This window comes from Nostoc sp. MS1, assembly GCF_019976755.1.
Taxonomy (GTDB): domain Bacteria; phylum Cyanobacteriota; class Cyanobacteriia; order Cyanobacteriales; family Nostocaceae; genus Trichormus.
Genome location: NZ_AP023441.1, coordinates 3,472,306 through 3,529,976 on the forward strand (window position 1 = coordinate 3,472,306; position 57,671 = coordinate 3,529,976).

Consider the following 57,671-nt stretch of genomic DNA (forward strand, 5'->3'; position numbering starts at 1 on the left):
TGGGATAATTCAGCGATGGATGGCTACGCGGTACGTTACGAAGATGTACAGAACTCCAGCGCAGAACAACCAGTAAGTTTAGAAATTATTGAAGAAATCCCCGCAGGTTATCAACCCAAATCTACATTGCAACCAAGAGAGGCAGCACGTATCTTTACAGGTGCAGTCATCCCCAAGGGTGCAGATACGGTAGTGATGCAGGAAAGAACACGCCAAGAAGATAATCGCGTGTTTATTTTGACTACACCAAAACCAGGGGAATTTGTCAGACGTAAAGCATCCTATTACCAATCTGGCACACAACTATTACCAGCCGGAATTAAATTAACTGCGGCAGAAATTGCCGTATTAGCCGCTTCCCAATGTCCACAAGTCACAGTTTACCGCCTTCCCCGTGTAGCAATTTTCTCTACAGGTGATGAACTTGTCACACCAGATCAGCCCCTACAACGAGGACAAATTGTTGATTCTAACCAGTATGCTTTAGCCGCTTTAGTGCGTCAAATTGGGGCAGAACCGATATTATTAGGTATTGTTAAAGATAACCCAAAAGCTCTAGAAGAAACTATCACCCACGCCGTAAATAACGCCGATATCATCATTTCTTCCGGTGGCGTTTCCGTTGGTGATTACGACTACGTAGATCAAATTTTAGCTGCACTAGACGCGACAATTCACATCCGCTCTGTAGAAATGCGCCCAGGAAAACCTCTTACCGTCGCCACATTCCCCCAGTCTGCTATCTATTTTGGTTTACCAGGAAACCCGGCTGCGGTATTGGTAACATTTTGGCGATTTGTGCAGCCAGTAATTAAGAAACTATCGGGAATGGCGGAGGGTTGGGAACCAGGATTTATGAAAGTGCGATCGCATGATGAATTGCGATCAGACGGGAAGCGCGAAACTTATATTTGGGGAAGTTTGCATTTAATTGATGGAGCCTATGAATTTCACAAAGCTGGTGGAAGTCATAGTTCTGGTAATTTGATTAATTTAGCTCAAACTAATGCTTTAGCTGTGCTACCAGTAGGTAAAACATTAATTTCCGTAGGGGAAGATGTGTTAGTTTTACAGCTAATTGTTTAAACCTAAATAATTACGAATTATTATTGTCGTGTGTAACGATGTTTTACACCAATGGGGAAATATTCGCGATCGCCCATTGGTGCTAATGCCACCTGTGGTATTTGGTATTCTGGGGGAACATAGTTAGCAAACTCACTATTTAACCGCAAAAGTTGAGTGAGAATTGAATTGGCGATGGCTTGGCGTTTATCTTCGCTATCTTCTACACCCGGCGCTAATTCCACGACTACAGATAAGAAGCGATTTTTGTCAGCATCTTCCTTCACTTGTAAAACGAATTTACCTGTTACCCACTCTTGAATAATTGGTTGTTCTAATCCTACGCTGACATTTTCGGGGTAAATATTTGCACCAAAGTAGGAGACTGTAAAGTTAGAACGTCCGAAAACGTAGACGAAGGGTAATTGGTTAACTCCTCTGGGAGAGTGGGGAGTTGGGAGTTGGGAGTTGGGAGTGGTGGAAGTGAGATTTTCTAGAGGGTTAAATCCCCAGTTTGATAGGAACTCAAGCATGGCATCATAATTAATAATGCCGCCAGTGTCTAAAATGTTGTAGCGGATAAGAGGAACACCGTTATTACCAGAGAATAGTAATTGCCCGTCTTGCACTTCAAAAAAGCGGTTTACTGGGTCATACTGTACCAATGTCGGTAAACGTGATTCACCAAATAAAGCTTTAGCGGCTGCGGGATTTTGTGCTAAGAAACGGCGGATGCAAATACTCAAGGGGGTTTCATTACCCAACACACCTGCATCGGCTGTACCGTAAAGTGATGCTGAGTCATAACAAGGATTTTGGGAACCCATTCTTTCCCCGACTAAACTACGCCATTCCTCGCTAAATACTTCCCCCGCCATCACCAGTTTAATTTGATAGCGTTGCCACTCCACACCACGAGCAATGCCTGTATCAATCACATCCTTAAGAAATGGTGGATATCCCAAAAGTACCACTTGCTCAAAATTACCGCCGAGTTCCTGCACTACCCGCAAGATTTCTTCCTTATTATTACCCGGTGTAATTACGGTGATGAGGTAGCCTTTACTGGCAAGATAGCGACAGCAGTTAGTGGTGAACATACCACCTACCCATGTGCCAAGGGTGAAACAAATCACCGCGAGAGTACGTCTAGTATCAGCAGCAAAGCTATCGTGAAAAATCTGTTCAAACCTTGTAGCAATTTGCAACTCATCGGTAAAGAAACGCGGCCAAAATGTGGGTTTACCTGTGGAACCAGAGGAAGCCGCTATCATATCGCAACCCGATAAGTTGCCGTCACGGCACAAATCAGTTAAAGGGTAACGAGAAATGTAATTATCTTTAGCGATCGCAGGTAATTGGCGAAAATCTTCTAAACTTTGAATAGTATTCGCATCAATTCCCCTCTCTGCCAAAAAGGCCTGATACGCAGGTACATTAGCAGCCACATCACGAAACAAACTCAAAACCGCCGACTCATCAGTAGTTTGGAGATGTTCTTTTAGCAAAGATTCTAGGGGAGTAGTAACAAACTCCTCCCAAGCCTTAATTACTTTGGTTGTGTGTGTGTTGTTAGTCATTAGTTATTAGTCCATAGTCATTAGTCAACAGTTAACAGTCAACCGTCAACGTATCCTTTTTTAGACAATATTCGTAAATTGCACTAGATTCGTTGTAGTAATTTAGAAAAATGCTCATCTATATCCTTCATAACCATGCAGGTTTATTGCAGTAAGCAACACGCAAATCGTAGCAGTAATCGTTTTTGTACCCACTGCGGGGAAGCTTTGCCGCTTACTGTGCAGCAAATTATAGATAATCGCTATCGGATTATACGTCAACTAGGACAGGGTGGTTTTGGACGGACTTATTTAGTTGAAGATTTGAAAAAGGCTAATCAACCTTTTGTTTTGAAGGAATTTGCACCCCAAGTAGAACAAAAAGAGGACTTACAAAAAGCTAAGGAGTTGTTTGAAAGAGAAGCAAATGTCCTTAAAAGACTCCAGCATTCTCAAATTCCCCATTTTCACGGTTCTTTACAAGCCAAGATAGGTACTAAGGATTTCTTCTTTTTAGTTCAAGACTATATAGAGGGTGACAATTATTGGCAACTTTTAGAACAGCGTCAAAGTGAGGGGAAAGCTTTTACAGAGCAGGAAGTTATTACCTTACTGCAACAAATATTACCAGTTTTATCGTATATTCACGCTCAAAACGTCGTTCACCGCGACATTTCCCCAGATAACATAATTTGCCGTCGTGCTGATAATTTACCCGTTCTCATCGACTTTGGCGGAGTTAAACAGTTACCAGCTTCTCAAGGTTTATGGTTAACTAAGCTGGCTGGCAATAATACTATATTAGGTAAAAAAGGTTACGCTCCAGAGGAGCAACTACGACAAGGAAAAGTATTTTTAAGTAGTGATTTATACTCTTTGGCTGTCACAGCTTTAGTATTACTGACAGGGAAAGAGCCACAACAATTATACGACAGCTACCAAGGTGTATGGCGTTGGGGTAGAGAAATTCAAGTCAGTAGACAACTGGAAACAGTGTTAAAAAAGATGCTGGCTTATAAACCCAGCGATCGCTATCAAAATGCAGCACAAATTCTCAATGATTTACCCGCGCCTGTAGCAGTGACTAAGCCACCATCTACCCATCTGACTAAGATTAAAACAATGGTAGTTTCTCCAGGACGAAAAGTAACGGTTTTAGCAGGGAAACTACAACGCCAGACTCAAGCCGCCAGCCAAAAGTTACCTTTACCTATCTGGCTACGTCCTTTCGCTATTAGCTTTGGTGTAACAGGCTTAATTGTGTTAACGGGCGCGGGAACGTTTGCTTTAGTCAATTCCGTTGTGCGTGGTGTATCTTCAATTTCCTTACCATCAATTTCTTTACCAGAACTACCATCATTACCTAACCCTCTGGCGCAACCAGTCGGCGACAAAAACAAAACTAGCAGCAGTGACATTATTAGCCGTCGTCAACAGCTAGAAATTCCCGAAAGATTTTTTATCCAGACGGTAGATAGCTTATTTTATGCTCAAAAGCCACAATTAAAAGGACGCAGCTTGACATCTAAACCGGAAGATGCACGCTTAAGAGAAGAATGGCACACTGTTGCTGAGGATTTTTTGAATAAAATAGAACAGGCTAACCTTAGTAAGTCATCTCGGCAAAAACTAGGAAGCTATACCCAAAAAGATTATGACAACTGGAGACGACAAGCACGTTCTGGACAACTAGGAAATTACACCATCAACGATCTCAACAAAGACACCAATCAAAAATTTGATAAATTGTTTCCCAATCAACGGCGTGGGAAACTGAATCAGCAAACTTTCGGTCAAATTTGGTATGCGATCGCAGATGATCAAGTAAGTAAAGCCAGATCAGGGAAATAGTGGGAAGCGGGGGAGATGGGAAGAATAACTATGGACTATGGACTAATGACTAATGACTAATGACTAACTTATATTGTTCAAAAGGACACGAGAATTATCCAGGAACTCGGTTCTGTCTTAAGTGTGGTGAGAATTTAGTGGATAATTTTGTGAATCAGGGGATTCAGCCGGGGTTAACTTTAAGCGATCGCTATTTGATTGTGCGCCAAGTCGGACAGGGAGGATTTGGGCGTACTTATTTAGCTGAAGATATTAACCGTTTTCGTGAACTCTGTATTTTAAAAGAATTTTCTCCCCAAGTGCAAACGCCCTATGTTTTACAAAAAGCAGAGGAATTGTTTCAACGGGAAGCTAATGTACTTTATAAATTACAACATCCTCAAATTCCCCGCTTTCGGGAAATATTCCGCGTCAATCAAATGGGGAAGGAATATCTATTTTTAGTTCAGGATTATGTAGAAGGGGAAACCTATAGCAGTTTGCTAAGTTATCGCACACAACAAGGGTTACGATTTACAGAAGCAGAAATTCGTCAACTATTGCTGCAAATCTTACCTGTGCTGGATTATATCCATTCTCTGGGTGTGATTCATCGTGATATCTCACCAGATAATCTCATCCTTCGCAATGTCGATCAACTGCCAGTATTGATTGATTTTGGTGGTGTTAAACAAGTAGCGGCCGTTGTAGCATCTCAATATTATCAACCCGGTCAATTACCAGCCCAACCACCCGCCACTCTTTTGGGTAAAGTCGGATTTGCACCGCCAGAACAAATGCAAACTGGTTCTGTATCTCCCCACAGTGATTTATATGCTTTAGCAGTCACAGCACTGGTTTTGCTTACAGGTAAACAACCGCAAGAATTACTTGATACCTATAACTTATCTTGGCAGTGGCGACGGGAAATAAGCCTGAGTCCGGCTTTAGGGCAAGTATTAGATAAAATGTTAGCTCCTCGGCCTGGCGATCGCTATCAGTCAGCCGAGCAAGTTTTACAAGCCCTCAACCCAGTACCAGTATATTATCCTCCTACTCAAGCACCCGTACCTCAACCTCCCTCGCATCCTCCAGTTCCTATTCCTATTCCCACTACACCGGAAACCGTTGCTGTTTCTCCACCTCCGCCTCCTTTACCACCACCTGCCAAAAGCTGGTGGACACCAACTAAAGTATTTTTAGCCACATTAGTATTAGTAAGTGGTACTGGTTTATTGTGGTGGGGGGTGAGTAAAGGTGATCGCAATACCATATCTGTTGATCCCACACCTACACCAACTACAAGCCAACCCACCAGCCCTATAGATAAATACTCCCCAGAAGAACGACAACGCAAACAAAAATTAAGCGATCGCCGTCAACAATTAGGTATAGATTCTAACTTTTATATTAATTTAGTTAATCAAGTCTTTTGGGACAAAAACCCCAGTGTACGCGGCAGAACTCTCAGCGATGGCCCAGAAGATGCGGATTTACGGGCAGAGTGGGATGCAACAGCCGCCCAATTACTAGATAAACTAACACCACTGAGTTCTCGCGCTAGAAGACAACTTGGTACTTATACTGCCGCAGAACGCGATCGCTGGAAAGTAGAAGTTAATCAAATTAACGTTGGTAGCCGTTCTTTATACGATTTGGGTGATGCAGCCTTCTTCCAAGCCTTTCCCGAACAAAAGGGTAAAAACTTTATTGATCAACCAATTGGGCAGGTTTGGTACGCCTTTGTTAGTGATAAACTGAGTGCTATCCTTGCGGGTACTGCTTTTCAAAAGATTGTCTTTGATCCTGACGCTATAACTAAAACAGTCAGTGGCACATTACAGTCTGCTGGCGGTAAAGTCTTCATTGCCGACTTAGCCAAAGACCAATCATTAAAATTGCAACTACAAGCAAACCCCAAAGTTTTATTATCTGTCTATTCTCCCTCTGGCAAAATAGTATTTTTAGAAGATTCAGACAAACGCACTTTATCAGCCCAACTCCCTGAATCTGGATTTTATGAGTTTGTTGTCGTTTCAACTGCATCCTCATCCGCAGATTATCGCCTCACCCTCACAGTAGAAAATCCCACCCCACCACCAGAACCAACTCCTACAGAAACCCCTACTCCAACTCCTACCGAAACGCCAACAGAAACACCCACGCCTACACCGAGTACAACACCGTAACTTTTTGTAGAAAGGCATTACGCCCCTGGTATAGCGCAATTTATTACAAAGACTGTTTGAATTGATTATTGAATAATGCTACTTTATTAGCATAGTTTTAAAGCATAAAGTTATCGTTGCGGCAAAGTTATCCTTTATGCTTTAAACCACACGAAAATCATCAGTTATTGTAAAAAAATGGACGTAACTGGATTCGAACCAGTGACCTCTACGATGTCAACGTAGCGCTCTAACCAACTGAGCTATACGTCCTTAACCACACGATTTATAAGTATAACATAGATTATGCCTAACAGCAGAATATTATTGATTTAATCGCTGCTGTGCAAGAGCCATGAGCCTTTGCCCTTCTATTTAGGCGGTTGTGCCGAGTTTGATGATGTAATACAAATTTAAAAAAAGAACGCGACAAATACCTGGGTAGAGACGCACGGTGTCATGGGTGCCAATTTAAGGAGCATCAGCCCAGACAAGAGACGAGCGCGAGTGAATAGTGACGTTTGCGCTCGGCTTTGAGCAAACCAAAAAGCTGATAATGGAAAACAGTCAACAACAACATCAGTTTCGCTACGCAAAACAGCCATAGCAAAGTAATATAAACTGCGAAAGACCATCTTTACAGAAATACGTTCAAGTGGCTGAGAAAGTGCCAACGCTACCTGAGAAGAAAATGGTTGAGAACAGTGGAGAAAATCACAGCCGCAAAGATTTGAATCTGAACCCCGTTACGGTCGCCAACCCACATGTAAGCAAAACCCAAAAGTCGTTTAGTCAACTTAAAGGCATCTTTGTTGTCTAAAGATTTACTTTATAAATGGTCTTTTACTCCTGAGAGCTAATCGTCAATTTTCCATTGTTGAACGCTTTTCTTGGTTAAGAAGTTTTCAGGTGGTGGCTACGAACTCTTTCTGGGCTACCTGTGGGGATGGAGGCGATTAATTTTTGGGTGTAGGCTTCCTTGGGTTCGCGGTAGATGCTTTCGGCTGTGCCTTGTTCAACTATTTGACCACGATTCATGACTAAAATGCGATCGCTCATAAATTTGACGACGCTTAAGTCATGGGAAATAAATATATAAGTTAGCTGAAATTCTTCCTGTAATTCTTTCAGCAGATTCAATACTTGCGCCTGTACTGACACATCCAACGCAGAAACAGATTCGTCACAGATAATAAACTTGGGATTTAATGCCAAGGAACGGGCAATACAAACCCGTTGACGTTGACCACCAGAAAATTGATGCGGATAACGATTCATTGCATCAGCACTCAAACCCACCCTTTCTAACAATTCCGCCACTCTTTCGCGTCGTTGTCGAGTTGTTTTACCTACAGAGTGGATTAACAAAGGTTCCATGACTGCATCCCCTACCTTCATCCGGGGGTCAAGGGAACTAAAGGGATTTTGAAAGACAATTTGCATTTCCCTCCGCAGTTTTTGCAACGGTTCACCTTTGAGATTGGTAATATCTTGTCCATCAAAGATAATTTGCCCACTCATTGGTTCAATTAAACGTAGCAAAGTTCTACCCAGAGTAGTTTTACCACAACCAGATTCCCCAACTAACCCTACAGTTTCCCCTGTTTTCACATCAAAGGAAACATCATTAACTGCCATTTGGTAACGTTTCGTTCCCCCAAACCAACCTTTTACCGGGAACCCTACTTTTAAGTTGCGGATTTGTAATAGTAGGGGCTTTTGTTGCAGACTTTCTAGTCTAGCGGCGATTTCTTGATAGGTGATGTCTGGAGGTTGTGCAGGTTCTTTCTCTTGAATAATTAACTGTCCGTTTGGTGTTTCCTCCACACTCATGTAGTCAGAAACGGTGAGTAATTTGTGGGGATGGCGGGTAAGGGTAGGGCGACAAGCTACCAATCCTTTAGTGTAGGGATGTTGGGGATTACTAAAAATCTGCTCTGCTGCACCGTATTCGACAACTTTACCTTTGTACATTACTGCCACTTGGTCGGCAATTTCCGAGATTAAACCCAAGTCATGAGTAATAAAAATTAACGCCATTTCCCGTTTTTGTTGCAATTCTCGCAACAAATCGATAATGGTTGCTTGTACGGTAACATCTAAAGCTGTAGTTGGTTCATCAGCAATTAACAACAAAGGATTACAGGAAATTGCCATCGCAATCATCACCCGTTGTAGCTGTCCCCCTGATAGTTGGTGGGGGTAGCGTTCCAGCATTAATTCTTTATGCTGCTTCACCAACTGCGCTACTTTATACTCATCAAGGGGTGCATTGGGGTTAGTTTGCGGCCAACTTTCAATATATTGTTGTTTAAGTTGCTCATCGCTAGGTAAAAGTTTAACCTCTTGCAGACCTGCGATCGCAATCCGTTTTGCTTCATTTACACTAACCTGCTGATGGCGGAGAATTGCTTCTGTCAGCTGAAACCCAATCGTATAAACTGGGTTCAGTGAACTCATCGGTTCCTGAAAAATCATCGCAATATCTCCACCCCGATATAGCTGCATTTCCTCAGAAGATAAAGCCGCTAAATTTATAGGATTAGCATTAGCTTGGTCACGAAACAAGATTTCGCCACTACTAATTCTGCCAGGATGCTGCAACAAACCCATTACCGCCAATGAGGTGACTGATTTACCACTTCCAGACTCACCAACTATTCCTAGAGTTTCACCACGATGTAGCACAAAAGAAACCCCATCGACAGCTTTGACAGCATCGCCATCACTGGAAAATTCAACTTGCAGATTGCGAACCTCTAGGACAGTTTCTCTCATGGGAGTTAATTTATGAATTTGTCAGTAAAAAGTATTTGGATTTTAGCAGTAGTTTGAATAAATGGGGAGATGAGGGGATGAGGGAGAGGAGGGGATGAGGGAGATGAGGGAGATGAGGAAGATGAGGGGGATAAATACAGAAGGTATATGAGCTAAGTAAATATTCTTCTTTCTCTATCTCCCCTTACTCCCCCCACTCCCTACTCCCTACTCCCCTAAAACGGAATATCATCCGTTTCTGGTTCTTCTACTGGTTGGTAGTTAGTTACTGGAGGCGCAACACTAACTTTACTAGCGGCTGGGGTAGGAGTTGGACGGGGTGTTTCGTAGGTGGGAACATCGTTTTGGATAGTCACAGCCGCCGATGGTGGACGAGATGGGGTTTCCGTCGCGGCTGGTGATCTCTCTACTGATGCTGATGGGGCGAAGTCAGCGCTAACTGATTGAATCTGTTGTACTGTTAATTCAGCACGTTTTTCTTTGAATCCTTCTGGACGGTCGATGGTATTCATGCCTAAACGTCCAGCGATGATGACGCGATCGCCTTGATGATAGTTTTGCTGAATTTCTGTGGCTAGATTACCCCATCCCACAACCTTTAAAGTAGCTGGGGGATCATCTGGCTTCTGGGAATTAGGAAACTGCACCAGCATTTCTGTAACTGCTAAGTTATCTGATGTATAGCGCAGTTGCGGTGCTTGAATAATTTCCGCCATTAAAACACAACTGTTCATTAAATCCTCCTGACTGTTTGGCAAATGGGGAGTAGGGAAGAAAGATTGTCTTGTTTAATGGGAGTTTTCCCTTGACTCACTTTCTTGTTAAATATAAAAGCCAAATTTAAAACTTACCCTTCTCATAGCTAAAATTAGAGATATTGGGAGTAACGCCAATAATAATTAATATTCAATAAGTTGGCTTTTGCTTGTAATTCCAAAATTATTTATCTACCATAATAAATAAACTCTCTAATTAAGTTCAGTTTTAGCATAAAAGCCAAGCGACAGTTTTCAACAACATTTTGAGAATGCTGTTTGCCACTTTCGCCTGACTGGAACGAGCATTGATTTCTGCATGAGTAGTATAATTGTACCACTTTATCGATAAATAAAATACTGGGTACAGATTTGTAACTTAATATTTCGCAGGTAGATTAAGAAGATAAGATTGATAACTTACGCATGAAAACGAAAAACCAAGGGTTCGCACAAGGGTACAGGGGTATTGAAAACCCTTACAGCCTAGATGCGTAAGCCTTGTATAGATGATTCTATATATTCTGTCATAGCTTGTGCGATCGCCCAGTCCACAGCTTCCAGACTCCGGCACACACCACATTTGAACAATTATTGCAAGCAAAATAAATAAACTGTAAATTTAAGCAGATAACTCAGATATTACGTAAGAAACAGTCACAGCAAACATTACTAACAGAACAGGAATTATAGTACTAACTTCTAATTTGCGCTGTTTGACGATTTCAATTAAAGACATTGGCACAATCAAAGGCCAGAAAACAGTTGTGATTACACACATTACAAAACTTAAGAACTTATCCTCTGGGGATGAACTAGGATGGCGCATAGCAAAGTTCACCCAATTGCTGAGAAAATAGCAAGTCATCAATAAATAACTAATTAGTAAAGTTAATTGTATTTGATTCATAACCATCTCTCCCAAGTTGCGTGTGATTATGCCACCAAAATAACTCGAACAAGTTAATTACACAACTGATTTAATAGCAAAAATTAAAAAATTAACAGCCAATATAAATTATTTTTAAAGAAATAGGCTTTGCTGATAACTTCAGCAATAGACAATGAGTTAAGACACTTCAAGTTCAAGGGATACTATGGGGTGTGTTAAGGCTTGAGCCTAAAGTAACGCCACATAACACACCCGGTAATTCTATTACTACGTAAACTTCAACGGATATGGAAAACTATAGTCAAATTAATTCCCTACATCCAAATTCAGATAAAAATTCTTGTCAACTACTCTGTAGCTGCCATCATACTTAATTATAGGAATAATAACCCGGTGTTGTCCTGCTTCCATTTGCCATGATTTGGGAAAATTGTTGATACTGTGACAACCTGTATTAATTGGAAAACTGCTAGGGGTTAACAGCGTATTTTGGTAATTTTCAATACCATGTTTAAATAAAACCGCTTTTGCCTCTAATTTATTGAGTTTCGTTTGCGAGAGTATGCAATAAGTTAAACCCAAGAGTTTGATTTTATCTCCTGTTTTTAGTGCAAGACGTTCAGCATATTTGACTTGTTGAGGTTCATCGCTGTTAATCTGCACAGTTATATGAGAAACACATACTTTGTTGACAATATCTATATCGCATTTTGAAGCAGTAGAACTTGATTGATTTGTAGGCTTATAGTTAATAGAATTATTGCCTTGTGAACTAGGTTTATTGATTAAATCTGCTACTACAGTTGCACTGGCAGTAATCAGCGCAACTAGCATGGGAGTCAGAAGTTTTAGTGTAGAAGGTTTCATACTTGGAACAGTCCAGAAAACTTTTATTTGTTATTTATTACGTTATCTGGGTAGTTATCATTTGTCGGTAAGTAGACGTAGGAACAATTACTTGTGTTAGTTTCTAATGTAAGTAGGTCAAAGTAGGTACAGGTTGGTTTTGCTTGCGTAAGGGAGATAGAACACAGTTTTGAAAGTATTTGCTATAGTCTATGATTGCTCCTATCTAGAACTGACATTGCTACTCCTCCCTACGGAACGCTGCTTTAGCCACAGCACTTTTACAAAAATCTGTTGAGTTTTAGGATAGTATGAATAATTACTAGTTATCTACAGCAACTAATGAACGCAGAAGAGGCATTTGATTTTATTGATCACCTAGTTGCTTCCAAAGAGGGGGCTGGTTTTCGTGATGCTGAAAAGGCTGTGTTCTTAGGAATATGGGAAGGCAAGATTTATTCTGTCATTGCGGAAGAAATAAATTATGAGGTGCAATCTGTAAAAGAAATAGGAGGTAGAATATTTCAGAAAATATCTCAAGTTTCTCAAATAGAAATTAAGATTAATAAAGATAATTTTAAAAATTCAATAGATAAAATATATAAAAATCAATCTATACAAATTCTAACTACCCCAAAATCAGCTATAGAACTTACTAACCCTTTTATTCCCCAGCAAGGGAGGGTGGAAGATGCAAAACAATTCTTTGGGCGGAAGCAGGAAATACAAAGAATATTTGAAATTTTTAACAGTGGTAGTAGTATAGTTCTCGTAGGGGAAGAAGGGATTGGCAAATCTTCTCTGTTATGGAAGATTTGTCAACAGGCAGAAAATCAGCTTCAGCGTCAGCCAGCATTTTTAGATTTGAATTGGGTTAATGATGAGGAAGAATTTTATAAAGCTTTGTGTTACGAGATAGGTATCCCTGAAAGTAAGGGTTATATGCTAACTCGCAATTTACGAGATAAACGAGTGCTGCTGGCTATAGATAATGTAGGTAAATTGACTTGGCAAGGGTTTACTCGGCAAGTGCGAGATTATTTGCGGGGTTTAGCTGAGGGTAGTAATCTGCGGTTGGCTTTAGCTGCAACTGAACCTCTAGACAAGCTATTTCACGATAGTCAGGATGATGGTAAAACATCACCACTGGCTGGTATTTGTCAGGAGGAGAATATCAAGCCGTGGGATGAAAACAGCATTCGTGATTTTGTTAGCAGTCGTCTAGCTATGACCTCAGTGACGTTTGCTGAGGAAGAAATTATTCAACTAATTCAAGAAAGTAGCGGACATCCTCGCAAACTGATGCAGTTGTGTTATCGAAATTACTCAAGCTATTTTAGCAACGGGAATAGAGGATAAATTATGACTTCTCCTGTACCTCCCCTAAACTTAGCACCAAAATTGCGGCGACCCCTGTCACTGTGGAATCCCTTAGATTATCTGCGTCTGTTGTACTGGGTGTTTTTCTTTCCCCAGGCTTTGCGATGGTATGTTGATACTTTTGGAGGTGGGTATATTCCCGAAGAAGAAATGAACTGGCGAAAAGGATGGGAAGTTTTGCGTCAGCATCCTATCCAACGTGAGTTACTTTTCCAGGGTGTGATACTAACGGTCGTTACACCGTTAATTTTAGGTCTAATTGTTGAGCGTTTAAACGTTCCTTTTAACTGGTTAGGCGTGGCATTGGGTGTGCCGTTGGGTGTGGCGTTTGGTGTGGCGTTTGGTGTGGCGTTTGGTGTGGCGTTTGGTGTGGCGTTAAGCGTGGCGTTAGGCGTGGTGTTAGGCGTGGCGTTAGGCGTGGCGTTAAGCGTGGCGTTTGGTGTGGCATATGGCGTGGCGTTAGGCGTGACGTTAGGCGTGGCGGGAGGTGTGGCGTTTGGTGTGGCGGGAGGCGTGGCGGGAGGCGTGGCGTTAGGTGTGGCGGCGTTTGGCGTGGCGTTTGGCGTGGGGTTAAGCGTGGCGGCGTTTGGCGTGGCGTTTGGCGTGGCGTTAGGTGTGTTGAGAGGTGTAGCGTTAGGCGTGGCGGGAGGTGTGGCAGCGTATGCCGTGGCGTTTGGCTTGGCGTTAGGCTTGGCTAATTTACGTCTAGACAATTGGGTTTTTAGCTTACTCTTAAACTCAAACTCGTCCAATTATAGTAAATGGCTAATACCGCGTATCACTCCTCTCCCTTTACCAAATCTTACTTTTCGCTTGCAGAATTGGCTACAAGAAGATTGGGAATCAGGTTTAAATAATATTAATAAATTGTTAGCATATACTCTGCAATTTATTCCTGTTATTCAAGCAGTTAATAAAATACTTGACAGAACTCCATCAGAGCAAATTATCTGGCGTGTTTCTAAATTGGCTGAATCTCCTTCTGACTGGACTTTAGTACGTTTTGCCTCAGCTTCTCTGAACGCAAGTTTCAAATCAAAATTTATAAGTAGATTGTTGATCATTCCTCCCTTTTGGCGTATGAGATGGCAAGCTCGTTTATTCACAGATACTCGTTTGGATACTCCTGCTCGTGCTGCTGCGGCTGGTTTTTGGTATCTCCATGAAGAAGAACCAGCAAAAGCGCAGCAGGCATTTGCTGTAGTACGTTCTCTACTTTACGGTGAGGAAATGTATATCCTTGCCCAAACTCTAGCAGCATTTCAAAAGGCAACAACAGTGGATAGCATTGCTAATCTGCAAATACCCGCTTTTCCACAAGAACCTTTTTTACGCCCAAATACCTGGAATACTCTTAAAAATCTACGTTGCGTAGCTGAGGACATCCAGTTTGTTAACAAAAGTGTGTCTCTTTCAGCGAGGTCTTTAGCTCTTAATCGTGCTTTGGGTGAAATAAGAAGCATTTTAAACACAACCTATAATTTACCACAAGCGGAACGATGGTTAATTATATATATCACTGCTACTTGGGGAAAGAGTCTTTTAAAGATAGCTCGTGAGGTTGGAGAAATTTCTATCACCAAGCCTGTGATTAATCCTTATATCATAGGCAACCCAGTTCAAGGTAATCTGTTTGTCGGCAGAGAAGATGTGCTGAGACAGTTAGAAGAACTCTGGGTAATGGGTAATCAACTCCAGTCTGTAGTTCTTTACGGTCATAGGCGCATGGGTAAAACTTCAATCTTTCTGAATGCTGCTAACTGTCTAGGTTCAAGGATACAGTTAGCTTACGTCAACCTGCTGCGATTGGGAGATAGCCCCCAAGGAGTGGGTGAGGTGCTAATGGCTATTAGTGATGAAATTTCTCAAACTGTGAAACTTCCTCCACCAAATGACGCGGACTTATTAAATCTTCCCTATAGAACTTTTGAACGCTATTTAAAACAAGTAGAAGCACAATTAGAGACTGGGTTAATTATTGCCTTAGACGAATTTGAGAAAATTGAGGAACTCATCGAAGCCAGAAAAATCCCTCAAGATTTTATGGGTTATCTGCGGGGGTTGGTGCAAATGAGTTCTAAAATTGCCTTTGCCTTTGCTGGGTTACACACTTTAGAGGAGATGACAGCAGACTATTTTCAACCCTTTTTCGCCAGCGTTATTCCTATTCATATTAAATTTCTAGAACGTGCAGCTACTCGCCAAATTTTAGCTAACCCAAATGAAGACTTTCTCCTTGACTATACCCCAGAAGCTTTAGACAAAATCTATGCTTTAACATCTGGTCAACCCTTTTTAGTCCAACTGATGGGATTTCAGTTAGTGCGCCGCTACAATGACCAAGTTTTTGAGCAAGGAAGACCCCGCGACCCTGTTTTTACCATTGAAGATGTAGAAGCTGTAATTGATAACCCTGAGTTTTTCCAGCGCGGACGCTACTATTTTGATGGGGTTTGGGGTCAGGCGGCGCAAGATGTGGAGGGACAACAGGAAATTTTAAAGGTGCTTGCACCCCATGAAGATGGGTTGAGTTTTGATGTCTTAGCTGAGTCTACAGGTATGAATGGTCATACTTTGCAGGCTGCATTAGATACCTTAAAGCGTCATGATGTAGTTGCAGAAACTGAGGGAAGCTGGCGAATTATAGTAGAATTGTTCCGCCGTTCGGTTGTACGATGGAGAATAGGGAACTCGAATCCCTGACCTCTGCGGTGCGATCGCAGCGCTCTACCAACTGAGCTAATTCCCCTAACATAACGATTCAACCATCATAGAGTATTTTAACATTCAGTTAGGGATGGCTGAGATTTATTGCCAGAAAAAACTGCTTGTACTCGCTCCAGTTCTAATTCGCTCAAGTAATCGACAGTCCAATTACAGCAGCGTTGCAGCATATGGAAGGGGTAGGTATTCGCTACGCCCAAAACCTGTATTTGCGCTCGTTTGGCGGCTCCTATCCCTGCTGGGGTGTCTTCAATGGCCAAGCATTCCTGGGGTTGCAGATTTAATTCTGGATATTCTTGATTCAGCCGTTCTATCGCCAACAAATAACCGTCTGGGTGGGGTTTACTGGTGGTGATGTCATCGCCTGCGACGATAATTTTAAAATACTCGGCTAAATTGGCGCGGTTGAGAACTAAATCAATTTCTGTTCGTAACGCACCACTAACTATACCTAGTTTGAGATTACGCGATCGCACCTGATAAATCAAATCTTCCACGCCGGGATATATCGTCAGTTTATCTAATTTCTCCAACTCCAGCGCGTAGGCTTGGGCTTTGCGGTTGAGTAACCCTGTTACATAATCCTCGCTGACGACTCTACCACGATTAGCCAGCAATTCTTGAAAACAAGCGCGATCACTCCGCCCCAAGGAAGCTTGACGCTCTTGCACTTTCTGGGGTTGGAGATTTTCTTGTACGAGAATCTCATCTATTAATTGTAGGTGAATGCGCTCATCGTTAATGATTACGCCATTAAAATCAAACAGAACTGCCTTTAAACTCATGCCACTATGCCAAAGCTGGAGATTCTAAACCCTCCTGATTATTATTATCTATTGCTGGTGTATATTGTCTTTGGTTTACCCCAACAGTGCGATCGTTTAGGAAAATAGGTTTAACACCGCTAGTTAGTTGATGTATCAACCATACATCTTCTGTACCTACTCCGCCAAACCCAGCCGCACCCATCCACGCATCTACGCTGTCAGCCGCATACTCATGAATGTAAGGTTCTTCAAAAATATTATTCAGCCATTCCAATTGACGTAGGCTTTTCTGACTCCCATCCAAAATTAACACTTGCCCACCAGGAACCAACAACCGGAAACATTCTTGTAAGATTGCTTGGGATACTGCCACAGGTGTTTCGTGAAACAATAAAGCAGCCGTAATTAAATTAAAAGAAGCATCGGGAAAACTAGTTTTTTCTGCGTTTCCATGTCGCCAGCTAATATCTAAACCCGCATTTTTGGCTTTATCTTCTGCCCTTACCAGCATATAGGGTGATAAATCCAAACCGATCACATCTGCTTGAGGAAAAGCCTGTTTTAACATTAATGTCGTGGAACCCGTACCACAACCCAAGTCTAATATGCGTCTTGGCTGGACTTTTACCGCATCAATCAAGGCTTGACGCACCCATGTTTCATTCGGTGGTAGGGCGTATTCCGTAATTGGATCATAGCTGACAGCCGCACTAGAATTAAGATATCCTCGCTTAATACCGTGAAAGTTCTGGCTACTGTAGTACGAGGGAATTATTACATCATTTCTACGGAAGCGATGCCTACGGCGGGCTACGCCTACGCTTTCTTTCTCCCAATCAATACTTTGAGCATAACGCCGCCACTTATCCTCATCAATCAAAAACCGGGCTACAGGCGCTAATAAGGTTTCCCAAATAGTATTTTGACCTGCTGGCATAAACTTGAGTCAGCCTAAGTTATCTTCTTTACCAATTTTACTTTAGTCATTGGTCATTCGTCATTGGTCATCACTTGACACGACTACCGTTATATACTACAAATGTAGTATATAAATATCACATTTTAATCAAAATATAAAATAAACAATTACATCAAGTGTAAATGCTTAATTACCCATACAAAAAGATGCAGAAAATTCTATTCACTCCCTACTCCCTATTTTAAAACTATGCCCTACGAAAAATTAGAAATTCAAACACCAGCCCCTGTATTATCCTGGGCAAATCATGAACTAGGCCATGAAGAAACCAAAATGGCAGAAAATGTGGCATCGCTACCATTTGTGTTTAAACATGTAGCGTTAATGCCAGATGTCCATTTAGGAAAAGGTGCTTTAGTTGGTTCTGTAATTGCTACCAAAGAAGCAATCATTCCTGCTGCGGTGGGTGTGGATATTGGTTGCGGGATGTGCGCCATCAAAACACAATTTACTGGCGAACAATTAGAAGGTAAACTAAAGAAAATTCGCCTAGATATTGAAGCAGCAATTCCCACTGGTTTTAACGAAAATAAAGATGTAGAAAAATCTGTTTCTAACTGGCAACGTTGGAGTGATTTTAAAGATTTGCACTCCGGTGTACAAGACTTACAAACCAAAGCAATGAGACAAATGGGTTCTCTCGGTGGCGGAAATCACTTTATAGAAGTGTGCCTAGATACAGAGAACCAAGTTTGGCTAATGCTACATTCTGGTTCACGCCACATTGGCAATAATTTGGCTCAGTGCCATATTAGTACAGCCAAGGAATTAGCAAAATTAGCAGGTAATAATTTACCTGACCCTGATTTAGCTTATTTTGTCGCTGGAACACCAGAATTTCAAGCATACTGGAACGATTTACAATGGGCGCAAGATTATGCGCGTGTGAACCGTGATGTAATGATGGCGCGTTTCAAACGTATCATTGAAAAGCATCTAGCTGGAGGAAAGGAAACTAAACCTTTATTGCAAGTAAATTGCCATCATAATTACGCCGAAAAAGAAGTACATTTTGGCGAAGATGTGTATGTAACTCGTAAAGGTGCAGTGCGCGCACAAACAGAAGATTATGGGATTATCCCTGGTTCAATGGGAGCAAAATCTTTCATTGTTAAAGGTAAAGGTAATGCTCATAGTTTTTGTTCTTGCTCTCATGGCGCTGGTCGTTTACTGTCGAGAAATAAAGCAAAAAATATCTATACTCTCGATGATTTGATTCAGCAAACTAAGGGCGTGGAATGTCGTAAAGATACTGGTGTTTTAGATGAAATTCCAGGCGCTTACAAGCCTATTGATCAAGTAATGCAAAATCAAGCTGATTTAGTGGAGGTTGTAGCTACACTTAAGCAAGTTGTTTGTGTAAAAGGTTAAATTTGTTAGTGGGTAGTGCCAAATTTTCGCTAAAAAAGAAGGTAATAATTATTTACCTTCTTTGATTTTTAATTAATAGATTATCTATTAATTAAATCGCTTGTTATACATAGTTTAATCATTATGAGCGTGTTCAAACGTGTAAGAGTAAAATAGCCCGCTAAATCTTTTCAATTGATATCCTAAAACAGCTAGTAAAATACCACCTGTAAGCGCTAACCAAAATCCTACAGGGGGCAGGGTGAATAGAGATTTATCTAACGCTGCTTGTAGGGCTACAAACCTAGCATCAACAATAACTGCGATGAATAAACACACAGCCGCAGCTACATAAGCTAATACGGTCAAACGATTGATATTTTTTAGAGCATTTTGGCAAACTGTGCAATTTTCAGTATGGGTTGTCCACACGTCAAACAACTTCTGCTTATCTTGTTCACCATGAGATATAGCTTCTGCTGCCCAAGGTACACCACCACCAGCGCGATTTTCCAACCATCGACGCAATGCAATCACCATTTTATCTTGAGGGTTTGGTGTGTAAACAGCATCTAGCCATTTACTCTTTCTTCTTTGAGCAATAATTGTTTCTTGGTAATGGAGAAACACCATATCTTGGTGGAGAAATAAGGATGCTAATACATGAGTCAACCAAATGGGTAACGGTAGTCCAAAGAAAGATAATCCTTGGGGTTTCTTCCCTTGGGGATTTTTGATAAACACTTGGCAACCAATATGCCGACACCATCCGGGACGAGTTGGTGTAGCGTACAAAGCCAAAATTAACTGTCCACCATCCTTAGAGGTGGCAACAATTTTCATGTAACAAGGTGGTTGAAAATCGTGAATTGCCTGTACTGTGTCGCCTTGTGTTGGTTGAATCTCAAAGGCAAACCCATTTTGGGTAGATATGGGGCGTACAGGAATCATATCGTAGTATTTGGCATCTTTGTAGCGATCGCCTATAATCCCATGATGAGAAACTGGTACATGAGCGGGGTCTGAGACGTTTTCCATAAAGTAGTCCCAGCCATACGGCAAATCGCGGAAATTCCAGGCAGATTTGACCACCCTACCTGAGTTATCTTCTAATTCAGCCACAATACGCGGTGTGTGCAATTGGCTTTCTACCTTAGCTATTTCTCCAGGTTCAGCCCATACCCACAGTAAACCCTGGCGTTCTTGGGTAGGATAAACTACAGCACAGGATTTCGGATTTTCACAATTCTTAGTCGCAGTCTGTTCGTCCTTAGACTGGGGCATACTTACACAGTTTCCTTGACTGTCAAAACGCCAAGCATGGTAAGCACATAAAAGTGTACCATCAGCTTCGACACGACCCTCTGAAAGCGGAACTAATCGATGAGGACAAACATCTTCAAAGCATCGCCATTGACCAGAACCATCCCGCCACAGGACAATATCCTTACCTAATAACTGCATCCTGTGGGGACGGCTAGGATCAAGATACTCTACTACCGCCATTGGATACCACTGCTTTGTCCATTGAAATACTTTTTCTTCTACCTGCAATTCTTCATCATCTGCATTTTTAAATAAGTCGTTGTTCTGGAGATTCCCTTCCAGTGTGGTTTCAGATGTCATAGTGTTTTGGCTATTTATTAGTTGATTGAATTTTAAATTAGGAATAGATGAATGATGGTATTCCGTCAGGAATATTATTCAACATCATCCAAAATTATAGTTATATTTTTAAATGTTTATATTCCCTCTGCGGGATTAGTAAATAAAACTTTGATAGCGCTCATAATCATCAAAACAGCAAATATTTTGCTTAAGGCTCCTGTAGGTAAATTTGTGCCTACTTTTGCACCTAACCAGCCACCAAAAATAAATCCTAAACAAATGAGCGCGGCTACTTTAATATCGACATATCCTTGCTTGTAATAAACCCAAGCTGCCAATAAATCTATTGGTAAAACCAACAATGCTAATGTCGTGCCTTGTGCTTGTTGTTGGGAAAAGCCTAGTAGAAAAATTAGGGAAGGTAAAATAATTATCCCTCCACCGATACCTGTCATACCACTAATTGTTCCAGCGACTAATCCTAACAGTAGGCAAATCCAAATACTACTCATGCTTATATCCTTAGTTATTTCAATCAAAACTAAGATTAATATAACTTAATATAGTATGAGTATGAGGCACATAGGGTGCGGACATTTCCCAAGCCTGAAAGCTAGAAGTTGTAAGACTTTCCATCCTGGCTTTGCTATACCAGCCAAATTATTAAAGGATAAAGCATTTTTTATTGGTAATAGTTAATGGATAATTGGTTTTTCCTACTAAGCTTACCAATTACCCATCACCAAATATATTCTAAGTAATTAGCCAAACTGGAGATTAGGAAAAAATTTTAGCTAATTGCCCAGATTCCTAAACTAAATAACTGGTATTTGGCACAATCGGGAAAAAAGCATATTCATACCAAGCAGTCCAGATAAAACTGCGAATCCAGCGATCGCGTTTTTCTTGGCTTAACTCATAAGCAAAAGCTCCGCGAGATTCATCAATGGAAGATAGGTGTGAATTACAGCCGCAACCATGTTGATAAGTAAAACCATATTTAGAAGCGATACTCTGCACCTTCATTTGCATAGCAAATACTTTACCTGCATGAAGTATGGCATCCCAAGAACGCTTATGTTCTATGTCTCGCTTGTCAAATCTTAGAGCGCGTTCTTCAAATATATGATCTCGGTAAATGGGTGCTAGATGGACATGATAAAAGCTGGCTGGTAACTCGTAACCAAATTCTTGGAATAGTTCTAAGCCAATCCGCGCTACTTTGGTGTAATCTGCATCCAAAGATTCTGCGTCTTGCAGAATTTGCTCAAAGTTGGGATAGTTATGAGTCATGAAATCATAACCGTAAAATTCAAGGGTTTCGCGTGCCAATTGTCCAAATAGCTGACAAAATGAGGTCTTGAGGTGGCTTAGTTCTGGACGTTCGTTAAATAAGTCAACATCACCATGCTCTAGCTTGTATAAAAATAACTGCGCCATCTCCACATAAATTTGTGGTTTGGTGAGTCCAACCTTGGCTGTACCTTGAGCAATGTCTTGCCATACAACAGGTAATTGAACTACAGGAACAGCATTTTCCCCAACAATAACCGCAAAACTTGGGATTTCTAGAATCTGCATTGACAAGTTCCGTAATAAATTTTTTAATTTATCCTTTGTTGTTATAGCAGTTGCCTGATGTTTCAGGATATACATTAAGTCAGGAAACCGTTACCTGTTTTCTGCTATTTTTCTGCATCGCCTTTATTTACAAGTTTTGATACACTTCATTATCATTGCGTTTACCGACACGAAACACATCTACTAATTTGGCTTCATCATCAATAGTGTAGAGAATCCTATACTCACCTTGATCAACGCGATATCCACCCTCATAACCTTTGAGAGCTTTATAATCTTGGGGTCTGGGTGTTCCTTGGAGAGAAAAAATTTTAGAGACGACTTGCTTGAACTGTTTTGCTTGTAACTCTAAAAGGTCTTTTTCGGCAGTTTTGGCAATTCTCAAGGTATAACGGTCACTCATGAGAATGTTGAGTAATCACGGCTTCTAAAGTTGTAAAGCCTTCGTTTTCTGCAATGGCTTGTCTCAAATTTGCTGAATCTATAGCATCTTCTATGGCTTCTAACCGCTTTAAGTCTTCTAATCCAATTACTGCTACTACAGGCTTACCATGCCTTTCTATCAAAATGCGCTCTTTTCCATACTCTACGCGATTGATAATTTCTTGGAATTTGGCACGGGCTTCGGTGGCGCTAACGGGATCTGACATAGGTAAAATATACAAATTTTACATTTTGTATATTTATTCTATCAAAATGATCATCTGTATGAAAAAAGATGTAATTCAGCCGTGAGGAAAAGGATCACGGGCTGAAAATCTGCAAAAATCACTTTAAAAAATACTTATAAGCAGCGTAAGCCATAGTTACTACTCCTGTGACAATGGCAGATTCATCAACTTCAAATTCAGGGTGATGTAGAGGATGGTTAATAATTCGTTCAGGGTAGCCTACACCCAAACGGAACATCGAACCAGGAACCTGTTCTAGATACACAGAAAAATCTTCCGCACCTAAAGATGGTTCTGGTAACACCTGAACGCGATCGCTAGTCCAAGCTTCTTCACCTGCGGCTTGAAACAACTGCGTCAGCCCATAATCATTGTAAACACCGGGAACACCTTGACGATAGTTGACTTGATAACGCGCTCCGTAAGAATGGCAAACATTGGCGACAATTTTTTCAATCCAGTTGGGAAGTTGGGCGCGGGTTTCTGGATGGAGCGATCGCACCGTTCCTAACAACTGTACTTTATCTGCAATCACATTCGGCGCTCTCCCGCCAGTAATTTTGCCAATAGTCAACACCACAGGACGCAAGGGATTTTGTGTACGGCTAATCGCTTGTTGCAAAGCAGAAATTACCTGTGCCGCAATCCAAATTGCATCCACAGCCTCGTGCGGACGCGCACCATGTCCAGATTCGCCAATAATCACAATTTCCAAATCATCCGCCGCCGCCGTTAAAGCACCATAACGTACCCCAATCGAACCAGCCGGAATCGAAGGGAAAACATGAATCCCTAAAATAGCGGAAACATCCTTTATAGCCCCATCTGCAACCATCCAGCTTGCGCCTTGAGCAATTTCTTCCGCAGGCTGAAACAAAAACCGTACATTTCCGCCTAACTCCTCCCCCACTTGGGAAAGTACCATTGCGGTTCCCAAACCTACCGTAGTGTGGATATCATGACCGCAAGCGTGCATCACCCCTTCTGTACGAGAAGCGTATTCCAACCCCGTACATTCTTGAATAGGTAGGGCATCCATATCGGTACGAATTGCCAGGAAATTATGATTTTTCTCTGTAACTTGCAATTCACCAACGACACCAGTTTTACCGACACCTTCTTGTACACGTAAGCCACTGGAAGATAACACACCCGCCACAAAGGCAGCAGTTTGATATTCTTGTCCACTCAGTTCTGGATGGGAGTGGATATGACGACGAATTTCAATCAGGCGAGGCGCTAGTTTTGTGGCTAATTCTTTAATACGGGTCAGCATTACTTAATTTTAGTTAACAGTCTTAGTTTCCATGATAAGAGCGGTCTAAGAAATGGGGAGGGAAGAATAGCTACAAACAAAGAAAAATTAGCTTTTAATGAAAAAAAGCACACAGGCTTAGGGACTTCCGACTATAAAAATATCCAACTGCGAGGGGAAGCGAGGGAACCAGGGAGCAGGAGAGCTATTTACCAATTAACTAGCAAATCAATTAATTACTAAACCAAGCCACTTTGTAAAATAGCTTTTAAATTGTATGTAATTAGTATATTGGCAAAAATACAACTTATAAAAACTATAATTGAGGTAAATCTACTAATAAATAAAACTTTTTTGATTCCCAGTACTTCTTGAATAAAAATAGGTGCAAATGCCATAGATACTAAAATTATAAATATGTATTTATATCCTTTAATACTTAATAAGTAAAAATCTGACCAGGGATTACCTAATCCATAATTTAAACACCAGGGGAAAATAAAAATAAGTATAACAGCGTAATTTAAAATAGATGGTTTTTTGATAAAATCACTAATAAAATATCCTGCACATATTAACAAAAATGGATACAACGGAATTGTATACCAACAATAAAAATGACTCTGTGCGCCTGAAAATATTAACATAAAAAGGTATATTATAAAAGGTAGAAAAATTAATTGTATTTTATATTTATTTCTCAAATTTCTTATTTTATATGGAAGTGTTAGCCAACCAAGAATATACCAAGCATCTGTAAAAGGGAGATTTACTGATAATATCATTTCCTGCATGATAAGAATGCTATTGAAACGATGGGAATGTGATTTCAAAACAGCCAAAAACAATTTGTAATTATAAAACCAACCATAAACAAAATAAAGAGTAAAACCTAAAGCTCCAGCCGCCATAACTATTAAGCCGTCTTTATACTTCTTCTTGCATATAAGCATTAAAGATAAAGCGGCAACAATAGATAGACCAGTAACTTTTACCAAAGGGGCAATGCTAGTTAGTGAAACAAGCATATAAAAATATATTCGTCGTGATGTATCTAAATACTTTAAAAAACAAAATAGACTAGCTAATATTATTAAAATTAATAAATTTTCGCTAACTGCTAATCGGGATAAATATACAAATAAAGGATCAGTGGAAAATATCAAACTAGTAATGGTAGCTATTGTTGTATTAAATAATTTATTAGTAACAATATAAAACAGAAAAATTGATATACTAGTAAAGATAACACTTGGGATTCTAATTAAATCTGTAGTACAGTCCCAAAATGTATTAGCACCAAACAATATAGCAAAACCACCTACAATCAAGCCAAACAGAGGTGGATGATCAAACCAAGGAGTAACTAAATATAAATTCTTCTTACCCAGCCACTCAATATTCACAAAAGTATTAGGGTCGTATGCACTAAGATAAGACCATGAAGTAGGCACATGATTTTGAATTAGACTCATTCCACTCCAGGCAAACGCATACTCATCAAATGTAAAATTACTGTAGGGAATTACACTATAGTTATAAACTCTTAACCATGTACCTAACATGGTAATAAGTAAAGCCAAGATTAAATTTTTATTATTTGAGATAATTTTTTTTAACAAATCAAAGTTCATTTGTATGTATCTCTCTTGTTTAAAAGTTAAATCTGAAATAGTAAATATAAATTTATTGGCAAACAAGTGAGACTTTGTTATTGCTGGCATCAGCCATTAACTCAAACTTAGCGGCACTCTGGTTAATTTAAGGAGCAATTATTAGCTGATCTATACTTAATTACTGTAAATATTACTGATGACTGGCTTTTAGGGATAAATATTACAAATGTTTATATCTGTTTAAACATAATATTACAGGCAACTCTGAAACCGCAAGTATTTGTTCTTATATGAGGCTGATAATTAGTGCGAGAAGCACAACGACAGTTGGCTAAATTGGCTAACCATGAACCTCCCCGTAGCACCAGGTATTTATCATTTCTCGAACTTATCCATACACGGCCATCTTTCGGCGCTTTGTTGTAACTAGGATGCCAAGTATCAGCACACCATTCATAGACACAGCCGTGCATATCATATAAACCAAAAGCGTTAGGGTAAAAGCTGCCTACTGGCAGAATTTTAGTAGTTTGGGCATTTGCCAACTTTTTGGTTATCGTTTCCCCAAAGTAAAACGGTGTTTGAGTGCTGGCGCGACAAGCATATTCCCATTCTGCTTCACTAGGTAATCGATATTTTCTCCCTGTTTTCGCCGTTAATCTGTCACAAAATTCTCCAGCCTCAAACCATGAAATTGATTCCACAGGTAAGTTATCTCCTGCAAAAAAAGATGGATTTGGTTTGAGTTGACAATTAATCATGGGGATGAAAGCTACTGCTTTCCACTGGGCTTGAGTCACTGGATATTTACTCATAAAGAAGGGCTTAATAGTCACTTCATGCTGAGGAGTTTCTTCTTTCTGCCCTTCTTCCTTTGGGGAACCCATCATAAATGTCCCCCCAGGAACATAGACCATTTCTATAGTGACATTTCTACCTATGTCTTCCAAAAAATACTGGGCTTGGTGTTTTTCTTTTTTGACTTCTTGACCTTGACTATCAACCGTTACTACATCAAACTCAAATGTTCTTACCAAATTTTCTTGATAATATCCGAGTGTAAATTCTGGGTTACTCATACTTAGGTAAATGCCAATTTATATCACTGTATTTGAGCTAATCATTAACAGTTTCATAATCGTCTAAAGCTGCTTTTGCACCAAATTCTATGATTAAACTTGAATCACATCCATACTCACCACTACAGCTATAGGAACCAAGTTCTAATACATAAAGTTCTCCTGCTGATTCACAAATGTCTAGGGTGTAAAGAGATTCTGGATACCAATTTACTGATTTTAATACGTTATTTACATAACTTTCTAAATATCCGCCGTTAATTGTTTCATTGATTCTTTCCTCACCAACTAGATAAAGTGAACCAGTAATAACTTGATTTTTATAAACAAAAAATCTCCATTCTTTAGTAATTGGTTGTTTACCGCTCACTAGGACTAAAGTTGTCTCATCTCTTTTGAGTTCACTACCTAAACCCGCCATAGTATTTAACTTCTTAAGATTAAATACTCCGGCGCGAAAGGATTTCATATTGCTGTCTGGTCTGATAAATAAATCACCATCAGAACCAAAATATTCCAGAATCTCCTCTTGTCTACGGATGAGTTCACCTAAAGTAAGTAAAAAATATTTTTTATTAAGTAAGTATTGACCGAAATAAGTGTAATAGGTAGAACATCGTAAATTCCGTTCATCTAAATAAGCACCGGGAACCCAAGAAGTTCGTAAAATATTGCGTCCTAAATTTAAAGTTCCTCGAAATAAAACACAATCATTATCAGGAAAATATTGATGTGCATCTTTAGGGTGAAATGTGAGGTATTTTATTTCCTTATAAAAATATCCTTGTCTTTTCAATTCCTCTAATATTTGCTCATCAGCATCAAAAATGTATCTTTCAATTAACCAGTTTACTTTTGTCATTAGTCGTTAGTCAACAGTCCATAGTCCATAGTCCACAGTTATTAACTATTCTCCCTTGTCTCCCTCATCTCCCTCCGCTCCCCATTCCCCAATATCCAAAACACGTTGCATAATTGTTAGGAAGTGGCAACCTCTAACTTAACAGAGGTGTCTTACCTTGAGTTGTGGACTTGATAGTCCAGAGCTACAAACAGATACTAGGACTAGATGATCAGCATGAAATTTCAACTGTTGTTAGGCTCTTTATTGTCCCAGATTAAAGTCCGTCATTGGTGGCTAGGTATCTTATTGTGGATCGCTTTGGTTGCCCCAGCTCAAGCCTCTGTCATCCTGCGCGTGGCAATTGAGAGGGGAGTTAATCAAGCTAGAGTAGGCAGTTCGACGACGGCAATTGTGAAAGACAGTACAGGGCGTACTTTGGGACAATTGCCAGCCATGAGTGCTTTTTATGCCCAAGCTGTTCCTGGGGGAGTGGCTTTAGATAAATGGCAGTCTGGTTTATTTTGGATTGAGCCATCGGGGAAAGGATTTGTTTATATTGGCGATCGCTGGTTTCGTGGTAGAACTTTAGTAGTTCCCACCGAAAAAGGTATAGATGTCGTTAACTGGGTAGATTTAGAAGAATATCTCTATAGTGTAGTGGGTGGAGAAATGAGTTCTAGCTGGCCTGATGAAGCGTTAAAAGCGCAGGCGATCGCAGCTCGTACTTATGCACTATACAAGCGAGAACAACAGCGCACTAACCCAGTCTACGATTTAGGTGATACCCCAGATCGCTGGCAGATTTATCAAGGGGTCAGTAGCGAATCGCCTAAAACCTACGCCGCCGTTGATGCTACAGCCGGACAAGTTTTAACTTATAACAATAGTCTAATTCTTTCGGTCTTTCATGCCTGTTCTGGTGGACACACCGAAAACGTAGAAGATGTTTGGAGTAATTCTCTACCTTATCTGCGTGCTGTTGAGGACTATGACCAAAACGTTAAGGAATGTATTTGGCAAAAAACTTTTACCCCGGCGGAAATTAGCGCCAGAATTGCTGGTATAGGTAATGTTAAAGATATAGTTCCTGAATCTTTTTCCCCATACCGCAGCGTGAAAGCTTTAAGAGTAGTAGGTGATAAGGGTACAAAGGTTCTACGAGGGGAAGAAGTGCGTACAGCCCTGAGACTCAGAAGCACCCGCTTTAACGTCACTAGAGGCGCAGATGGTAGTTTTACCCTGCAAGGTGCTGGTTTCGGTCATGGCTTAGGCATGAGTCAATGGGGTGCTTATAATTTAGCTTTACGCGGTGCTAATTACTTGCAAATACTAGGGCATTACTATCGTGGTGTCTCCCTCACACCTATTAAGGCAAAGTAAAATAGAGTGATGAGTGCTGAGTTGGGAGTGCTGAGTAATAAATCTCCCACCCTGCGGGAAGCAAGCTACATCTCCCCCCACTCCCTCATCTCCCTCATCACTCATCTCCAAGCGTATATGAGCCAAGTTGTAAAAATTAATTAATTCTCTGCAACAGGCGGTTTTGTTTAGATACTTTATATACTCATCTAGTACAAAATTCCGTCCATGCGCCTGACTTCGCTTGATGTATTTCGTGGTATTACAATTGCAGGGATGATTCTCGTCAATATGGCGGGAGTTGCAGATGATGTTTATCCCCCTTTAGCTCATGCAGACTGGCATGGTTGCACACCAACTGATTTAGTATTTCCCTTTTTCTTATTCATTGTCGGTGTAGCAATGACTTTTTCTTTATCCAAGTACACCCAGGAGAATAAACCGAACTCTGCGGTATATGGGCGTATCTTCCGCCGCGCTGCTATTCTCTTTGTTTTAGGTTTATTACTTAATGGTTTTTGGAATAAGGGTATATGGACGTTTGATTTAAGTAACATACGTATCATGGGAGTATTACAGCGTATCAGTCTCAGTTACCTATTCGCTTCCTTAGCAGTCCTTAAACTACCGCGCAAAGGACAATGGATACTTGCAGGCGTTTTACTTGTCGGCTATTGGTTAGCAATGATGTACATTCCTGTACCTGGTTATGGTGCTGGTGTGTTGACAAGAGAAGGTAATTTTGGAGCTTATATTGACAGATTAATTATACCAAAGGTGCATCTGTATGCTGGTGATGGTTTCAAAAATTTGGGCGATCCAGAAGGACTTTTCAGCACAATTCCTGCCATTGTTAGCGTATTGGCTGGTTATTTTACCGGGGATTGGATACGTAAACAGCCAGTACAGACACGTACAAGTGTAGGATTAGCATTATTTGGTATCGGTTGTTTAATTATTGGTTGGGCTTGGGGTTGGGTATTTCCAATTAATAAAAAGATATGGACTAGTTCTTATGTTGTATTTACTAGCGGTTGGGCTTTATTACTTTTAGCAGCTTGTTATGAGCTAATTGAAGTCAGATTAATTAAACGCTGGAGTAAACCCTTTGAAATTATGGGGTTAAATGCGATCGCTGTTTTTGTCGCATCAGTTCTATTAATCAAAATTCTCGTCAAAACCAAAATCGGCACAGGTGATACAGCCCCCAGTGCTTACAACTGGATATACCAAAACCTTTTCGCCTCCTGGGCTGGAACCTTCAACGGCTCACTATTATTCGCCTTAGTTACGGTTTTGTTATGGTGGGCTGTCGCCGTCCTCATGTATCGCCAGCGTTGGTTCCTCAAGGTTTAAATTAATTAACCCTAAAATCAATTCACAAGCTAAAACTGCTGAATATGTAAGCTACGACACATTAAATTGACACAATTACTAATAAGATTCTTTGAGCGTTGGCAGTCGACGCTCAAAAAATCAAATGTGCAGCCATAAAAAAAGGTTTGGCTCACCACCAAACCTATCTATAAATCCAGTGCATAACAACATCCCAAATAAATGTACCTTTAATTTCCAGGCGATCGCATCTTCCTATAGACTGTATCTAAACGCTAAAAAAGCTGATTTTACTCACTTTATAGTATTAATAATTACATATAAGGCAGTTTAATCTGTCTTTTTTTATGAATTATGAAAAATGTGCTTTGAAGAAAGGTGTCAAGACTGGTTTTATTGCTATACCGACATAACACATAACAGTGTTACAAAATATCTACTGTAAAGATTTTATATAATTTGACTGAATCTGTCCTTCAATACCACAAAAATTAAATAATTATATTTATAAATCAATACTTTTCTCATATACCAATTTTGCAACCATCTATGGGCGCAACTGTAACTACTATCTCTAGTGAATTAAAGCAAATCACAGCCGATTTACATCAGGTGAATCCTTGGACTGGACTAATACGCTTCGGTGTCATTGGTACGATATTTCTCAGTTTGGTGATGTTGGCTTGGTCAGTACAAAATAACAGCTTGTTTGTCATTACAACCATACTAGCTGGCATCTTTTATGCTTTCTTGCTTATTTGTACTCATGATATGGTTCATCAAACTTTGACAGGCTGGGGGTGGTTTGATACTGTAATGCCTAGATTAGTAAGTTGGCCAATGTTTTGGCCTTATAGTATCTATGCAGAACTACACAGTTTGCATCACGGCTGGAATGGGGTTGACTTAAGAGATCCAGAACGAGTGCAGTGGACTTGGCAAGAGTATCAACAAGCACAATCGATTGTACAATGGTATGTGCGTCATCAATGGCTGTGTGATATTTTCATTCTCGGCGGCATTGGGTTAATTATCAAAACTTTTATTATGGGTGTGCGCTTCCAAAAGTTAGTAACGCGGATGCGGCGACAAATACTGTTAGATGTTACTGGGATACTGCTAGTGCATAGTATTATGTTGGCGATCGCAATTTCCCAAGGACAAGTTCTGCGCTACTTATTATTCTGGGTGATTCTTGAACGGGTGATTGGAGTAATAGTCCAGATACGAGATCATTTAGAACATTATGGACTTTGGGTTAAGTTTACCAATCACCAACTAACACAAATTTACGCTTGTCGTAATCTCAAAACTAGTCCTTTAGTTGGCTGGTTAATGGGTGGTTTAGACTACCATGCTGTACATCATGCTTTTCCTGGGATTCCTTTTAACCAGCTTCCAGTAGCATTTACACGTATTCAAGGAGTATTACAAAAACATAATCTTCCTACTATGCAATTAGACTCAGGCTATATCAAGTCAACTTATCGCTTAAGTAATCATCCTTCTTTAATTGGCGAAGCAGATGAAACAATTCCCTTTTGACTGTTGACTGTTGACTGTTGACTGTTTTAAGAAATTGGTTCAAACACCATTTGCGGAATTAATACACCTTCTTGTAATTCACCGACACCCAAGAAATCATTCTCTTGTTGATACACTCGTACTTTACCAATAATTTCTAAACCTAAATCAATACGCTGTCCCTGACACCATCTTTTTGCAGATATATCTGGTAAAGTAACAGACGGTAAATGTTGTAAAGCAGCATCGGCGGAAATTGGTTGAAATTCACCAGCTTGCAGTTGGGATTCCAAGTTTTCCACAGTTAGACTATCGGTTAAATTAAAGCCACTACTATGAGTGCGTCTTAACGCGGCGAGAGTTCCACCTGTATTGAGAACTGCACCTAAATCACGAGCGATCGCTCTTATATATGTACCACTACCACAGGCGATCGCCACATCCAATTCAGGAAAATCCCCCTCTCGCCAAGCCAAAACTTCTACACTAAATATCTCTACCGTCCGCGATGGTACTTCTATAGTCTCCCCCCTACGTGCTAAATCATACAAACGTTTACCATCTATTTGAATAGCACTGTAAATGGGTGGTATTTGTTCAATCTTGCCCGTAAATTTAGATAGTGCTTCTGTCACCTCAGCCAAACTCAATCCCCCACAAACTTCAGAAGTAATCACCTCACCTTGTAAATCATCTGTTGTAGTCTGGACACCAAAGCGAATAGTAGCCTGATAAGCTTTGTCTGTGGGGAGATACTGCAACAATCTTGTAGCTTTACCAACAGCGACAGGTAACACCCCGGTAGCGGCTGGATCTAATGTTCCGGCGTGTCCCACCCGTTTGAGGCGTAGCAGTTTTCTCAACCGTGCTACACAGTCATGGGAAGTCCAACCAAATTGCTTGTCTAAATTAATAAATCCTTGCATAATCAAATCACAAATTACTCCCTCATCCCTCACTCCCCACTCCCTACTCCCTTTTCAAGCTAGACTAAAAAAAATTATTGAGGAAGCTTGAATGGCAAAGCCAAATGGGGTCAAAAGTGAAACTGTACAGGAATCAACTATAGAGTCAGATATTGAAAATTTACCTGAAGCAGTGGAAGAAACCCAAGATATTGATAATATCTTAAACTCGCTCAAAGCATTACTAAGTACTGTAGAAAAGTTGCAAAAAGTTCGTCAGGAAGTAGGGGATATTAAGCCTTTAATCGGTCGGATGCTTGATGGCGAACTGGTTACGGGTGAAGAACTAGAGCAACTTAAGACTGGTGTCAATGGTCTGTCTCGCTTGGTTCGTGCTTATAGTGACCACCAAGCAGCATTGACTAAAGCGCAACCTGCTAGACAATTACTAGATCAAGTTTTGAAAGAGCGCAAAGCTGATTGAACCTCTGTACGAGTTATAGTGCATAAGCGATTCAACCCCAGATTATACAACTTCATCAAGTCTGGGCAATATGATTCAGTTATTTGTATGGGCGCACAAATGTGCGCTTCTATTCAACTTACCTATTGACAAATAAAGTCATAATGACTACGCTTAAGTTAACAAGCGAGTAAAAGTAAAATTTCGTTAGCTAGGGGTTAGACATTATGTTTTCCAATCGAGAAGGTCAAAGAGTTCCTCAAGTCACCTTTCGGACTCGTCAAGATAATCAATGGGTTAACGTTACTACCGATGATTTATTTGCAGGTAAAACAATCGTAGTCTTTTCTTTACCTGGCGCATTCACACCAACTTGTTCATCGACTCACTTACCTGGTTACAACGAGTTGGCTAAAGTTTTTAAAGAGAACGGTGTCGATGATATTGTCTGTATTTCTGTGAATGATGCTTTTGTGATGAACGAATGGGCAAAAACCCAAGAAGCTGATAACATCACCTTGATTCCCGATGGTAATGGCGAATTTACCGAGGGTATGGGAATGCTAGTAGATAAAGCAGACTTGGGTTTTGGAAAACGCTCATGGCGTTATTCTATGTTGGTGAAAGATGGTGTAGTTGAAAAGATGTTCATTGAGCCGGATGTACCTGGTGATCCTTTTGAGGTATCTGATGCTCAAACCATGCTCAATTACATTAACCCCCAAGCAGCGAAGCCAAAATTAGTTTCTCTGTTTACTAAAGTTGGGTGTCCTTTCTGCGCTCGTGCTAAAGCTGCGTTACAAGAGCATGGGATAGATTACGAGGAAATTACCTTGGGCAGTAGTGGTATTACAACCCGCTCCCTACGCGCTGTTACAGGCGCAACCACAGTTCCGCAAGTATTTATTGATGGTGTATTAATTGGTGGTTCAGAAGCTTTATTAGAATATCTAAGTAAAGTATCACAGGAAAAAGTGGCAGTTTGAAATTAGTGAGCAGTCATTAGATCCTGGATGTTAGTAATAGGTAATTGTGCTTGATGATGACCAATTACCTATTACCTATTACCGAACCGAGCAACCATACTATAGGTAATGCCTCATTCAATCTACTGATTGCGCCAACGACGGGCAAATTCACTGAGTGTAGCGGCGGGAATTTGATTTTGCAACCATTCTAAAGCTGCTTTCTGATGAGGGAAGGAGTCTGGGTCGTAGTTGAGAGCGACATCTACTAAACGAATGGGTGTAGGAACCTTTCGTAAAGCTTCCCAAGTTTTAGCGCCGACAATTCCGTCGGCGGTTAGGGCGTTGTTGCGTTGAAATGTAATAACTGCCGTTTGAGTGTTAGCGCCAAAGACACTATCTAGTGCTACTTTAATACCCTTAGCATTCAGCAATCTTTGCAATTCAGTTACGGCTGCACCGGAGTCGCCTTGACGCAGTATAGGGTCTGTAACTTTAGATGCTTGAGCATTAGCGTTAGTCATGGAAGGATTCCCCTGTATTTGGTGATTTACTACATGAAGCAACTACATAAGTAACCAGATAATTTACGGAATTAAGCGTAAATTATCTCTCTATTTCGTCTTTTATCTTAGTCTCATGCTTTAATAAAGCCTTCCATCTTCATACGTAAATTCTCTAGTTACGCCATCAGGACTAGGCAGTGTTGAAAAATCTGGTACATCAGGAAAAGTACCTACGTCATTGGGGGTGCGATGACCTATGGTCGGGCGTAGCCCATCGCCCACTTCTAAATAAACACCTACGACTGAAGACCGATTGACTAAATGATGCCCATTCGCTTCACCTGCGGGAAATCCAGCCGCCATTCCCGGTGTGAGAATCTGTTCTCCCTCATCTGTAATCAAAGTCAATTCACCTTCTAATATGTAGATGAACTCATCTTGATGAGAGTGCCAGTGTCTTAAAGCAGAATAGCTCCCTGGCTCTAATTTCACCAAATTAACTCCAAAATTCTTCAATCCGGCAAACTTACCTAACCGTTGGCGCGATCGTCCTGCAACCATTGCTTTGAACACATCGGGGTAATTTGTGCCTCTTTCAGTCGGTACTTCTTGGGGATCTATAATCATGAGCTATGTAAGATATTATGATCAGGATTTTGGCTTAATACTTAGCTAACCTAATGTTTAGATAAATAAAAAATTAGGCAGCGTATATTTTATTTACAAACACCTTGTATTTTAACAATGTGTCAGGCATACTTATAACTTAATCACCTGTAAATCGGTCGATAATTAGTATTTAAAACCTGTTGTAGTTAGCATGATTACGTATAGATGACATTTGTAGGTAATTTGTTCTTCCGTAACTGCTAGTTCAACAGACAACTATCAAATCCAAAATGGTATGAACTATGAGCTTAAACAGCCAAGTTATCGATAGACCGACCTCTAAGGATTTGCCGTATGTAGAGGCCAACCTCACTTACCTAGTTCCGATGACGGATAAACCTGTTTACTATACCTACGAACCACCAGCAGGTATTCCCCGTACTAATGGAACTTATGAAACCCACAAGCTACCCATTTATAATGCTCGTTCTATCTCAGAAACTATCACATTAGATAAACAAGGCTTCGCGTTTAGTGAGCATAATACAAGCGTCCGTAACTTTTACGACGAAGATGAGATACGCCAAGTTTATTATCCAGAAGCAGAGCAATTATTAAAACAATTGACTGGTGCAACTAGGGTTGTGATATTCGACCACACCTTGCGTAACGCTGAACTGATGAAGCAAGGTAACAACAATATTAAGGAACCAGCCAAGCGCGTACACAATGACTTTACTGCTAAATCTGGCTATACTCGCGCCCGTAGGGAGTTAGCAGCCAGGGGTATAGATGATAGTGAGATTGAGTCACTATTGCAACAAAGATTTGCCATCATCAACGTATGGCGAGGAATTGCTGACACAATTCAAGAGTCACCACTGGCTCTATGTGATGCACGCAGTATAGCACCACAAGACCTTGTAGCCGGCGACTTAGTTTATCGCGATCGCATTGGTGAAACCTACGCAGTCACATACAATCAGGATCATCAGTGGTATTATTTCCCGCAAATGCGTAGAAACGAAGCAATATTTATCAAGTGTTTCGACTCCGCAGAAAACGGAACTGCACGTTTTGCAGCTCATACAGGCTTTGATGATCCAAATAGTCCTATAGATGCACCAGCTAGAGAAAGTATAGAGTTGCGGACATTTGTTTTTTATTAGATTGAGAAAAGTAAGTAGGTGGACACAATTATTTATAAGACGCATTTCGACTACGCTCAATGCTCGTTAACCTTATTAGAAGAGGGTTAAGCGCAGTCGAAACCCGGCGCTATCAAGTTAAGTTTAATTTAGTCCTTCTACTTACTTGGATGTGCTGAGTGCTGGGTTGGTAGTTCAATTCCCAGTTCTCAGCCTTTTTTATAAGCTTTTTTTAGGGCTATCGCTAACGAATCGCTCACCACTAAACACGCTTTGAAAATTCCTATACTTATCATACTCTCTTGAGAATTAAAGTAGGTGCAACTAGTGAAGTTTCCCAATCTTCTAAAGATTCAGCAAAAGCACCATAGACAAATACTGTATTTAATGCACAAAAACAATGTTATTAAATAAAAATATTTTGACTTTTCCGAAATGGCAGAACTTACTGTTGTATATCTCTTTGTACCTACGAACGGTACATAACACTAAGATGCTAAACCTAAGCAGATTATCTAACTAATGATTCACATCATCCTATTGGGTGAATCTGTCGGGTGAAGCCGAAAAATCTTAATTGCTGATAGTTTAAGTTTATCTGCCAAAAACATCTAAAACCTGCGTTTTTCACAAGTATTTATTTAAAGAAAGATAAATCAAACCTTTGACCGAGCCTTAAACGTTAAAGATTTCATTATGGTTTAAGACAAGTTACAGAGGCTGTCGTTCAGTTTGTCACAGGAGGAGTCGGGTGCTTAACAATATTTCTAAATTTTTACCCTTGCGTCAGTTGAGAATACCCGCTATCGGTCTATTGTTTACCGTTGCGATGGTGGGTGAACAAATCAAGCCTGCGCTGAGTAGTGAAGTTACAGCATTACCTTCTACAACCCTATCGACGTATGGCGAAGTATCTAGTTCCCAGACTCCTCTTTTAGTTAGCTTGAATCAAAAAGCTGAAAAAGAAACTGCGATCGCGCCTAAATTTAAAGTACCAGTCAACGACGGTATTTATCTTTTTGGTCAATCACCAAAACCCAATCAAGTAGGACAAGGCTATGTGCTGTTTCATAAACAGCAAGGTAAGTTAGTAGGCGCATTGTATATGCCTAACTCCGAGTTTAGTTGCTTTCAAGGCACAATCGATAAGTCAGGCGAGTTAGCAATGACCGTTACGGGTACACCCGATGCTGGTGCTTCACCAGAAGTAGCTACAACCAGTACAATACCCCAACTTTCCGACGATGAACCAATGAGCTATGCTTACACCGTCACGCTGCAAGATTATCATCCCATAAACACCATTAGCGCCAACGATCGCCGCATTTTGCAAATGTGTAGAAATAGTCAGTAGTTAGTTGACAGTTGACAGTTGTTTTTTTTAGTCAACAGTCCATAGTCAAGAGTCAGGAAGCAAAACTCTTTAATTTTGAATTTTGAATTTTGAATTGATTACTCTCCGCTCCTCATTAATACTCAATTCCTGGTTGCGCCTTGACGTTTTGGTCGCGGAAGGGATGTTTAATTAGGGTCATTTCGGTAACTAAGTCTGCACGTTCAATCAAGGCGGCTGGCGCGCCTCTACCTGTAAGGATGACGTGTTTACTAGAGGGTTTCTCTGCTAACCCTGCAAGTACTTGATCTACGCTTAAATATCCCATTTTCAGGGCGATATTGATTTCATCTAATAGAACTAATTGAAAGTTCGGGTCACGGATGAAATCTAATGATTTATCCCATGCGGCTTGAGCTTTGTCAATGTCGCGATCGCGGTCTTGGGTATCCCAAGTAAAGCCTTCTCCCATTGCGTGAAATTCAATTTGGTCTTCCCAAAAACTAAACACGCTCTTTTCTGAGGGTTCCCACGCGCCTTTGATAAATTGAACGATCGCTACTTTATATCCATGACCGAGCGATCGTAATACCATACCCAAAGCTGCGGTAGTTTTGCCTTTACCGTTACCAGTGTTTACAATAATTAATCCCTTTTCTGGGACAGCTTGGGATATGCGCCGTTCCTGTACTTCTTTACGGCGCTGCATTTTTGTACGGTATTGTTCATCAGAAAGGTTTTGGGTTGATGTCATTATTTCATCAATGATACGCTCAATTTCCTTATCTGATTCTAATGCTTCTGGTGTATCGTTTGTCATCAAATTCATCAGAAAATACAGAAAATAAATGTTACAACTGGCAAAATAAAGAAATTTGCGTGATTGAATTGATCAGTACATGAGGCGAATTGATCTGAAACTAGGCTTATGTCTTAGTTACTTAAATTAAATACCCTACTAAATCATTTTCGTTAGGAAATATTGCGTCAATGATTTAGTGTTTACTTTGTAGGTATATATATGGTGAATCTGTTGAATTATCTTCTAGCACCTAACTTTCGGTTTTGAGGATTTGGGTATGTCAAATCAAATAACACTAGAAAATATTGATAATGTACTTAAATTTTCAACATTATTTTCCAGTCAAGATTGCCACTTATATGACATACAAACTGAGCCTTTAACTTTAGAACCTTATGCCTATTCTCAAGAATTTAAGCGATTCATTGACGCAATCTACGCAGAAAACTTTATTATTCCCTTTGACTGGATAAGTTGGCAGCAAGAAGCTAACCGTTTTGAAGCTAATCCAGAACTCATAAATTTAGCTGATATTTCTACAATACAGAAATTATTTACTAGTCACGTTCGTCAAGAACGTTTTTGTAGTGGTCGTTTAGCACAGTTGATAAATAATGGTCATTTCTTGACAATATTGCAGCGATTACAAGCAATTCGTGCTGATTTTATTTTAGAAAATACAGAAAAATCTCAACCCAAAAATATTATGCAGCGAATAAAAATTATTCAAGGTGATATTACTCAGTTACAAGTTGATGCAACTGTGAATGCTGCTAACAGTTCCTTACTTGGTGGTGGTGGTGTTGATGGTGCAATTCATCGTGCAGCAGGTAGAGAACTATTAGTAGAATGTCGGCAATTAGGGGGTTGTGAAACTGGCGAAGCGAAAATTACCAAAGGCTATAATCTCCCTGCTAAATGGGTAATTCATACCGTCGGGCCTGTATGGGAAGGCGGTAATCAAAACGAAGATGTACTACTTGCTAACTGCTATGCCAATAGTTTAGCCTTAGCGGTACAGTATCAAATTAAAACTATTGCGTTCCCAGCTATTAGTACAGGTGTTTATAGTTTCCCAATGGAACGCGCTTGTAAAATTGCCGTTACTACAGTTACCAAGTTTTTAGAGAACCCTAACTCCCTGGAACAAGTAATTTTCGTGTGTTTTGGACAAAGCGCCTACAATTCTTATACCCAAGCAATGCGAGAAGTTGCTGAAACATAGTTAACATTAGATTCGGCTACTTTACAATTTGCGAGTCTCAACATGACAAAACATTTGGGTAAGAAAATTGCACCTATACCGATGTCATCTGATATCAGTGTGGTGGATTTGATTGATAATTACTTCACCGCTTATAATTCGGCGCGTTTACGGGAAGCCAGTCAATTGTTGGCGCGTGATGTAATGAAAGAGGGTGTTACTGTCGGTGTGAGTCTTTCTGGCGCGATGACACCGGCTGGTTTTGGTGTATCTGCACTTGCGCCTCTAATTCGCAACGGCTTTATTGACTGGATGATTAGTACTGGTGCGAATTTATATCATGATATGCACTATGGTTTGGGTTTTGAGTTGTTTGCAGGAAACCCATTTTTAGATGATGTCAAGCTGCGCCAAGAAGGGACTATCAGAATTTATGACATCATCTTTGGTTATGATGTCTTACTAGAAACCGACGCTTTTATCCGCAAGATTTTACAAGCAGAACCTTTCCAAAAGCGCATGGGAACGGCTGAGTTTCATTACTTATTGGGTAAGTATGTGCGAGAAGTTGAGAAGCAAGTTGGGGTAAAAAATTCCTGTTTGCTGGCTACAGCTTATGAGTATGGCGTACCCATCTATACATCATCCCCTGGTGACAGTTCCATTGGGATGAACGTTGCAGCTTTGGCGTTGGAAGGTTCACAGTTAATATTAGATCCGTCAATTGATGTGAATGAAACAGCTGCGATCGCCTACAATGCTAGAGAAGGAGAAGGAAGGAGTGCAGCTGTAATTCTCGGCGGTGGTAGTCCCAAGAACTTCTTGCTACAAACTCAACCGCAGATTCACGAAGTTTTAGGATTAGAAGAACGCGGACATGATTTCTTCGTCCAATTTACCGATGCGCGTCCTGATACTGGCGGTTTATCTGGCGCGACACCATCAGAAGCCGTAAGCTGGGGTAAGATTGACCCAGAAGAATTACCCAGCACTATTGTTTGTTATACAGATAGCACGATCGCCTTACCTTTAGTAACAGCATACCTACTCAACCAATGTCCACCCCGTCCTGTGAAGCGTTTGTATGACAGACGTGAGGAATTATACGACAAACTCCGCAGCGACTATTTAGCGGCTAAGAACCAACCAGTAGAGGAAATCCCGGCTGCTGTGGCTGGAGATGCTTCTGGTGGTGCTGCAACTTATCCTTGCGGTAGGTTGATTCCCAATACGTAAAAGTATAATAAGGGTGTAAGTCAGCAAAGCCTACACCCTTGACACATTCCACACCTAAAATTGGCGCATAGAGAAAGCAGTAATACCATTTCCAAAAGTCTTTGTAACACATCGATTATCTGTAGAGATGCACAGATATACGTCTCTACATACGATATGGTTTATTTATTTGGTAATGGGTAGTAGCGAATAAGTAATTGCTTTCTACCATTACCAATTACCAATTACCAAAATACGATAAGTTTTTAAGCAAGCATGACATGAGTTAATTATTTGCAAAATAAGCAAGATTAGTTACAGCAATTTCTCTTTTGATGAGTAAAGGAATCAATTTATTTTAAGGTAATGGAATTGACAGTCTTTTTATAGACTAATCCTTTATTAGTAAATAAAGCCTAATTAAAAGAGAGTGAGGAGAACATTTTGAATAAAAATGTCGTCGGCTTTATAAGTTTTATAGCTGCTATTATTTTCAGTATTGGAGCTATTATTTTAATTCAGTCGATGAATGTACCAGCTTTTATCACTCTTAGTGTATCAGTGTTAAGTAGTTGTTTTTTGTTAGTTTTTATTTTTATATATAATTTTATATCTCAATTTAAAAAGTCTAAAGATAATTATTAAATTGCTTACTGCCAATAGTTCAATATTAATATTTAATTTATTGATTTTACTTTAGTCTTTTTTTGATGACACCTCTCAAGATTGTGGTAACAGATAAATTGACTATGGGAGCGTAAAGCTTTACGCTCCTACCCATGTATCGGTATTAGGCATTGCCCGAAATAATATTATCCCGTCAGGTGGAATTATCTGATATGGGACTTATACTTAATTTTTGAAATATACGTAGGGGAGCCACTGCATTGGGCGGGTTTCCCGACATAAAGTAAGTGGCGTTGGGCATTGCCCACCGGCTCATGGTTTTGCCGATGCACTACCCTACTGCTCCCCTGCCTCTTGTAACTGACAGTATGATTCGCTAGTTATGTATAGAAACTAATGTCAATATGAATTGAATCCCATCAGATAAGTTTACATCTGCTCTGCGTGGTAGATTTGCAAGTTTGATTTCTGTCTCCAGGTTTATGAATTATTAACAGACAGTGCTTATAGTTAAATTCTTAGGTGAGGCTACACCTAGTCGCGCAAGTGAGGCTAACAATCATGTCATACAAATATTTGCATTGTTTCTCAATTTGTGGTTTGTGCAATCGCAAGTACCATTCTGAATAATTCTCTTTGCACAGTTTCCCCGTTTAAAATCCCTTGAATAGCACCGAAAATTTTGGCTTATTAAAGTAAAAAGCCTTTGAAAGTATGGATTTTTATCTTAATAAATTAAATTTTGGCTATTAGCTTTAGCAATCTGTCAAACTTGAATTGATAGTGATGAATTTAGTCTTTTTGACAAAACCTCAAAACTAAGTTGATAAATAACCAGAATTAAGCACAAAAAGATTCATTGCTGTACTTGTGTGAAATACATCAACTGTAGAGGGAAAAAGATTTTATTACATCAACATATTCTGTTGTGAGTAATTCCACGCAATTTTAAAACATTTTATTGGCAATAGGATTCTACTTGCCTACTATATCTTTGTCGTTACTAAAGCTTTCTGCCTGGAGTAATGATTACTATATAAGCATACTCTTCTTTAAGAAACTGTGTTTTCCAGATTAATATTGAAAGATGCTAACGGAATTATTGATGTGTATTTTTAGGAAAAAAGGGGAGAGGAGATGATAATAACCCGCTCAAAGTAAGTGAGGTTTTGAGGGAGTTTGAGCGTTCTCCTCTATGCTCTCTATACGTAATTCACGTTAGAGATTTCAGAAAAGCAAGCACATCTGACAGCACATTCTTTTCTTACTTCCCCGGTTATATTATAGCTGAGAGTAGATACAAAACAATCACAAAATTAATTTGACAATTTGTTTTTCTCGACTACTTTATAAATATTTTGGAGAAATATGCAGTATAAAACCTAGTCTACGAGGTGCGAATAAAAAAGCCTTTAAAAATGACATACCAAATCATTTAAGAGCTTTATTTTGCTCAAATTCATCTATAAAGGTGCAATATTGTGAACACCTTACACCGCCAAGAAAATGACTTTTGGCAACAATCCAATCAGCCAATTCCCGAAGAACTTCCTATATTAGAAGCTAACGAATTTCTTCCTCATATTGGTAAATGGACTAGTATCGGTGGAGTAATTGTCTTCAGCATCTTTGTTGTCGCGGTGGTGCTGGCCTCTATTCTTAAGTACAAAGTGACTGTAAAAGTGCCTGCAACTATTCGCCCTGTAGGAGAATTAAAGCTTGTACAGTCTCTAATTAGCGGCAAAATTATCAAGGTTGATGTTGCAGAAAATCAAACCGTAGCTGAAGGACAACCGATCGCCTATATTGATAATTCTCGCCTACAAACCCAAAAAAGCCAGTTACAGAACGTCATCCAGCAAAGTCAACTACAACTTAGTAACATTGATACTCAGTTAAAACAACTTGATACGCAAATTGCAGCCCAGATTAACTTAAATTACCGTACAGCCATAGCTGCACAAGCTGAACTCAGTGGTACGCAACGCAACTATGTAGACCAACAAGTAAAAGCGGCGGCGGAGATGACACAAGCACAATCAGCCTTGACTTTAGCCAAGGTACAAAAAGACCGCTTACAACGGGAAAAGCTATTAACTGCAACAGTACGGGAAACAGAAGCCGCTTTAAGCCTCGCTAGAGCGCAAAGCGATCGCTTACAGCGAGAAAACCTGTTAAAAACCACTATACAAGAAGCCGAAACCGCCTGGAAACTTGCAAAAGCACAACGCGATCGCCTGCAACAAGACAATGTATTAACTGCTACTATCCAAGAAGCCCAAGCCGCCTTGACTTTAGCCCAAGTCCAACGCGATAGACTGCAACCGATAGTAGCATCGGGTGCGATCGCGCGTAACTTTATTGAGGAAAAAGAACAAGCTGTCATTTCCGCTCAAGCCAAACTAGCAGAGGCTAAAACTAATGCTAAAAACCTTCAAGAAGAAAAAGAACAAGCTGTCATTTCCGCCCAGGCGAAGCTAGAACAAGCCAAAGCTAACGTCAAAAATCTGCTTGAAGAAAAAGACCAAGCTGTCATTTCTGCCCAGGCGAAGCTAGAACAAGCCAAAGCTAACGCCAAAAATCTACTTGAAGAAAAAGACCAAGCCTTAATAGTCGCCCAAACAAATCTGGAAAAGGCGAGGACAGCCATGAATCCTAGCGATGCAAGTGTGACGGTAGCATCGCAACGAATTAAACAAGAACAAGCAAGAGGGGAAGCCTCCTTAGCAGCATTGAAAAAAGAGAAAGAAACTCTACTGCAACAACGCCTAGAATTTCAAAAACAACTTGATAGAACTCGTAAAGACTTACAACAAACAGAAAACGACCTGAATCAGAGTGTGATTCGCGCCCCGATTGCGGGTACAGTGTTGCAATTAAACCTGCGTAACCCTGGCCAAGTAGTGCAACCAAGTGAAGCGATCGCTCAGATTGCGCCTATCAATGCTCCCATCCAGATTAAAGCCAATGTACCAGCCCAAGATATCAGCAAAATTAAATCTGGTCAACAAGTGCAGATGCGAGTTTCAGCTTGCCCCTACCCAGATTACGGCACTCTTAAAGGCACAGTCAAAACAATAGCAGCAGATGCTCTACCAGTAGCTAGTAATAACCCCCAAGGTTCGGTTACTAAAGCTACAGCTTATGAAGTAATTGTAGAACCACAAACTCTATACGTCGGCAGAGGTGATAAACAATGTCAACTCAAGGCTGGAATGGAAGGCAAAGCAAATATAATTTCCCGCGAAGAAACAATCTTAAAATTCATCCTCAGAAAAGCGAGATTAATTGCAGATTTGTAATTAGTCCACAGTCAACAGTCAAAAGCAGAACTCTTTAATTTGGAATTAATTAATACCTACTTCCAAATTAATTACGAATTACAAATTATGTTCAACTTTTTTAACTCACGAAAAAAATACCCTTGTACTTTACAGTTTAGTGAAGAAGATTGTGGAGCCGCTTGTCTAGTTTCTATTTCTCGGCATTATGGACACTTTTTGAGTATGAATAAAAGTCGAGAAGCAGTAGGAACTGGACAATTAGGTACAACCTTATTAGGCTTGAAACGTGGATTTGAGAATTTAGGTTTTAATGCTAGAGCCGTTAAAGCTTCACCAGCAATTTTAGACAGAATTAAAGAAATTAAATTACCTGCTATCATTCATTGGCGTGGCTATCATTGGGTAGTTTTACACGACAAACGAGGCAAAAAATACGTAATTGCTGACCCAGCCGTAGGTATTCGTTATATCGACAAAGATGAGTTATCTAGAGCTTGGAATGGGGTCATGCTCTTGCTAGAGCCAGACCCGCACCGTTTTGGTCAACAGCCGCAAGAGAAACCCCAAGCAGGTTTTGTGCGCTTTCTCCAGCGCATTTTGCCTTATCGTGGGTTACTTTCTCAGGTTTTGATGATCAACATAGTCTTGGGTGTACTAGCTTTAGGTACTCCTGTTCTTATTCAACTACTAACAGATGATGTTTTAGTTCGCGGAGATACTGATTTATTAACTGTTGTAGTTATAGCCGTTGTAGTTATGACTGTATTTAGTAGCACTCTGCAAATTTTAGAATCAACAATGATTGCTCACTTTGGTCAAAGACTACAATTAGGCTTAGTTTTAGAGTTTGGACGCAAAATACTCCAGTTACCCTTAACTTATTACGAAGCTCGCCGCAGTGGAGAAATTACTAGCCGCCTGAGAGATATTAATGAAATCAATCAATTAGTATCGCAATTTGTAGTGCTGTTACCTAGCCAATTTTTTATTGCTATTATTTCCTTTTTCCTGATGCTGTTTTATAGTTGGCAGCTTGCATTAACGGTAATTGCTATTGGTGCATTGATGAGTTTGTCTACCTTGCCCTTTTTACCAGTTTTGCAACAGAAAACGCGCAATATTTTAGTTTTAGGAGCAGAAAATCAAGGGGTTTTAGTAGAAACATTTAAAGGCGCTCAGGTACTCAAGACGACAAATGCAGCCCCTCAATTCTGGGATGAGTTTCAAAGCCGCTTTGGTCGTTTAGCTAATCTAACTTTCAGCACTATTCAAATTGGCATTATTAATAATACTATGGCTAGATTTTTATCTAGTATTGGTGGTGTAGTTTTATTAGGTCTAGGTAGTATTTTGGTCATGGAAGGGAATTTAAGCATTGGTCAAATGTTGGCAATTAATACGCTACAAATTAACGTCTTGACTTTGATTAGTTCCCTGGTTGGTTTAATAGATGAATATTTCCGTTCCCAAACGGCTATTTCCCGCCTTTTAGAAGTGATTGATGCGACTTCAGAAATGGGTGAGACAGCACAAAAACCAATTGCTCAAATATCTAGTGATGCAGATATTCGTTTTTCTCATGTCAACTTTCATCATCCTGGGAGAGTTGATTTATTGGAAGATTTTTCTCTCAAGCTACCTGGAGGAAAGACTATTGCTGTGATTGGTAAATCAGGTTGTGGTAAAAGTTCTTTGGCAAAGCTGATAGCAGGTTTATATCAACCAAATTCCGGTAATATTCGCATTGGTTTCTATAATATTCAAGACCTTGACCTAAATTGTTTGCGACAGCAAGTAGTTTATGTACCTCAAGAACCTCACTTTTGGAGTCGTTCAATTTTAGAAAACTTTCGTTTAGGAACGCCTCATATTCTTTTTGAAGAAGTTGTCAAGGCTTGTCATATTGCTGATGCTGATAGTTTTATTAGCCAACTACCTAATAACTATCAAACAGTATTAGGTGAGTTTGGTGCTAATCTCTCTGGTGGACAGAAACAGAGACTAGCGATCGCCCGAGGAATCCTGACTGATCCACCCGTACTAATTTTAGATGAAGCAACGGCTGGACTTGACCCAGTAAGTGAGGGTCTTGTATTAGATAGGCTTTTAGAATCACGCCAAGGTAAAACCACAATTCTCATCACCCATCGTCCTAGCGTTGTCAATCGTGCTGATTGGATAGTTTTTATCGAGCAAGGTAAAGTACAACTACAAGGTTCGTTAAATGATTTCCTCTCACAACAAGGAGAACATTTAAAGTTTTTATCAGTTTGATATTTAAAAATAACCAGTCTCACTATTAACTATTTCCCGGATTTATTCACTAAGTCCGGGAATTTTATATTTACTCATACAAATTAATATATTTTATTACTAAGAAATGATATTATCATTCTAATTAATAAATTAAATAGCTAATTAAATACAGCATTTGATATGGTTGTCACGAATATTCATTGACCAAAGGAAATAAATTCATTTAATTATTTTCCGACTTTAGATTAATTTAAAAAAATCATGAGTTGTTGATAATAAAAACATAGGTGAATGACACACCTATAAACGTAAGTGAGGTAATTAATTATGTCGATTCAAATGAGTACATCCGCTTTGTTGACAGAATTATCTGCACAAGAACAACAACTTCTATCTGGTGGATTCGGCTCTAGTGGTGGAGGCTCATCCAGTGGAGGTTCTTCTAGTGGAGGATATGACGATACAGGCTCTACTGATGAAGGTGATAGTAGTGGAGGTGATGTCGGTTTCTACACAGGCAATAGACGTTTTCTAGTTACAACTAGAAGCATCATTAGCATTCGGAGATTACCGCAGTAATTTGCCATTAATGGAGGAGCAACCGACTAAAGGGACTTACACAAAATCAATTAGATTTTGTGTGAATTAGTGCAGTTTCTTAGAATCTCCTTCTATGATCAACTACATAGAGCTAGAAAAGAAAGTTTCAACAAAAATATTTTCTTTTCTGCTCATTCCTTCATAAATCCAAACTTTTGTGCATAGACGTTACCCAAAATTTCAAATATTGCACCAGGAATCTAAATACATAGCACATACAGCAATCTGATTTTAAAAACGGAGGTAAATATGTCAGCAATAACAAATACATCAGAGTTGTTAGTTGATTTATCCATAGAAGATCAACAACTTTTATCTGGGGGAAGAAGGTATGACGATGATGATAGCTCTGATGGTGGTTATGATGATCATGAGGATCATCATGATCATCGCAGATGTTATTGGAAGAAAGTATGTTACCGCAGATGAAGGTCGTTGCTAATTCAGTCAAGCCGATAGGTAATTAGTTGAGTGCTTGAAGCTTTGCAAGTACTGCTAAGAAAAAGCTCCCACAACTCACATAAAATCTAATTTTCCCTAACTGAAATACAAGAAACGGAGGTAGATATGTCAGCATTAACAAAAACATCCGACTTGCTCAAGGATTTATCTGTGGAAGAACAGATGAAATCTGATTCTGAGTCTGTTGTGGAATTATCTACAACAGAACAAGAACTCCTAGCTGGCGGCTGGGGCGGCTGGGGCTGCCGTGGAGGCGGCTGGGGCGGCGGTGGCTGGGGCGGCTGGAACCGTGGCTGGGGCTGGAACGGCGGTTGGGGTCGTCGCTGGTAGTAATTATTTCCATAGAAAACTACGCCTCTAATTTTGCCTCATCGCTTACCATCAACCGCTCTCTAATCCAATCTTGTAAAAGGGGATTAACTAATTCAGGGGCTTCATCCTGGGGGCAATGCCCTACCCCTTCTAAAGGTATAAACTTGAGTACTTGAGGATAGTCGGCTAACTTGCGTCCCAAGTCTACAGGTTCCCAAGGGTCTTTTGCACCCCAGATGATAATTGCTGGACAAGGTAACACAGGTAACAGGTCTTCTGGGAGGGGGCCTGAAGAATAAGAAGTAAATGCTAGAAACACAGCCACAGCACCAGGATCACTCGCTGGTGCTGTTAATATATCTACTAGCTCCTCTGTTACCGCCTCGCTATTAATATAAGCTTGCAGGAGAATCTTGCGGACTGTTTTTGGTTGAGCAATTTGCCGGAAAAAGAACTGACCAATTGGTTTTACAGATAGTACACGTTGTAGCAACGGCGCACCATAACGACGTGACCAAGGTAGAGTTTCCCGTTTGCGATCGTGTAATAATCGCAGAGAACAGTTAAGTAAGGCAACACTTAAACCAATCTCTGGGTTACTGACTACTGCCTGCATGACTACAATACAGCCAATAGAATTTCCTACTAAGAAAGCAGGCTCACCTACTACTTCCCGACAAAAATCGGCTACTTGCTGTCCCCACGTTTCTAATGTGTATGTGATTTCTGTATCTGGTTGAGGTTTGGCTGAACCACCAAAACCAATTAAATCTATTGCATAAACGCGACAATTTTGTGCTAATACAGGTATATTTTTTCTCCAATGCGACCAAGAAGCGCCAAAGCCATGTACTAATACAACAGCAGGCCCAGACGTTCCTTGAGTTTGATAGCAAATAGGAAAGCCTCGCCAAATCCAGGTTTTTGCAGAAGTAGAAATACTCATAAGAATTTAAGAATATTTAAAGTCAATAGTTATTAGTCAATAGTCTATTATCTATTAAACTTTTATTTGCTCAATTTTATTTTTTTATACTGATCATTTTAGTCCTTTTTATTATAAATAAGTGAAGATGAAATCAGTAAGTATTTATTCTCTCAAAAACAGATAGCGAGCGCTTGTTTGCCCCATTTATCTATAGGTAGGATTATTAACTTTTATGCTAGTATTTAACTTCTAGTCAAAAAAATGATATCAGGGAAAAACAAAAAACCCAGCTTATTAGAAAAACTGGGTATGTAAATAGAACTATAATCAAACTTTACAGCCAGTCTCGATAGGCAGAAATTTCATTCACGCTGATTTCTAACGGCCCGCCTTTACCAAAAGGTGGATAGACGCGGATTTTGGCATTTTTAGTAAACCTCTCTAAGCGATTCCCCAATTGAGGGATATTGCTGACTATATGCCAATAAGAGACGATATCTGGACAGTCTACTATTAACATGACGATCGCATCTTTTTTGGTAAGATACCACTGGCAGTTATTCAGTAGTGCTTGGGTAATGCGATCGCAAGCTAGATAGAAGCACCTCCCAATAGACTGTTCTAGTTCCAGATGCAGCATTCCATCCTCTTTTGACACCACACTAGGCGGTAAATCATCGGGTGGAAGCAGATTCAGTTTAGACATAATTTTGTACCTCTTGGTTGTAGCGCTGCAAGCTTTCCTGATTTTTTTGCAGAGAAAAAGATGAGGGTTTGAGCGCTAATGTACCTAGATCCAATTCGTCTTGAAATTTCTTGATTTTGTCTCGACAAGTAGCAACGTCACCAATGATAGAATTTTCCAGCAAGTAGTCTTCGTCAAAACAAATATTGGTGCGGTCAAATGGCTGATGACCACTAGCACTATTCTGCATTACTTGGGCTGAATTGGCTTGCATTTTTTGGCTAAAATACCTAATAAAAGGTAAAGCCTCGCTCACTGCTTCGTCGCAAGTTTTGCCTACATAAAAGAAGCGTGCTAAAACAAATTTTTCCCCACCACTAGAATTTAAGGCGCGATAGGTATTAACCGTCTTTTTTAATCGTTCTAAAGCAAACGGTGGCCCACCCATCAAAGCAAAGGAGTGTTTAGCAGCAAATTCGATACCTGCATCATCACCAGTGGCTATATAGATAGGGATTTCTCGCTGTAATGGTTTGGGGTAAACGGTGAGGCGATCGCATTGATAATATTGTCCATTAAATGATACATCAGTTTCATATAAAAGCTCTTGAATCAATGTCAATGCCTCTAGCATCATGGTGCGAGATTCACCCATTGGTGTGGCAAAATGCTTATTATGTTGGGGAAATGGCCCCCCTTTCGCCACACCAAATAATAATCGTCCATTGCACAAATTATCTAAGGTAGCAATATCTTCCGCCACCCTAATAGGGTTGTGGAATGGTAATAATACCGCAGCCGTCCCTAATTTGATAGTTGAAGTCACACCCGCCAAATGTGCCATCAACAGCAATATCGACGAACTAAGATTTACTTCATTAAAATGATGCTCTGTTACCCAAGCTTCTTCAAAACCTAACTTCTCCGCCTGTCGCACCAGCGCCACCTGTTCAAAAATAGCGCGGCGCGAGTCTTGGTGGTGATTTTCGTAATTGCAGAACAGTCCAGTTTTCATTATTTGCTAACGATTTTTACTTTACCTTGCTACCATCTGCAAGTCCAGCCATAGGCGTGGATCATTATCTTTTAGCTTCGATTTAGGATCTCGCAATAAGCGTTTAGCATTCATACAAACTACTTGCACCAGACCCATATTTTCAGCTATTTCTCGAAGAATTTCTTTTTCGGCTTGCACAAAAGGAAGCATTTCACTTGAACAATAAATTCCTATATATTGCAAGCGTCTAGCAGGTCGTCCCCAGAAACAGGTGATGATTTTCACATGACACCCGTCTAATAATTCCCCAACCTTTGGGTAGTAGTGACTGACGACTCTTGTGAACTCTTTAGCTAGTATATCTTCCGCAATCATTGCAATTGATATTTCTGTAGCGTACATCACGCTAACTACTATAACATATTTTTGTTAGTTAATGTTGACAAATAGCCTTATTCAACGAAAATAATCTATTTAAAAATATGTTAAAACTTTATTGTTAATTTATGGTATTTATAACCATAATTGATATTACGAATTTAGTAAATAATTCCCAAATAAAAAAATATCTCTCTGGTATATAGACAAACCAAAGAGATTAATTATTATATAAAATCACCAATTACCTAGATTTGCGCTCTGCAACTAACACTTCAGCTAGAATTTCTGGTAAATGTCCCAAATCAACAAATCCCTCAGACCCATTGATTGGAGAAACAAAAGTATAGTTAGGGTCACATTCTCCTGTGTCGTAAACTTGGATATACCATTTATCAGGAAACCCTTCTATACCCAACTCTACAATATACCAGCTTTGACCAGTTAGACGAGAATTAAAGATGGTAAACCAATCTCTGTATTCGTCTAAAATATTCCAGTCTGCCAAGAGAAACTCTAACGCTATATGTCCAGCATCAGTTGCAGTTAGTAGCATTATTACCCCTCATTTGTTCCTTCAGATTTCTGAAAATCAGGATACAATCCCAACTGTTTAGCTAACTCACGAGCTAGAAAAAATAGAAATTGTGCTCCATCTTGATTACCTTGATGAGCAAATGCGGTTGCTACTTGGACAATTGCTTCGACAAAACCAGCATCAATTAATTCTGATTGAGCTTCTAAAATTTCTGGCTCTTGACCATTAGGGCATTTTAATAACTCATCAATTAAATTAAAATATGAAATTTGGCGTTCCTGTGTTGCTTCAGTCATAATTAATTTGTTAGTTGTTAGATAAATTTACTTATTGTTCTATACTCTGCTGCCAAAGTTTTTCTAGCATTTCAATTTGTTCTTTTAAAATAGCAGCGCGGTAAAGAAGATATCTGTCATAAACAATAATTCCTAACCCAATAAATACAGGTGTTAGCAAAATGAACCATTGTAATAAGACAGCAAGTTTATACTGTTCAGCAGTCAGCAATTGATTCACGATACTCTGATCAGGATTTTGAGTGCTAACTTGAGGTGGTGCTAAGGTTTGATTTGTAGTTGCACTGAAAAGTGTAGTGTTTGCTGAATAAATCTTATTGGTTTCAAATTCTAGATTCTGTGTTTTAACGAACTCTGTATGCCTTAACCAAACTAAACTAAATACTACTAGTCCTGGAGAAAGAACGGCTAAAGTAATTAAACACACAGTGAGAACATTCAAAAGTTTGACTTTCATCTTTGCTCTCCTAGCTAGAAAAAGGGAGTAGGGAGTAGGGAGTAGGGAGTGGGTGGACAAACATTTTTATGTTCTCGTCTTTGATTAGGGTGAGGGTTTAGCTAGTAAGCTACTAATACAAAAAATATGTCATAATTTAAAAATATCGATAGTAAAAAACAAGGTATCTTTTACCTGAAAATCTGCTTTTACCTTTGAATCTAAGTTATTAATTATCAAATATATTTATAAATTAATGTTCATGATTAGCTTTTTATTGATTAAGAAGTCCCCCCTAGTTCGTTGGTTTTACCCATTGAATTTCGGGGGGTAGAGGGGAATCTCTGCGTAAATCCTATTAGTTTTATATCAGCCGACTTCCTCAACCCTAGTTTATTTGAGTCGGATCAAGATTATTAAATTTATTAGATTTGTACTCAAATTGTGAAACCTTTACAGTTGAAGAATTATAGAAATTTTTTGGGGTAGAGGGACTAGTATTTTTGGGGTGGGGTACTAGCATTGATGAAGCGGGGTTCTAGTATTCCTAAAATCAAGGTCAAAGCTAACTATGCTGCTAATAAATGTAGGTTTGTGTTTGAGTACTCTATGCTGGAAACTTGTACTCAAGCAAAATATATTTATTGGCGAGTGTATCGAGATAAGTAAAAAAGTCCCATTAAGTATTTATAAATAAGTTCAGATTTCACTATTTGGTGGTCAATAGGCTTAGAAGTTAGAAATTAGGAAAGTCAAATCTCTATAAATTTGGGAAATATGGGTAAAAAGTTTGCTTAAATACAAAGTGATGTCTACGAATCTTAGTTAATGGACGAGAGCCACAAAAATAGAGTTCCAGGTAAAGGATATATTTAATATTTTTTCACTTATAAATGTATTTAGATTTACAAAAGCAGTTTAAAGGAAAAGTGTTTAGTGAATGTTTCTAAATAGCTTATTTGTTTGGTATTTTTGTGCTTTAGTGAGAATACCTCATATATATTTTTACGCAAATTTATTTGGTAAATCAAATACATACAAGCTAATTGTTATAAGCTGATTGTTATAGAGAAACACTTGACTCTAAATTGAGGATTTTAGGAGTAGATTGATGAAAATTGCTAATGATGTAACAGAACTTATTGGCGGCACACCTTTAGTTAAGCTCAATAAGATTCCGCAAACAGAAGGAGTAGTTGCCAGAATAGTTGTCAAATTAGAAGGCATGAATCCGGCTGCTTCTGTAAAAGACCGGATTGGGGTGAGTATGATTAACTCAGCCGAGGCTGAAGGTTTAATTGCACCAGGAAAAACTATTTTAGTCGAACCCACCTCTGGTAATACAGGTATTGCTCTGGCAATGGTAGCCGCAGCGCGTGGCTACCGCTTAATTTTGACTATGCCAGAAACAATGAGCCAAGAAAGACGGGCCATGTTAAGGGCTTATGGTGCAACTTTGGAGTTGACACCTGGTACAGAAGGTATGCGGGGAGCCATTCGCAAAGCCGAAGAAATTGTGGCTAATACTCCCAATGCCTATATGTTGCAGCAGTTCCGCAACCCAGCTAACCCCAAAATTCACCGCGAAACCACAGCCGAAGAAATTTGGAATGATACCGACGGTGAAGTCGATATCGTTATTGCTGGAGTAGGTACTGGAGGAACGATTACAGGTATTGCAGAGGTAATTAAACCACGCAAACCGAGTTTCCAGGCGATCGCAGTTGAACCCAGCAATAGCCCCATCCTCTCCGGTGGACAAGCCGGGCCGCACAAAATCCAAGGTATCGGCGCAGGCTTCGTCCCTGATGTTCTCCGCCTAGAATTAGTCGATGAAGTCATCAGAGTCAGCGACGACCAAGCAATGGTCTACGGAAGGCGTTTAGCCAGAGAAGAAGGCTTATTATCTGGTATTTCCTCCGGCGCTAATTTATGCGCGGCTTTGCAGGTAGGAAAACGACCAGAAAACGCAGGCAAGTTAATTGTCATGATTCAACCTTCCTACGGCGAACGCTACCTCAGCACGCCTTTGTTTCAAGACTTGACTGCTGAAGCTGCTAGTGTGCGGTAGATGGGAGAGTGGGGAGTAGGGGGAGATGAGGGAGTGGGGGAAGTGGGGGAGATAGAGAAGTATAGTTTTAGTATCCTCCTCATCTCCCTCATCCTCCTCATCTTCTAACGATGTTCTTGTTGAGCGTGATGGTTGCAACCACCTTGATGGTCGTGGTGGTGGTCGTGGCTGTGGCCGTTACCATGACCGCAACCTTGTAAATTCTGGCTCATGAGGCTTTCGCTCATGGCGCGGAAAGATTCGTCTACGGGTTTTAAGCCAATCCAAGCGTCGATGCTTTCCACATCGAAACCAACCTCTCGGCGATCGCCTACTTGTAGTAGAGGACGGCGAATTAATAAAGGTTCTTTCAACATTAAAAATAAAGCAGTCTGTTCGTCCATTTGTTCAGGAAGTACCTCACCAGATTTTACCTGTGGTGCGGAGAGATTGAACCATTCTTTAACGGGGCGATCGCCAAAAAATGAACGCAGACGTTCCACTGTCCAAGGTTCTGTCAGCAGGTTATAAGTGATTACTTCATGACCAGCCGCAGTTAATAAGACCTTCTGACGAGTACCACCCTTACAACCGGGTTTTCCATAGAAAATCACTCTAGCCATTTGTATTTCTCCTGATAATTGGGGATGAGGGAGTGGGGGGAGATGAGGAAGAAGAATAAGAAGTAATAACTTTCTACTCAGCACTCATCACTCCCTAAAACTTTTTGACACTATGAGTTACTGCATTAAACTCAAATCTTTGTTTGGGGTCAGTTTCTCCATAGATATTGAAGGTGACAGTGGGTTCATCACCTATTGCTTGGACGCTATGAATGGCATCGGGAGTTAAGCTAATGATGTCTCCTGGTGATAGGATAATTTCTCCCGTGGGTTCGATTTTGTCTTGAGAATCTGGGGTTTTTGTGCGTCGCCAAACAGTATTTTTTTCTTGTCCTTTTAAGACTGCTACAACTCCCCAAGTTCCATGATTATGAATATTAGAACGAGTTCCAGGTGCAAATGTTACTGTTTGCACAGTCAATGGAAAACCTAATTCATCGTATAGGAGAACAACAGAGGTTCCTGTAGTTGGGGAAGGCTCTAAATACTGACTTCGCACCCAGTACGAATTTACAATCAAGCGTCTCACGAGCATTCGGATTTCGGGTAAACGAGTTGATTCATCGCTTACCCCACTCAGAACATCTTCCATATCAGTTAAAAACCGATACAGACGATAATTCTCTTGTAATAAATCCCAACTTCTCGCTGATTTACACACTTGATATTGACCGTCTCCAGTCAGGAGCCAATCCCTACCTTGCATGATATTTAAACACTCAGTTAATAATTGTTGCTAGGAAAGACAATAATGGGAGCATTAACTCTGGGAAGCTCCTCATTTGGTAAGACAGGAACAACAATTCTGGAGGGAAGTAAGTCGTTATTACTATTAGGAGATGTGGATAAAGATTTAGAGGAAGATGCAGTAAAAAATGAGAAAATGTTCATGGTTGTTAACTGGTAACTGTTGAGTGTTGAATGATAACGGATAACTGTTCACTTTTAACTGAATCAATCATCTTCTTCTGCTGGGCGTGTCAAAACATCCAGGAGGATTCCTGCTCCGAAATCATGCTTGTCATCAATTTCCTTGACTCTCATGCTGATTTCCTTAGCTCGCTCGATTTCCCCTAACTTAGCTAATACTAATCCTGCGGCTGCATAAGCGTTCAAGTACAACCTGATTTGAGATTCTTCCCGCCGATTGATTAGTACAGGTTTAAGCTGATCCCATTCATCAGGAAATTTCTCTGATTTTTTAATTTTATCTAATAATTCGTAACTTGTTTGTAATGCCAAGGAATAATTATTTTTATAGTAGAAAAACCTATAAGCTGCTACTAATACATCGGTATTTCCTCCAGTTTTGCTCAGAGCTTCTTGAATATACTTTTCTGATTCTGAAGTGTTTTCCCAATTCTGTGCTGCTAAAATTAATAACTTTTTGATATCTTCTGAAACTTGGAACCAGGAAAATTTGTTGGTGTTGGTATGCAAAATGACCTCCTTGGTAATTGGTAATTGGGAATTGGTAATTGCTAATTGGAAGAACTATTACCTATTACCCATTACCTATTACCCATTACAAAATGTTGAGGATGTAAACTAAGGTGAATAGAATAATCCAGATGATGTCTACGAAGTGCCAGTAAATTTCTGCCATTTCGATGCCGATGTGTTTAGTTGCAGAATAATGACCAGGACGACGCGATCGCCACAATACACCTAAAATCAGTAACAGTCCGATAAATACGTGCAGTCCGTGGAACCCAGTCATGATATAGAAGCAGTTAGCGAAGACATTGGTGGTCAAACCATAGCCTAAATTCTGGTACTCATACACCTGACCAGCTAAGAAAACCGCTCCCATAATTGCGGTGACGAGATACCAAAACCGCATTCCCCAGACATTACCCTTCTTAATCGCCATATCACCGAAATGAATGACGAAGCTACTAGACACCAGAATAATTGTATTAATCGTCGGGACAAATAACTCTACCTCTGTTCCCTCCGGCGGCCACACCTCTGTAGACCCGCGAAAAAACAGATAGGTGGCAAAAAATCCGCCAAACATCAAAGATTCGGAAATCAGGAAAGTCAACAATCCCCAAACTCTTAAATCTGGATGCGCCTCATGT

Annotated in this window: 54 protein-coding genes, 2 tRNA genes and 1 pseudogene (2 of these 57 only partly in view); 23 read left to right on the forward strand and 34 right to left on the reverse strand. The window is 40.0% G+C overall.

Annotation, left to right across the window (positions count from 1 at the left end):
* Positions 1 to 1,086, forward strand: partial view of a gephyrin-like molybdotransferase Glp gene (gene glp / locus NSMS1_RS15020; RefSeq protein ID WP_224094813.1) — the 3' portion only. It extends 147 nt beyond the left edge of the window; only the last 1,086 of its 1,233 coding nucleotides appear in the window; its start codon lies beyond the left edge, outside the window; it ends in the stop codon at positions 1,084 to 1,086.
* A gap of 20 nt (positions 1,087 to 1,106) precedes the next feature.
* Here glp and NSMS1_RS15025 read toward each other — a convergent pair whose 3' ends face one another.
* On the reverse strand, positions 1,107 to 2,645 hold the full coding sequence (locus NSMS1_RS15025) for a phenylacetate--CoA ligase family protein (protein ID WP_224094815.1): 1,539 nt from the start codon (positions 2,643 to 2,645) through the stop codon (positions 1,107 to 1,109).
* Between the two features lie 135 nt (positions 2,646 to 2,780).
* On the opposite strand from NSMS1_RS15025, the gene NSMS1_RS15030 reads away from it, so the two are divergent.
* Positions 2,781 to 4,475 carry a serine/threonine-protein kinase gene (locus tag NSMS1_RS15030; protein WP_224094830.1) on the forward strand — a complete coding sequence of 565 codons (1,695 nt, stop codon included), beginning with the start codon at positions 2,781 to 2,783 and terminating at the stop codon, positions 4,473 to 4,475.
* A 59-nt stretch (positions 4,476 to 4,534) separates the two neighbouring features.
* The gene (locus NSMS1_RS15035; protein ID WP_224094832.1) at positions 4,535 to 6,643 is read left to right on the forward strand and encodes a serine/threonine-protein kinase; all 2,109 of its coding nucleotides are present in this window, start codon (positions 4,535 to 4,537) and stop codon (positions 6,641 to 6,643) included.
* Positions 6,644 to 6,821: 178 nt separating this feature from the next.
* Here the strand turns inward: NSMS1_RS15035 and NSMS1_RS15040 are convergent.
* The 6 genes and pseudogenes from NSMS1_RS15040 to NSMS1_RS15060 all read right to left on the reverse strand — a co-directional run bounded on the left by NSMS1_RS15040 (position 6,822) and on the right by NSMS1_RS15060 (position 11,914).
* A tRNA-Val gene (locus tag NSMS1_RS15040) sits at positions 6,822 to 6,895 on the reverse strand.
* 208 nt (positions 6,896 to 7,103) lie between these two features.
* Positions 7,104 to 7,433, reverse strand: a pseudogene (locus NSMS1_RS35455) (IS4 family transposase); the annotation flags it as partial.
* Between the two features lie 83 nt (positions 7,434 to 7,516).
* The gene (locus NSMS1_RS15045) at positions 7,517 to 9,400 is read right to left on the reverse strand and encodes an ABC transporter ATP-binding protein (protein ID WP_224094834.1); all 1,884 of its coding nucleotides are present in this window, start codon (positions 9,398 to 9,400) and stop codon (positions 7,517 to 7,519) included.
* A 215-nt stretch (positions 9,401 to 9,615) separates the two neighbouring features.
* On the reverse strand, positions 9,616 to 10,134 hold the full coding sequence (locus tag NSMS1_RS15050) for a single-stranded DNA-binding protein (protein WP_224094836.1): 519 nt from the start codon (positions 10,132 to 10,134) through the stop codon (positions 9,616 to 9,618).
* Positions 10,135 to 10,777: 643 nt separating this feature from the next.
* Positions 10,778 to 11,065, reverse strand: a complete 288-nt coding sequence (locus NSMS1_RS15055) for a hypothetical protein (RefSeq protein WP_224094838.1) — start codon at positions 11,063 to 11,065, stop codon at positions 10,778 to 10,780.
* A gap of 288 nt (positions 11,066 to 11,353) precedes the next feature.
* Entirely contained in the window at positions 11,354 to 11,914 is a 561-nt protein-coding gene (locus tag NSMS1_RS15060; protein ID WP_224094840.1) for a hypothetical protein, read from the reverse strand.
* A 321-nt stretch (positions 11,915 to 12,235) separates the two neighbouring features.
* On the opposite strand from NSMS1_RS15060, the gene NSMS1_RS15065 reads away from it, so the two are divergent.
* Both NSMS1_RS15065 and NSMS1_RS15070 read left to right on the forward strand, forming a co-directional pair.
* A complete protein-coding gene (locus NSMS1_RS15065; RefSeq protein ID WP_224094842.1) occupies positions 12,236 to 13,252 on the forward strand; it encodes an ATP-binding protein in 1,017 nt (338 codons plus the stop codon).
* A gap of 3 nt (positions 13,253 to 13,255) precedes the next feature.
* Positions 13,256 to 15,976: an AAA family ATPase gene (locus NSMS1_RS15070; protein ID WP_224094844.1), complete on the forward strand. Its 2,721-nt coding sequence runs from the start codon at positions 13,256 to 13,258 to the stop codon at positions 15,974 to 15,976.
* Here the strand turns inward: NSMS1_RS15070 and NSMS1_RS15075 are convergent.
* The 3 genes from NSMS1_RS15075 to NSMS1_RS15085 all read right to left on the reverse strand — a co-directional run bounded on the left by NSMS1_RS15075 (position 15,950) and on the right by NSMS1_RS15085 (position 17,701).
* Positions 15,950 to 16,022, reverse strand: a tRNA-Ala gene (locus NSMS1_RS15075). The genes NSMS1_RS15070 and NSMS1_RS15075 overlap by 27 nt on opposite strands.
* Positions 16,023 to 16,053: 31 nt before the next feature.
* The gene (locus tag NSMS1_RS15080; RefSeq protein WP_224094846.1) at positions 16,054 to 16,782 is read right to left on the reverse strand and encodes an HAD family hydrolase; all 729 of its coding nucleotides are present in this window, start codon (positions 16,780 to 16,782) and stop codon (positions 16,054 to 16,056) included.
* A 4-nt stretch (positions 16,783 to 16,786) separates the two neighbouring features.
* Positions 16,787 to 17,701 (reverse strand): class I SAM-dependent methyltransferase, encoded by a 915-nt coding sequence (locus NSMS1_RS15085; RefSeq protein ID WP_224094868.1) that lies wholly within the window; start codon positions 17,699 to 17,701, stop codon positions 16,787 to 16,789.
* Between the two features lie 231 nt (positions 17,702 to 17,932).
* Between NSMS1_RS15085 and NSMS1_RS15090 the strand changes: the two genes are divergently transcribed.
* Positions 17,933 to 19,114: an RtcB family protein gene (locus NSMS1_RS15090; protein WP_224094870.1), complete on the forward strand. Its 1,182-nt coding sequence runs from the start codon at positions 17,933 to 17,935 to the stop codon at positions 19,112 to 19,114.
* 114 nt (positions 19,115 to 19,228) lie between these two features.
* On the opposite strand, the gene NSMS1_RS15095 is transcribed toward NSMS1_RS15090, so the two are convergent.
* The 9 genes from NSMS1_RS15095 to NSMS1_RS15135 all read right to left on the reverse strand — a co-directional run bounded on the left by NSMS1_RS15095 (position 19,229) and on the right by NSMS1_RS15135 (position 27,765).
* Positions 19,229 to 20,719: a Rieske 2Fe-2S domain-containing protein gene (locus tag NSMS1_RS15095; RefSeq protein WP_224094879.1), complete on the reverse strand. Its 1,491-nt coding sequence runs from the start codon at positions 20,717 to 20,719 to the stop codon at positions 19,229 to 19,231.
* Between the two features lie 116 nt (positions 20,720 to 20,835).
* On the reverse strand, positions 20,836 to 21,213 hold the full coding sequence (locus NSMS1_RS15100; RefSeq protein ID WP_224094881.1) for a sulfite exporter TauE/SafE family protein: 378 nt from the start codon (positions 21,211 to 21,213) through the stop codon (positions 20,836 to 20,838).
* A gap of 298 nt (positions 21,214 to 21,511) precedes the next feature.
* Positions 21,512 to 22,282: a hypothetical protein gene (locus tag NSMS1_RS15105; protein WP_224094883.1), complete on the reverse strand. Its 771-nt coding sequence runs from the start codon at positions 22,280 to 22,282 to the stop codon at positions 21,512 to 21,514.
* A gap of 127 nt (positions 22,283 to 22,409) precedes the next feature.
* Positions 22,410 to 22,685, reverse strand: a complete 276-nt coding sequence (locus NSMS1_RS15110; RefSeq protein ID WP_224094885.1) for a type II toxin-antitoxin system RelE family toxin — start codon at positions 22,683 to 22,685, stop codon at positions 22,410 to 22,412.
* Positions 22,678 to 22,932: a type II toxin-antitoxin system Phd/YefM family antitoxin gene (locus NSMS1_RS15115; protein ID WP_224094887.1), complete on the reverse strand. Its 255-nt coding sequence runs from the start codon at positions 22,930 to 22,932 to the stop codon at positions 22,678 to 22,680. Before NSMS1_RS15115 ends, NSMS1_RS15110 begins: the two co-directional genes overlap by 8 nt.
* Positions 22,933 to 23,050: 118 nt before the next feature.
* Entirely contained in the window at positions 23,051 to 24,229 is a 1,179-nt protein-coding gene (locus NSMS1_RS15120; protein WP_224094889.1) for a M20 family metallopeptidase, read from the reverse strand.
* Positions 24,230 to 24,447: 218 nt separating this feature from the next.
* A complete protein-coding gene (locus NSMS1_RS15125) occupies positions 24,448 to 25,932 on the reverse strand; it encodes an ArnT family glycosyltransferase (RefSeq protein WP_224094891.1) in 1,485 nt (494 codons plus the stop codon).
* A 122-nt stretch (positions 25,933 to 26,054) separates the two neighbouring features.
* Positions 26,055 to 26,903, reverse strand: coding sequence for a formylglycine-generating enzyme family protein (locus NSMS1_RS15130; RefSeq protein WP_224094893.1), 849 nt, complete (start codon positions 26,901 to 26,903; stop codon positions 26,055 to 26,057).
* A gap of 37 nt (positions 26,904 to 26,940) precedes the next feature.
* Entirely contained in the window at positions 26,941 to 27,765 is an 825-nt protein-coding gene (locus tag NSMS1_RS15135) for an ATP-grasp domain-containing protein (protein ID WP_224094894.1), read from the reverse strand.
* A gap of 207 nt (positions 27,766 to 27,972) precedes the next feature.
* Between NSMS1_RS15135 and NSMS1_RS15140 the strand changes: the two genes are divergently transcribed.
* From NSMS1_RS15140 to NSMS1_RS15150, 4 genes are all read left to right on the forward strand, one after another.
* Complete coding sequence (locus NSMS1_RS15140) at positions 27,973 to 29,127, forward strand: SpoIID/LytB domain-containing protein (protein WP_224094896.1); 1,155 nt, start codon at positions 27,973 to 27,975, stop codon at positions 29,125 to 29,127.
* A gap of 9 nt (positions 29,128 to 29,136) precedes the next feature.
* Entirely contained in the window at positions 29,137 to 29,271 is a 135-nt protein-coding gene (locus NSMS1_RS35110) for a hypothetical protein (RefSeq protein ID WP_263432583.1), read from the forward strand.
* A gap of 63 nt (positions 29,272 to 29,334) precedes the next feature.
* Positions 29,335 to 30,462, forward strand: coding sequence for an acyltransferase family protein (locus NSMS1_RS15145; RefSeq protein ID WP_224094898.1), 1,128 nt, complete (start codon positions 29,335 to 29,337; stop codon positions 30,460 to 30,462).
* Positions 30,463 to 30,990: 528 nt separating this feature from the next.
* A complete protein-coding gene (locus NSMS1_RS15150) occupies positions 30,991 to 31,986 on the forward strand; it encodes a fatty acid desaturase family protein (protein ID WP_224094906.1) in 996 nt (331 codons plus the stop codon).
* A 26-nt stretch (positions 31,987 to 32,012) separates the two neighbouring features.
* On the opposite strand, the gene truB is transcribed toward NSMS1_RS15150, so the two are convergent.
* A complete protein-coding gene (truB, locus tag NSMS1_RS15155) occupies positions 32,013 to 32,891 on the reverse strand; it encodes a tRNA pseudouridine(55) synthase TruB (RefSeq protein ID WP_224094908.1) in 879 nt (292 codons plus the stop codon).
* A 91-nt stretch (positions 32,892 to 32,982) separates the two neighbouring features.
* On the opposite strand from truB, the gene NSMS1_RS15160 reads away from it, so the two are divergent.
* Positions 32,983 to 33,354 (forward strand): hypothetical protein, encoded by a 372-nt coding sequence (locus NSMS1_RS15160; protein WP_224094910.1) that lies wholly within the window; start codon positions 32,983 to 32,985, stop codon positions 33,352 to 33,354.
* 206 nt (positions 33,355 to 33,560) lie between these two features.
* Positions 33,561 to 34,319 carry a glutathione peroxidase gene (locus tag NSMS1_RS15165; RefSeq protein WP_224094912.1) on the forward strand — a complete coding sequence of 253 codons (759 nt, stop codon included), beginning with the start codon at positions 33,561 to 33,563 and terminating at the stop codon, positions 34,317 to 34,319.
* A 122-nt stretch (positions 34,320 to 34,441) separates the two neighbouring features.
* Here the strand turns inward: NSMS1_RS15165 and NSMS1_RS15170 are convergent, their stop codons facing one another.
* Both NSMS1_RS15170 and NSMS1_RS15175 read right to left on the reverse strand, forming a co-directional pair.
* A complete protein-coding gene (locus tag NSMS1_RS15170) occupies positions 34,442 to 34,822 on the reverse strand; it encodes a peptidoglycan-binding domain-containing protein (RefSeq protein ID WP_224094914.1) in 381 nt (126 codons plus the stop codon).
* Positions 34,823 to 34,942: 120 nt separating this feature from the next.
* Complete coding sequence (locus tag NSMS1_RS15175) at positions 34,943 to 35,431, reverse strand: cupin domain-containing protein (protein WP_224094916.1); 489 nt, start codon at positions 35,429 to 35,431, stop codon at positions 34,943 to 34,945.
* Positions 35,432 to 35,715: 284 nt separating this feature from the next.
* Between NSMS1_RS15175 and NSMS1_RS15180 the strand changes: the two genes are divergently transcribed.
* Both NSMS1_RS15180 and NSMS1_RS15190 read left to right on the forward strand, forming a co-directional pair.
* Entirely contained in the window at positions 35,716 to 36,582 is an 867-nt protein-coding gene (locus tag NSMS1_RS15180; protein ID WP_224094918.1) for a CmcJ/NvfI family oxidoreductase, read from the forward strand.
* 730 nt (positions 36,583 to 37,312) lie between these two features.
* The gene (locus tag NSMS1_RS15190; protein WP_224094920.1) at positions 37,313 to 37,915 is read left to right on the forward strand and encodes a hypothetical protein; all 603 of its coding nucleotides are present in this window, start codon (positions 37,313 to 37,315) and stop codon (positions 37,913 to 37,915) included.
* A gap of 115 nt (positions 37,916 to 38,030) precedes the next feature.
* Here the strand turns inward: NSMS1_RS15190 and cobO are convergent, their stop codons facing one another.
* Positions 38,031 to 38,714, reverse strand: a complete 684-nt coding sequence (gene cobO, locus NSMS1_RS15195) for a cob(I)yrinic acid a,c-diamide adenosyltransferase (protein ID WP_224094930.1) — start codon at positions 38,712 to 38,714, stop codon at positions 38,031 to 38,033.
* Positions 38,715 to 38,973: 259 nt separating this feature from the next.
* Between cobO and NSMS1_RS15200 the strand changes: the two genes are divergently transcribed.
* The 7 genes from NSMS1_RS15200 (at position 38,974) to NSMS1_RS15230 (ending at position 48,674) form a co-directional block, all read left to right on the forward strand.
* Positions 38,974 to 39,921 carry an O-acetyl-ADP-ribose deacetylase gene (locus NSMS1_RS15200; protein WP_224094932.1) on the forward strand — a complete coding sequence of 316 codons (948 nt, stop codon included), beginning with the start codon at positions 38,974 to 38,976 and terminating at the stop codon, positions 39,919 to 39,921.
* A 42-nt stretch (positions 39,922 to 39,963) separates the two neighbouring features.
* Positions 39,964 to 41,136: a homospermidine biosynthesis protein gene (locus NSMS1_RS15205; protein WP_224094942.1), complete on the forward strand. Its 1,173-nt coding sequence runs from the start codon at positions 39,964 to 39,966 to the stop codon at positions 41,134 to 41,136.
* A gap of 2,087 nt (positions 41,137 to 43,223) precedes the next feature.
* Positions 43,224 to 45,044 carry an HlyD family efflux transporter periplasmic adaptor subunit gene (locus NSMS1_RS15210; protein WP_224094944.1) on the forward strand — a complete coding sequence of 607 codons (1,821 nt, stop codon included), beginning with the start codon at positions 43,224 to 43,226 and terminating at the stop codon, positions 45,042 to 45,044.
* Positions 45,045 to 45,131: 87 nt separating this feature from the next.
* Positions 45,132 to 47,300, forward strand: coding sequence for a peptidase domain-containing ABC transporter (locus tag NSMS1_RS15215; protein WP_224094946.1), 2,169 nt, complete (start codon positions 45,132 to 45,134; stop codon positions 47,298 to 47,300).
* 309 nt (positions 47,301 to 47,609) lie between these two features.
* Positions 47,610 to 47,861 (forward strand): hypothetical protein, encoded by a 252-nt coding sequence (locus tag NSMS1_RS15220; RefSeq protein WP_224094948.1) that lies wholly within the window; start codon positions 47,610 to 47,612, stop codon positions 47,859 to 47,861.
* A gap of 270 nt (positions 47,862 to 48,131) precedes the next feature.
* The gene (locus NSMS1_RS15225; RefSeq protein ID WP_224094950.1) at positions 48,132 to 48,311 is read left to right on the forward strand and encodes a hypothetical protein; all 180 of its coding nucleotides are present in this window, start codon (positions 48,132 to 48,134) and stop codon (positions 48,309 to 48,311) included.
* A 138-nt stretch (positions 48,312 to 48,449) separates the two neighbouring features.
* The gene (locus NSMS1_RS15230; RefSeq protein WP_224094951.1) at positions 48,450 to 48,674 is read left to right on the forward strand and encodes a hypothetical protein; all 225 of its coding nucleotides are present in this window, start codon (positions 48,450 to 48,452) and stop codon (positions 48,672 to 48,674) included.
* A gap of 19 nt (positions 48,675 to 48,693) precedes the next feature.
* Here NSMS1_RS15230 and NSMS1_RS15235 read toward each other — a convergent pair whose 3' ends face one another.
* From NSMS1_RS15235 to NSMS1_RS15265, 7 genes are all read right to left on the reverse strand, one after another.
* Entirely contained in the window at positions 48,694 to 49,602 is a 909-nt protein-coding gene (locus tag NSMS1_RS15235) for an alpha/beta fold hydrolase (protein WP_224094953.1), read from the reverse strand.
* 316 nt (positions 49,603 to 49,918) lie between these two features.
* Positions 49,919 to 50,290 (reverse strand): hypothetical protein, encoded by a 372-nt coding sequence (locus tag NSMS1_RS15240; RefSeq protein ID WP_224094955.1) that lies wholly within the window; start codon positions 50,288 to 50,290, stop codon positions 49,919 to 49,921.
* Positions 50,283 to 51,284: an LLM class flavin-dependent oxidoreductase gene (locus NSMS1_RS15245; RefSeq protein ID WP_224094957.1), complete on the reverse strand. Its 1,002-nt coding sequence runs from the start codon at positions 51,282 to 51,284 to the stop codon at positions 50,283 to 50,285. Before NSMS1_RS15245 ends, NSMS1_RS15240 begins: the two co-directional genes overlap by 8 nt.
* Before the next feature lie 21 nt (positions 51,285 to 51,305).
* Positions 51,306 to 51,668: a hypothetical protein gene (locus NSMS1_RS15250; protein WP_224095239.1), complete on the reverse strand. Its 363-nt coding sequence runs from the start codon at positions 51,666 to 51,668 to the stop codon at positions 51,306 to 51,308.
* 220 nt (positions 51,669 to 51,888) lie between these two features.
* Positions 51,889 to 52,200: a hypothetical protein gene (locus NSMS1_RS15255; protein WP_224094960.1), complete on the reverse strand. Its 312-nt coding sequence runs from the start codon at positions 52,198 to 52,200 to the stop codon at positions 51,889 to 51,891.
* A gap of 2 nt (positions 52,201 to 52,202) precedes the next feature.
* A complete protein-coding gene (locus NSMS1_RS15260) occupies positions 52,203 to 52,478 on the reverse strand; it encodes a hypothetical protein (protein WP_224094962.1) in 276 nt (91 codons plus the stop codon).
* A 31-nt stretch (positions 52,479 to 52,509) separates the two neighbouring features.
* Positions 52,510 to 52,935: a hypothetical protein gene (locus NSMS1_RS15265; protein ID WP_224094964.1), complete on the reverse strand. Its 426-nt coding sequence runs from the start codon at positions 52,933 to 52,935 to the stop codon at positions 52,510 to 52,512.
* Positions 52,936 to 54,025: 1,090 nt separating this feature from the next.
* Here NSMS1_RS15265 and cysK point away from each other — a divergent pair.
* Complete coding sequence (gene cysK / locus NSMS1_RS15270; protein WP_224094966.1) at positions 54,026 to 54,985, forward strand: cysteine synthase A; 960 nt, start codon at positions 54,026 to 54,028, stop codon at positions 54,983 to 54,985.
* A gap of 104 nt (positions 54,986 to 55,089) precedes the next feature.
* Here cysK and NSMS1_RS15275 read toward each other — a convergent pair whose 3' ends face one another.
* Positions 55,090 to 55,587 (reverse strand): ArsC/Spx/MgsR family protein, encoded by a 498-nt coding sequence (locus NSMS1_RS15275; protein ID WP_224094968.1) that lies wholly within the window; start codon positions 55,585 to 55,587, stop codon positions 55,090 to 55,092.
* A gap of 94 nt (positions 55,588 to 55,681) precedes the next feature.
* Positions 55,682 to 56,293 (reverse strand): cupin, encoded by a 612-nt coding sequence (locus NSMS1_RS15280; RefSeq protein ID WP_224094970.1) that lies wholly within the window; start codon positions 56,291 to 56,293, stop codon positions 55,682 to 55,684.
* A 45-nt stretch (positions 56,294 to 56,338) separates the two neighbouring features.
* Between NSMS1_RS15280 and NSMS1_RS15285 the strand changes: the two genes are divergently transcribed.
* Positions 56,339 to 56,494 carry a hypothetical protein gene (locus NSMS1_RS15285; protein WP_224094972.1) on the forward strand — a complete coding sequence of 52 codons (156 nt, stop codon included), beginning with the start codon at positions 56,339 to 56,341 and terminating at the stop codon, positions 56,492 to 56,494.
* A gap of 47 nt (positions 56,495 to 56,541) precedes the next feature.
* Here the strand turns inward: NSMS1_RS15285 and NSMS1_RS15290 are convergent, their stop codons facing one another.
* Positions 56,542 to 57,027: a hypothetical protein gene (locus NSMS1_RS15290; RefSeq protein ID WP_224094974.1), complete on the reverse strand. Its 486-nt coding sequence runs from the start codon at positions 57,025 to 57,027 to the stop codon at positions 56,542 to 56,544.
* Between the two features lie 85 nt (positions 57,028 to 57,112).
* On the reverse strand, positions 57,113 to 57,671 hold the 3' portion of the coding sequence (locus NSMS1_RS15295) for a heme-copper oxidase subunit III (protein WP_224094975.1). Its footprint extends 35 nt past the window's final position; only the last 559 of its 594 coding nucleotides appear in the window; its start codon lies off the right edge, out of view; its stop codon occupies positions 57,113 to 57,115.

Excerpts from the sequence above, each read along its gene's own strand:
- NSMS1_RS15085 (WP_224094868.1), bottom strand. The coding sequence starts at position 17,701 with ATGCCAGCAGGTCAAAATACTATTTGGGAAACCTTATTAGCGCCTGTA.
- NSMS1_RS15080 (WP_224094846.1), bottom strand. The coding sequence starts at position 16,782 with ATGAGTTTAAAGGCAGTTCTGTTTGATTTTAATGGCGTAATCATTAAC.
- cysK (WP_224094966.1), top strand. The coding sequence starts at position 54,026 with ATGAAAATTGCTAATGATGTAACAGAACTTATTGGCGGCACACCTTTA.
- NSMS1_RS15025 (WP_224094815.1), bottom strand. The coding sequence starts at position 2,645 with ATGACTAACAACACACACACAACCAAAGTAATTAAGGCTTGGGAGGAG.
- NSMS1_RS15045 (WP_224094834.1), bottom strand. The coding sequence starts at position 9,400 with ATGAGAGAAACTGTCCTAGAGGTTCGCAATCTGCAAGTTGAATTTTCC.
- NSMS1_RS15250 (WP_224095239.1), bottom strand. The coding sequence starts at position 51,668 with ATGTACGCTACAGAAATATCAATTGCAATGATTGCGGAAGATATACTA.
- NSMS1_RS15240 (WP_224094955.1), bottom strand. The coding sequence starts at position 50,290 with ATGTCTAAACTGAATCTGCTTCCACCCGATGATTTACCGCCTAGTGTG.
- NSMS1_RS15135 (WP_224094894.1), bottom strand. The coding sequence starts at position 27,765 with ATGACAAAAGTAAACTGGTTAATTGAAAGATACATTTTTGATGCTGAT.
- NSMS1_RS15120 (WP_224094889.1), bottom strand. The coding sequence starts at position 24,229 with ATGCTGACCCGTATTAAAGAATTAGCCACAAAACTAGCGCCTCGCCTG.
- NSMS1_RS15275 (WP_224094968.1), bottom strand. The coding sequence starts at position 55,587 with ATGGCTAGAGTGATTTTCTATGGAAAACCCGGTTGTAAGGGTGGTACT.
- truB (WP_224094908.1), bottom strand. The coding sequence starts at position 32,891 with ATGCAAGGATTTATTAATTTAGACAAGCAATTTGGTTGGACTTCCCAT.
- NSMS1_RS15220 (WP_224094948.1), top strand. The coding sequence starts at position 47,610 with ATGTCGATTCAAATGAGTACATCCGCTTTGTTGACAGAATTATCTGCA.
- NSMS1_RS15170 (WP_224094914.1), bottom strand. The coding sequence starts at position 34,822 with ATGACTAACGCTAATGCTCAAGCATCTAAAGTTACAGACCCTATACTG.
- NSMS1_RS15050 (WP_224094836.1), bottom strand. The coding sequence starts at position 10,134 with ATGAACAGTTGTGTTTTAATGGCGGAAATTATTCAAGCACCGCAACTG.
- NSMS1_RS15200 (WP_224094932.1), top strand. The coding sequence starts at position 38,974 with ATGTCAAATCAAATAACACTAGAAAATATTGATAATGTACTTAAATTT.
- cobO (WP_224094930.1), bottom strand. The coding sequence starts at position 38,714 with ATGACAAACGATACACCAGAAGCATTAGAATCAGATAAGGAAATTGAG.
- NSMS1_RS15255 (WP_224094960.1), bottom strand. The coding sequence starts at position 52,200 with ATGCTACTAACTGCAACTGATGCTGGACATATAGCGTTAGAGTTTCTC.
- NSMS1_RS15225 (WP_224094950.1), top strand. The coding sequence starts at position 48,132 with ATGTCAGCAATAACAAATACATCAGAGTTGTTAGTTGATTTATCCATA.
- NSMS1_RS15030 (WP_224094830.1), top strand. The coding sequence starts at position 2,781 with ATGCAGGTTTATTGCAGTAAGCAACACGCAAATCGTAGCAGTAATCGT.
- NSMS1_RS15235 (WP_224094953.1), bottom strand. The coding sequence starts at position 49,602 with ATGAGTATTTCTACTTCTGCAAAAACCTGGATTTGGCGAGGCTTTCCT.
- NSMS1_RS15205 (WP_224094942.1), top strand. The coding sequence starts at position 39,964 with ATGACAAAACATTTGGGTAAGAAAATTGCACCTATACCGATGTCATCT.
- NSMS1_RS15145 (WP_224094898.1), top strand. The coding sequence starts at position 29,335 with ATGCGCCTGACTTCGCTTGATGTATTTCGTGGTATTACAATTGCAGGG.
- NSMS1_RS15095 (WP_224094879.1), bottom strand. The coding sequence starts at position 20,719 with ATGACATCTGAAACCACACTGGAAGGGAATCTCCAGAACAACGACTTA.
- NSMS1_RS15230 (WP_224094951.1), top strand. The coding sequence starts at position 48,450 with ATGTCAGCATTAACAAAAACATCCGACTTGCTCAAGGATTTATCTGTG.
- NSMS1_RS15055 (WP_224094838.1), bottom strand. The coding sequence starts at position 11,065 with ATGAATCAAATACAATTAACTTTACTAATTAGTTATTTATTGATGACT.
- NSMS1_RS15285 (WP_224094972.1), top strand. The coding sequence starts at position 56,339 with ATGGGAGCATTAACTCTGGGAAGCTCCTCATTTGGTAAGACAGGAACA.
- NSMS1_RS15140 (WP_224094896.1), top strand. The coding sequence starts at position 27,973 with ATGATCAGCATGAAATTTCAACTGTTGTTAGGCTCTTTATTGTCCCAG.
- NSMS1_RS15245 (WP_224094957.1), bottom strand. The coding sequence starts at position 51,284 with ATGAAAACTGGACTGTTCTGCAATTACGAAAATCACCACCAAGACTCG.
- NSMS1_RS15265 (WP_224094964.1), bottom strand. The coding sequence starts at position 52,935 with ATGAAAGTCAAACTTTTGAATGTTCTCACTGTGTGTTTAATTACTTTA.
- NSMS1_RS15130 (WP_224094893.1), bottom strand. The coding sequence starts at position 26,903 with ATGAGTAACCCAGAATTTACACTCGGATATTATCAAGAAAATTTGGTA.
- NSMS1_RS15105 (WP_224094883.1), bottom strand. The coding sequence starts at position 22,282 with ATGCAGATTCTAGAAATCCCAAGTTTTGCGGTTATTGTTGGGGAAAAT.
- NSMS1_RS15165 (WP_224094912.1), top strand. The coding sequence starts at position 33,561 with ATGTTTTCCAATCGAGAAGGTCAAAGAGTTCCTCAAGTCACCTTTCGG.
- NSMS1_RS15035 (WP_224094832.1), top strand. The coding sequence starts at position 4,535 with ATGACTAACTTATATTGTTCAAAAGGACACGAGAATTATCCAGGAACT.
- NSMS1_RS15110 (WP_224094885.1), bottom strand. The coding sequence starts at position 22,685 with ATGAGTGACCGTTATACCTTGAGAATTGCCAAAACTGCCGAAAAAGAC.
- NSMS1_RS15125 (WP_224094891.1), bottom strand. The coding sequence starts at position 25,932 with ATGCCAGCAATAACAAAGTCTCACTTGTTTGCCAATAAATTTATATTT.
- NSMS1_RS15065 (WP_224094842.1), top strand. The coding sequence starts at position 12,236 with ATGAACGCAGAAGAGGCATTTGATTTTATTGATCACCTAGTTGCTTCC.
- NSMS1_RS15215 (WP_224094946.1), top strand. The coding sequence starts at position 45,132 with ATGTTCAACTTTTTTAACTCACGAAAAAAATACCCTTGTACTTTACAG.
- NSMS1_RS15150 (WP_224094906.1), top strand. The coding sequence starts at position 30,991 with ATGGGCGCAACTGTAACTACTATCTCTAGTGAATTAAAGCAAATCACA.
- NSMS1_RS15090 (WP_224094870.1), top strand. The coding sequence starts at position 17,933 with ATGCCCTACGAAAAATTAGAAATTCAAACACCAGCCCCTGTATTATCC.
- NSMS1_RS15180 (WP_224094918.1), top strand. The coding sequence starts at position 35,716 with ATGAGCTTAAACAGCCAAGTTATCGATAGACCGACCTCTAAGGATTTG.
- NSMS1_RS15060 (WP_224094840.1), bottom strand. The coding sequence starts at position 11,914 with ATGAAACCTTCTACACTAAAACTTCTGACTCCCATGCTAGTTGCGCTG.
- NSMS1_RS15070 (WP_224094844.1), top strand. The coding sequence starts at position 13,256 with ATGACTTCTCCTGTACCTCCCCTAAACTTAGCACCAAAATTGCGGCGA.
- NSMS1_RS15260 (WP_224094962.1), bottom strand. The coding sequence starts at position 52,478 with ATGACTGAAGCAACACAGGAACGCCAAATTTCATATTTTAATTTAATT.
- NSMS1_RS15175 (WP_224094916.1), bottom strand. The coding sequence starts at position 35,431 with ATGATTATAGATCCCCAAGAAGTACCGACTGAAAGAGGCACAAATTAC.
- NSMS1_RS15100 (WP_224094881.1), bottom strand. The coding sequence starts at position 21,213 with ATGAGTAGTATTTGGATTTGCCTACTGTTAGGATTAGTCGCTGGAACA.
- NSMS1_RS15115 (WP_224094887.1), bottom strand. The coding sequence starts at position 22,932 with ATGTCAGATCCCGTTAGCGCCACCGAAGCCCGTGCCAAATTCCAAGAA.
- NSMS1_RS15280 (WP_224094970.1), bottom strand. The coding sequence starts at position 56,293 with ATGCAAGGTAGGGATTGGCTCCTGACTGGAGACGGTCAATATCAAGTG.
- NSMS1_RS35110 (WP_263432583.1), top strand. The coding sequence starts at position 29,137 with ATGAGTGCTGAGTTGGGAGTGCTGAGTAATAAATCTCCCACCCTGCGG.
- NSMS1_RS15160 (WP_224094910.1), top strand. The coding sequence starts at position 32,983 with ATGGCAAAGCCAAATGGGGTCAAAAGTGAAACTGTACAGGAATCAACT.